This is a genomic window from Vibrio sp. 10N.222.55.A1 (assembly GCF_041473835.1).
Classification (GTDB): Bacteria; Pseudomonadota; Gammaproteobacteria; order Enterobacterales; family Vibrionaceae; genus Vibrio; species Vibrio crassostreae_C.
Genome location: NZ_JBFRSX010000022.1, coordinates 1 through 57,671, shown reverse-complemented (window position 1 = coordinate 57,671; position 57,671 = coordinate 1). Strand labels below are relative to the sequence as shown.

General features: G+C 44.3%; 47 protein-coding genes (1 of these 47 running past the window's edge). 17 read left to right on the top strand and 30 right to left on the bottom strand.

Annotation, left to right across the window (positions count from 1 at the left end):
• A protein-coding gene (locus AB4493_RS06760) for a gamma-glutamylcyclotransferase family protein (protein WP_372154707.1) crosses the window boundary here: on the top strand, nt 1-334 show its 3' portion. Its footprint begins 221 nt before the window's first position; the window shows 334 of its 555 coding nt (coding positions 222-555); the start codon falls outside the window, past its left edge; it ends in the stop codon at nt 332-334.
• Between the two features lie 46 nt (nt 335-380).
• Here the strand turns inward: AB4493_RS06760 and AB4493_RS06755 are convergent, their stop codons facing one another.
• Nucleotides 381-713, bottom strand: coding sequence for a tRNA-binding protein (locus tag AB4493_RS06755; RefSeq protein ID WP_017060796.1), 333 nt, complete (start codon nt 711-713; stop codon nt 381-383).
• Between the two features lie 197 nt (nt 714-910).
• On the opposite strand from AB4493_RS06755, the gene AB4493_RS06750 reads away from it, so the two are divergent.
• Nucleotides 911-1,909, top strand: coding sequence for a substrate-binding domain-containing protein (locus tag AB4493_RS06750; protein ID WP_017066816.1), 999 nt, complete (start codon nt 911-913; stop codon nt 1,907-1,909).
• Nucleotides 1,910-2,128: 219 nt separating this feature from the next.
• Here AB4493_RS06750 and galM read toward each other — a convergent pair whose 3' ends face one another.
• The 4 genes from galM to galE form a co-directional block, all read right to left on the bottom strand.
• On the bottom strand, nt 2,129-3,208 hold the full coding sequence (gene galM / locus AB4493_RS06745; RefSeq protein ID WP_017063325.1) for a galactose-1-epimerase: 1,080 nt from the start codon (nt 3,206-3,208) through the stop codon (nt 2,129-2,131).
• A 111-nt stretch (nt 3,209-3,319) separates the two neighbouring features.
• Nucleotides 3,320-4,480 carry a galactokinase gene (gene galK / locus AB4493_RS06740; protein WP_372154706.1) on the bottom strand — a complete coding sequence of 387 codons (1,161 nt, stop codon included), beginning with the start codon at nt 4,478-4,480 and terminating at the stop codon, nt 3,320-3,322.
• A 238-nt stretch (nt 4,481-4,718) separates the two neighbouring features.
• The gene (locus AB4493_RS06735) at nt 4,719-5,774 is read right to left on the bottom strand and encodes a UDP-glucose--hexose-1-phosphate uridylyltransferase (protein ID WP_065584017.1); all 1,056 of its coding nucleotides are present in this window, start codon (nt 5,772-5,774) and stop codon (nt 4,719-4,721) included.
• Nucleotides 5,775-6,002: 228 nt separating this feature from the next.
• Nucleotides 6,003-7,013 carry a UDP-glucose 4-epimerase GalE gene (galE, locus tag AB4493_RS06730; RefSeq protein ID WP_371720860.1) on the bottom strand — a complete coding sequence of 337 codons (1,011 nt, stop codon included), beginning with the start codon at nt 7,011-7,013 and terminating at the stop codon, nt 6,003-6,005.
• Between the two features lie 393 nt (nt 7,014-7,406).
• On the opposite strand from galE, the gene ebgR reads away from it, so the two are divergent.
• The 7 genes from ebgR to ygjK all read left to right on the top strand — a co-directional run bounded on the left by ebgR (nt 7,407) and on the right by ygjK (nt 19,778).
• Nucleotides 7,407-8,390 (top strand): transcriptional regulator EbgR, encoded by a 984-nt coding sequence (gene ebgR / locus AB4493_RS06725; RefSeq protein ID WP_017069515.1) that lies wholly within the window; start codon nt 7,407-7,409, stop codon nt 8,388-8,390.
• A gap of 324 nt (nt 8,391-8,714) precedes the next feature.
• Nucleotides 8,715-11,846 carry a beta-galactosidase subunit alpha gene (gene ebgA / locus AB4493_RS06720; protein ID WP_372154705.1) on the top strand — a complete coding sequence of 1,044 codons (3,132 nt, stop codon included), beginning with the start codon at nt 8,715-8,717 and terminating at the stop codon, nt 11,844-11,846.
• A 3-nt stretch (nt 11,847-11,849) separates the two neighbouring features.
• On the top strand, nt 11,850-12,302 hold the full coding sequence (locus AB4493_RS06715) for a beta-galactosidase subunit beta (protein WP_017066026.1): 453 nt from the start codon (nt 11,850-11,852) through the stop codon (nt 12,300-12,302).
• 142 nt (nt 12,303-12,444) lie between these two features.
• Nucleotides 12,445-13,869 (top strand): amino acid permease, encoded by a 1,425-nt coding sequence (locus AB4493_RS06710; RefSeq protein ID WP_372154704.1) that lies wholly within the window; start codon nt 12,445-12,447, stop codon nt 13,867-13,869.
• Between the two features lie 574 nt (nt 13,870-14,443).
• Nucleotides 14,444-15,877, top strand: a complete 1,434-nt coding sequence (locus tag AB4493_RS06705; RefSeq protein ID WP_017069519.1) for an amino acid permease — start codon at nt 14,444-14,446, stop codon at nt 15,875-15,877.
• Nucleotides 15,878-16,304: 427 nt separating this feature from the next.
• Nucleotides 16,305-17,369 carry a protein YgjJ gene (gene ygjJ / locus AB4493_RS06700; RefSeq protein ID WP_004734431.1) on the top strand — a complete coding sequence of 355 codons (1,065 nt, stop codon included), beginning with the start codon at nt 16,305-16,307 and terminating at the stop codon, nt 17,367-17,369.
• Between the two features lie 15 nt (nt 17,370-17,384).
• Nucleotides 17,385-19,778, top strand: coding sequence for an alpha-glucosidase (gene ygjK / locus AB4493_RS06695; RefSeq protein WP_372135507.1), 2,394 nt, complete (start codon nt 17,385-17,387; stop codon nt 19,776-19,778).
• 173 nt (nt 19,779-19,951) lie between these two features.
• Here ygjK and AB4493_RS06690 read toward each other — a convergent pair whose 3' ends face one another.
• The 4 genes from AB4493_RS06690 to AB4493_RS06675 form a co-directional block, all read right to left on the bottom strand.
• A complete protein-coding gene (locus AB4493_RS06690; RefSeq protein ID WP_372154703.1) occupies nt 19,952-23,068 on the bottom strand; it encodes a beta-galactosidase in 3,117 nt (1,038 codons plus the stop codon).
• A 161-nt stretch (nt 23,069-23,229) separates the two neighbouring features.
• Nucleotides 23,230-24,456 carry an ABC transporter substrate-binding protein gene (locus AB4493_RS06685; RefSeq protein ID WP_372154702.1) on the bottom strand — a complete coding sequence of 409 codons (1,227 nt, stop codon included), beginning with the start codon at nt 24,454-24,456 and terminating at the stop codon, nt 23,230-23,232.
• Nucleotides 24,457-24,633: 177 nt separating this feature from the next.
• The gene (locus tag AB4493_RS06680) at nt 24,634-25,485 is read right to left on the bottom strand and encodes a carbohydrate ABC transporter permease (protein ID WP_050649668.1); all 852 of its coding nucleotides are present in this window, start codon (nt 25,483-25,485) and stop codon (nt 24,634-24,636) included.
• Nucleotides 25,485-26,405, bottom strand: a complete 921-nt coding sequence (locus AB4493_RS06675; protein WP_050619981.1) for a carbohydrate ABC transporter permease — start codon at nt 26,403-26,405, stop codon at nt 25,485-25,487. The genes AB4493_RS06680 and AB4493_RS06675 overlap by 1 nt, the downstream gene beginning before the upstream one ends.
• 296 nt (nt 26,406-26,701) lie before the next feature.
• Between AB4493_RS06675 and AB4493_RS06670 the strand changes: the two genes are divergently transcribed.
• Nucleotides 26,702-27,784, top strand: coding sequence for an ABC transporter ATP-binding protein (locus AB4493_RS06670; RefSeq protein WP_136973744.1), 1,083 nt, complete (start codon nt 26,702-26,704; stop codon nt 27,782-27,784).
• Nucleotides 27,785-28,062: 278 nt separating this feature from the next.
• On the top strand, nt 28,063-29,403 hold the full coding sequence (locus AB4493_RS06665) for an MATE family efflux transporter (protein WP_017070359.1): 1,341 nt from the start codon (nt 28,063-28,065) through the stop codon (nt 29,401-29,403).
• Nucleotides 29,404-29,496: 93 nt separating this feature from the next.
• On the opposite strand, the gene AB4493_RS06660 is transcribed toward AB4493_RS06665, so the two are convergent.
• Nucleotides 29,497-31,191, bottom strand: a complete 1,695-nt coding sequence (locus tag AB4493_RS06660) for a solute:sodium symporter family transporter (protein ID WP_102319935.1) — start codon at nt 31,189-31,191, stop codon at nt 29,497-29,499.
• A gap of 102 nt (nt 31,192-31,293) precedes the next feature.
• Nucleotides 31,294-33,396 (bottom strand): alpha-galactosidase, encoded by a 2,103-nt coding sequence (locus tag AB4493_RS06655; protein ID WP_372154701.1) that lies wholly within the window; start codon nt 33,394-33,396, stop codon nt 31,294-31,296.
• Nucleotides 33,397-33,644: 248 nt separating this feature from the next.
• Between AB4493_RS06655 and AB4493_RS06650 the strand changes: the two genes are divergently transcribed.
• Complete coding sequence (locus tag AB4493_RS06650) at nt 33,645-34,718, top strand: LacI family DNA-binding transcriptional regulator (protein WP_372154700.1); 1,074 nt, start codon at nt 33,645-33,647, stop codon at nt 34,716-34,718.
• 235 nt (nt 34,719-34,953) lie between these two features.
• On the opposite strand, the gene AB4493_RS06645 is transcribed toward AB4493_RS06650, so the two are convergent.
• Complete coding sequence (locus AB4493_RS06645; protein WP_372154699.1) at nt 34,954-35,880, bottom strand: LysR family transcriptional regulator; 927 nt, start codon at nt 35,878-35,880, stop codon at nt 34,954-34,956.
• 101 nt (nt 35,881-35,981) lie between these two features.
• Between AB4493_RS06645 and chrA the strand changes: the two genes are divergently transcribed.
• Entirely contained in the window at nt 35,982-37,130 is a 1,149-nt protein-coding gene (chrA, locus tag AB4493_RS06640) for a chromate efflux transporter (RefSeq protein WP_372154698.1), read from the top strand.
• Nucleotides 37,131-37,167: 37 nt separating this feature from the next.
• Here chrA and AB4493_RS06635 read toward each other — a convergent pair whose 3' ends face one another.
• From AB4493_RS06635 to AB4493_RS06555, 17 genes are all read right to left on the bottom strand, one after another.
• Nucleotides 37,168-37,896 (bottom strand): class I SAM-dependent methyltransferase, encoded by a 729-nt coding sequence (locus AB4493_RS06635; protein ID WP_102398352.1) that lies wholly within the window; start codon nt 37,894-37,896, stop codon nt 37,168-37,170.
• A 9-nt stretch (nt 37,897-37,905) separates the two neighbouring features.
• Complete coding sequence (locus tag AB4493_RS06630) at nt 37,906-38,835, bottom strand: glycosyltransferase family 2 protein (protein WP_372154697.1); 930 nt, start codon at nt 38,833-38,835, stop codon at nt 37,906-37,908.
• Nucleotides 38,832-40,610 (bottom strand): hypothetical protein, encoded by a 1,779-nt coding sequence (locus AB4493_RS06625; RefSeq protein WP_372154696.1) that lies wholly within the window; start codon nt 40,608-40,610, stop codon nt 38,832-38,834. Before AB4493_RS06625 ends, AB4493_RS06630 begins: the two co-directional genes overlap by 4 nt.
• An 18-nt stretch (nt 40,611-40,628) precedes the next feature.
• Nucleotides 40,629-41,633 (bottom strand): lipopolysaccharide assembly protein LapB, encoded by a 1,005-nt coding sequence (locus AB4493_RS06620; protein WP_108117509.1) that lies wholly within the window; start codon nt 41,631-41,633, stop codon nt 40,629-40,631.
• Nucleotides 41,630-42,601 (bottom strand): type II secretion system F family protein, encoded by a 972-nt coding sequence (locus AB4493_RS06615; protein WP_017080031.1) that lies wholly within the window; start codon nt 42,599-42,601, stop codon nt 41,630-41,632. The genes AB4493_RS06620 and AB4493_RS06615 overlap by 4 nt, the downstream gene beginning before the upstream one ends.
• A 3-nt stretch (nt 42,602-42,604) precedes the next feature.
• Nucleotides 42,605-43,570, bottom strand: coding sequence for a type II secretion system F family protein (locus AB4493_RS06610; protein ID WP_372154695.1), 966 nt, complete (start codon nt 43,568-43,570; stop codon nt 42,605-42,607).
• Between the two features lie 9 nt (nt 43,571-43,579).
• Nucleotides 43,580-45,028: a CpaF family protein gene (locus AB4493_RS06605; RefSeq protein ID WP_029222298.1), complete on the bottom strand. Its 1,449-nt coding sequence runs from the start codon at nt 45,026-45,028 to the stop codon at nt 43,580-43,582.
• A gap of 33 nt (nt 45,029-45,061) precedes the next feature.
• Nucleotides 45,062-46,276: an AAA family ATPase gene (locus AB4493_RS06600; protein WP_136973749.1), complete on the bottom strand. Its 1,215-nt coding sequence runs from the start codon at nt 46,274-46,276 to the stop codon at nt 45,062-45,064.
• A 16-nt stretch (nt 46,277-46,292) separates the two neighbouring features.
• Nucleotides 46,293-46,787, bottom strand: a complete 495-nt coding sequence (locus tag AB4493_RS06595; protein WP_061032541.1) for a TadE/TadG family type IV pilus assembly protein — start codon at nt 46,785-46,787, stop codon at nt 46,293-46,295.
• Nucleotides 46,787-47,215: a TadE/TadG family type IV pilus assembly protein gene (locus AB4493_RS06590; RefSeq protein WP_105057538.1), complete on the bottom strand. Its 429-nt coding sequence runs from the start codon at nt 47,213-47,215 to the stop codon at nt 46,787-46,789. Before AB4493_RS06590 ends, AB4493_RS06595 begins: the two co-directional genes overlap by 1 nt.
• Nucleotides 47,216-47,217: 2 nt before the next feature.
• Nucleotides 47,218-48,486 carry a TadE/TadG family type IV pilus assembly protein gene (locus tag AB4493_RS06585; protein ID WP_136973750.1) on the bottom strand — a complete coding sequence of 423 codons (1,269 nt, stop codon included), beginning with the start codon at nt 48,484-48,486 and terminating at the stop codon, nt 47,218-47,220.
• Between the two features lie 16 nt (nt 48,487-48,502).
• A complete protein-coding gene (locus tag AB4493_RS06580; RefSeq protein WP_029405622.1) occupies nt 48,503-48,772 on the bottom strand; it encodes a hypothetical protein in 270 nt (89 codons plus the stop codon).
• Entirely contained in the window at nt 48,762-50,216 is a 1,455-nt protein-coding gene (locus tag AB4493_RS06575; protein WP_019824853.1) for a type II and III secretion system protein family protein, read from the bottom strand. The genes AB4493_RS06580 and AB4493_RS06575 overlap by 11 nt, the downstream gene beginning before the upstream one ends.
• Before the next feature lie 8 nt (nt 50,217-50,224).
• Nucleotides 50,225-50,974 carry a Flp pilus assembly protein CpaB gene (cpaB, locus tag AB4493_RS06570; protein WP_136973751.1) on the bottom strand — a complete coding sequence of 250 codons (750 nt, stop codon included), beginning with the start codon at nt 50,972-50,974 and terminating at the stop codon, nt 50,225-50,227.
• The gene (locus AB4493_RS06565) at nt 50,967-52,316 is read right to left on the bottom strand and encodes an AAA family ATPase (RefSeq protein ID WP_136973752.1); all 1,350 of its coding nucleotides are present in this window, start codon (nt 52,314-52,316) and stop codon (nt 50,967-50,969) included. Before AB4493_RS06565 ends, cpaB begins: the two co-directional genes overlap by 8 nt.
• Nucleotides 52,317-52,353: 37 nt before the next feature.
• On the bottom strand, nt 52,354-52,884 hold the full coding sequence (locus AB4493_RS06560; protein ID WP_136973753.1) for a prepilin peptidase: 531 nt from the start codon (nt 52,882-52,884) through the stop codon (nt 52,354-52,356).
• 169 nt (nt 52,885-53,053) lie between these two features.
• Nucleotides 53,054-53,242, bottom strand: coding sequence for a Flp family type IVb pilin (locus tag AB4493_RS06555; RefSeq protein ID WP_136973754.1), 189 nt, complete (start codon nt 53,240-53,242; stop codon nt 53,054-53,056).
• Between the two features lie 193 nt (nt 53,243-53,435).
• Between AB4493_RS06555 and AB4493_RS06550 the strand changes: the two genes are divergently transcribed.
• Together AB4493_RS06550 and AB4493_RS06545 are read left to right on the top strand one after the other, a co-directional pair.
• The gene (locus AB4493_RS06550) at nt 53,436-54,179 is read left to right on the top strand and encodes an AraC family transcriptional regulator (protein WP_171732469.1); all 744 of its coding nucleotides are present in this window, start codon (nt 53,436-53,438) and stop codon (nt 54,177-54,179) included.
• Between the two features lie 93 nt (nt 54,180-54,272).
• Complete coding sequence (locus tag AB4493_RS06545) at nt 54,273-55,961, top strand: AMP-binding protein (protein WP_372154694.1); 1,689 nt, start codon at nt 54,273-54,275, stop codon at nt 55,959-55,961.
• 90 nt (nt 55,962-56,051) lie between these two features.
• On the opposite strand, the gene AB4493_RS06540 is transcribed toward AB4493_RS06545, so the two are convergent.
• Nucleotides 56,052-56,258, bottom strand: coding sequence for a DUF1127 domain-containing protein (locus AB4493_RS06540; protein WP_048658140.1), 207 nt, complete (start codon nt 56,256-56,258; stop codon nt 56,052-56,054).
• Nucleotides 56,259-56,361: 103 nt separating this feature from the next.
• Here AB4493_RS06540 and AB4493_RS06535 point away from each other — a divergent pair, with 103 nt between their 5' ends.
• Together AB4493_RS06535 and AB4493_RS06530 are read left to right on the top strand one after the other, a co-directional pair.
• A complete protein-coding gene (locus AB4493_RS06535; protein WP_372132635.1) occupies nt 56,362-57,312 on the top strand; it encodes a LysR substrate-binding domain-containing protein in 951 nt (316 codons plus the stop codon).
• A gap of 45 nt (nt 57,313-57,357) precedes the next feature.
• Nucleotides 57,358-57,570 (top strand): VF530 family DNA-binding protein, encoded by a 213-nt coding sequence (locus AB4493_RS06530; RefSeq protein ID WP_012604684.1) that lies wholly within the window; start codon nt 57,358-57,360, stop codon nt 57,568-57,570.
• Nucleotides 57,571-57,671 lie beyond the last annotated feature (101 nt).

The following is a 57,671-nucleotide window of genomic DNA, read 5'->3' as shown; positions in this document are numbered from 1 at the left end:
CCGTGAGCGTGGTTATCACCGTATCGAATTAAAGGCCTCTCAGATAGAAAGCCAAGATGAATTCAAACAGGATCAACCGATCTGGGTTTACATCAAAGACGAGATTGAAGCACCTTGCGAAAACAGCCCTATCGTTCAAACCTACGTCGATACTGTATTAGCAGGATGTTTAGAGGTGTCTGAAAGCTTTGCGGCGCACTTCGTTAAAAACACACAAGGTTGGCATCACCCATTAGAAAATGATCGCCACCAGCCTAAATACGGCAACCTTGCTGGGGTTTCCGATCACCATCACAGTGTGATTGATGGCTTGATACTAACTGTACGCAGCTAGTTGATTTAGGTTGGTGAACACATTGACTCACCAACCTAAAGTGAGCTTAAACGACACGAATACCTGCTGGCATCGCACGTTCAGGTGTTAGCAATACACTTTCAGATTCATCTTCCGTTTCTGCACAAAGCAACATGCACTCAGAAGTGTGGCCTCTCATCTTCGCCTTCGCTAGATTGCACAAAACAACAACCTGCTTACCCATCAACTCTTCTTCTGTGTAGTAAGGGACTAGGCTGGTCACCGTTTGCAGTGTCTTGTCACCAACATCCACTTGCACTATGTAAAGCTTGTCGGCGTTTTCATGACGCACAACCTCAATGATCTTACCCACACGCATTTCTAACTTAGCAAAGTCACCATAAGAGACAGTATCCATTTCTCACTTCCTATATTGGTTTATTTTCACTCATTAAATCATTTACTAAAATTAAGTAAAATGTAAATGTTTACACTAGCATTAAGCCTAATAATTACAAGCGGTAAAGATCTCATTACTGGAAGTAAAATGAGAGTTTCGTTGCCTTACTATCATTGTCGGTGTTAAATAGATGAAGCAATGTATAGAGGTTAAAAATGGCAACAATTAAAGATGTAGCAAAGGAAGCTGGTGTTTCTGTTGCAACCGTATCTCGAGTGATCAACAAGTCTCCCAAGGCGAGTGCAAGCTCGGTAGAGTCTGTAACTAAAGCGATGTCTAAACTTGGCTATCGACCGAATGCCAATGCTCGAGCGCTGGTAAGCCAAAGCACGAACACTGTTGGTGTATTGGTCGGTGACATCTCCGATCCCTTTTTTGGCACGCTGGTTAAGGCTGTCGACAATGTCGCTCGTGAGAACGGAAAACATATCCTTGTCGGTAATGGCTCGCACGATCGTGAAGAAGAGAGACAAGCGATTGAATTGCTGATTAACAGCCGTTGTGACGCCCTGGTGATCCACTCTAAAGGCCTCACCGACGAAGAACTGATTGCCTATGCAAAAGAGGTCAAAGGCTTAGTACTGATCAACCGTTATATTGCTGAGATTGCCAACCACTGTATTTTCTTAGACAACAAAAAAGGTGCGTATCTTGCGACGGAATATCTGATCCGCCATGGCCATAAGAACATTGCCTGTATCGCCTCATCGCATAGCATTGAAGATGCCGATGAGCGTATCCAAGGTTACTTAGCGGCACTCTCAGATTACAAAATAGCGCTCTCTGACAGCTATATTGAATACTCAGCGCCGACCAGTGACGGTGGCGAATACGCCATGACTAACCTTCTGACTAAGTCACTGCCAATCACTGGCATTGTGGCGTACAACGATTACATGGCAGCTGGTGCTTTGTCTGTCCTTGATGAAAACGGTATTCAAGCGCCAGACAAAATGTCGATCATCGGTTTCGATGATGGTTTGATTGCCCGCTATGTTCATCCAAAGCTCACCACTATTCGCTACCCGATTCAGATGATGGCAGAGAAAGCGACACGACTCGCGTTGCACTTAGCCAAAGGTGAAAACACCTCAACTGAACCAATGATGTTCTCTCCAACTCTGGTACGCCGTAATTCGGTAGAGAAAGTCTAGGTTCTGGTCGACTCATCAAGCAATAAACAAAAAAAAGCCCTAACAGAATCGCTTCTGTTAGGGCTTTCCTACCTTACTCAGATACTCAACAATTGCGCTTAATAAACCGCACTCTTGTTGAGCGCCACTTTTGCTCATCCCCCAAGAACAACGCGATAATTCACATCGTCCTATTCACAAACAAAAGATATTGACGTAACCGCTTTGAGCTAGAGCGTACTAGTTTGAAGAATCCCCCGAAAATTCAAACTGGTAACAGGTACTGTAGTTATATTCTTGTTCAGGCTTGAGAATACAACTGTCCTGCTTCCACTCTGGGTGGTTAGGAGAGTCAGGTAAGAACTGGGTTTCTAGCGCCAAACCAGCGTAGTCTTCATAGCTGCCACCACTTCGGTTTGGTGTGCCACCAAGCCAGTTTCCGGTGTATAGCTGCATCGCAGGTTTGGTTGAAAATACTTTTAGTGTGACGAGCGCATCCGGTGAGGTTACGGTCGCGGCGCATTGAGTGCGTTTGCAGCCATCAGCCAATAAGAAAGAGTGGTCGTAACCCTTTGCTGCTTTCTGCTGTTCATCGCCCAACAAACGCTCTGAGATCATCATAGGCTGATTGAAGTCAAAGCTGGTCGATTTCACTGATTTAAGGTTACCTAACGGAATACCCACCGAGTTGGTCGGTAAGAACTGATTAGCATTGATACTGACAATGTGTGACAAACAATCGTGTCCAGCTTCAGCGCCAAGTAGATTGAAGTACGCATGATTCGTTAGGTTGACTACAGTCGGCTTGTCTGTGGTTGCAGAGTAATTAATGGACACTCGATTGTCTTCGGTGATGTCATAACGTACCGACACATTCAAATTCCCCGGGAATCCTTGGTCGCCATCAGCAGACTCTAGACTGAACACCACTGACGTTTCGGTTTGCTCGGCAATATTCCAACGGCGTTTATCAAATCCGTTCGGGCCACCATGTAAGGTATTGCCCGCTTGGTTGGTTTCCAGCTTGTAATTCTGACCATCAATTTTGAAACGACCATTAGCAATGCGGTTAGCATAACGGCCAACGGTTGTGCCCATATAGCTGGCTTGTTTATCGAAGTTCTCCATTGAGTTAACACCCAACAACACTTCTCTTTTGTTTCCCTTTACTGGCAGGATACAGCTCAACCATGTTGCACCAATATCCATGAATGTCACTTGAATCCCATGCGTATTTGATAGCGTCACTAACTGAGCGGGTTGGCCATCATAGGCTGGAGTCTGCGCCATGGATTGATGCAGGTTTTGCTCTTGTGTCATTCTAAATTCCTTCTAGTGCCAGTAAAAAGCCTCTACCTGAAGTAAAGGCTTTAGCATTTGGCCTACCATGATCTTTTTACTTGGTAAGCTCTATATTAAGTCTCGAAGCCGTTAGATTACTTCAACTAAGCCTGCTCCGTCTTTCGCTTGGCACACATAAATAGATTCTTTTAGCCCCGTCGCCGCTTGATATTTCTGTTCAACGGTTGTTTTGATTTCATCAACCAATGCAGGTGGAACCAATGCCACAATACAACCACCGAAACCACCGCCAGTCATACGCACGCCACCTTGTTCACCGATCACTTCTTTGACCATATCAACCAGCGCATCAATCTCTTTCACCGTGATTTCAAAATCATCACGCATTGATGCATGCGATTCAGCCATCAACTCGCCCATACGCTTCATATCATGAGTGCGTAGAGCTTGAGCCGCTTCAACAGTACGGTCATTTTCAGTAATCACGTGACGAGCACGTTTCGCGACCATTTCATCCAATTCAGACTCTTTCGCTTTGAATTGCTCAATGGTCACATCACGAAGTGCCGGAACACCAAAGATGCGCGCCGCTTCTTCACACTGTTCACGACGTGTGTTGTATTCGCTGTCGACTAAGCCGCGTTTCTTGTTTGAGTTAATGATAACCACAGCCATATCTTCTGGCATTGAAACCGCTTGAGTCTCTAGGCTACGACAATCCAATAGCATCGCATGGTTTGCACGACCTTCTGCAGAGATCATTTGGTCCATGATGCCGCAGTTACAGCCAACGAACTCGTTCTCTGCTTGCTGGCCGTTCAATGCTACTTCTGCTTGAGTGATCTCTAAGTTGTAAAGCACCTTAAATGTCTGACCAATCACCACTTCAAGTGCCGCAGAAGAACTTAAACCTGCACCTTGAGGTACGTTACCCGTTACAGAGATGTCTGCACCTGTAAATTCAAAGCCGCGACCTTTTAAGCACTTCACCACACCACGAATGTAATTAGCCCACATCTTGTCTTGTTGGAATGTGATCTCTTGAGTTAAATCGAACTCATCGACTGCATTACCGTAGTCCACTGATACTACGCGAACAATGTTGTCGTCACGCTTAGCCGCGGCGACTACCGTTTGGTAGTTAATGGCACACGGTAGAACAAAACCATCGTTGTAGTCAGTGTGCTCGCCGATCAGGTTCACACGACCTGGTGCTTGGATAATATGAGTCGCTTGGTAACCAAGGACTTGCTCAAAAGATGCTTTCACGTTTTGGATTAGGTCAGACATAAGTAAACTCTCTGGTTAAACTCTTTGTTCAATTGGTTATGGCCCTTCACGGCACCACTTTAATTCTTTTAGATTCCCTATATCGTTCGTCTCTCACGGTAGGGAATGACAACATCAGCGACTAAACTTCTATACTTCTATACTTCTAAGCTCTTAAACTTATGGGCTTCTCACCTGTCGTCATTCCAGAATCGAGGGACGAGATATCAGGAATCTCACTCGTTATCTACGAAACAGGCTATTCCTGATCTTTATAGTGAACGTCACTCAAATCACGAAGACGCTGCGCCGCTTGTTCTGCGGTTAAATCACGCTGAGACTCAGCCAACATTTCGTAGCCCACCATGAACTTACGAACCGATGCGCTGCGTAGTAGCGGCGGGTAGAACAATGCATGCAGTTGCCAGTGATCGATGTCCGTACCTTCTTCGAAGAACGGCGCATAGTGCCAGCCCATTGAGTAAGGGAATGAGCACTGGAACAAGTTGTCGTAACGACTAGTCAGCTTCTTAATCGCAAGCGCTAGATCATCACGTTGTTCGTCAGTCAGTTCGCTCATACGGCGGATGTGTGTTTTTGGTAGCAACATGGTTTCAAATGGCCACGCAGCCCAATAAGGCACCACAGCGATCCAATGTTCAGTTTCAACCACAGTGCGAGAACCGTCTTTCATTTCAGATTCAACGTAATCCACTAAAAGATTCGAACCTTGTTGTTCAAAGTACTCTTTTAACAGTTTCTCTTTGCGTTCAATCTCGTTGGGCAAAAAGCTGTTTGCCCAGATCTGACCGTGTGGGTGTGGCTGAGAACAGCCCATGGTCTCGCCTTTGTTTTCAAACGCTTGAACCCATAGGTAGTCTTTACCTAGCTCTTCAATCTGTTCATTCCATGTGTCGATAACACCGCGAATCTTGTTTACTGGTAACTCTGGCAGCGTTTTGCTGTGGTCCGGAGAAAAACAGATCACGCGGCTCAACCCGCGAACACCTTGAGTCTTGAATAGAGGGTTTTCAGACTCTGGAGCGTCAGGCGAATCGGGCATCAAGGCCGCGAAATCATTACTGAATACATAAGTGCCGTCGTAATCTGGGTTTTCGTCGCCCGAGATACGCGTATTGGTCGGGCACAAGAAACACTCTTTCTCATACGCAGGAAGCTGCGCGGTCGATGGTTTTTCATCTTGGCCACTCCAAGGACGTTTTGCTCGGTGCGGTGATACCAAGATCCACTGACCCGTTAATGGGTTATAACGACGATGCGGGTGGTCTACTGGGTTAAATTCAACTTTTGACATGTTTAGATTGCTCTCAAATTTTGTGTCTTGGTCAATTCACCAAGATGAATAATTCTTCTACAAGGAGATCCCCTATTACGCTCGTGCCTCGCTGTAGGGAATGACGTGTAATCTCGTTGTGCTATTTGTGCAAAGGCAACCACTTCATAGCCTTATGCTCATCCGTCATTCCAGAATCGAGGTGCGAGATATCTGGAATCTCTATTTTTTCAATAATTTAAAAGTTATTTAGTAACCTTGTGGGTTATTCGACTGCCAATTCCACGTGTCCGCCGTCATCTCCATCACGCTACGCGTCGCCTTCCAGCCAAGCTCGCGCTCTGCTTTTTCAGTACTTGCCCAACATTCGGCAATGTCACCAGCGCGGCGTGGACAAAGTTCATAAGGAACCGGTTTACCCGATGCTTGTGCGAAGGCTTCAACCATCTCGAGTACACTTGAGCCTTTGCCCGTACCTAGGTTGTAAATGTGTAAGCCCGCTTTCTCACCAACCACTTTTAGTGCTGCGACGTGACCGTCCGCTAAATCCATTACATGAATATAGTCACGAACGCCTGTGCCATCGACTGTTGGGTAATCGTTTCCAAAAACAGCCAGTTTTTCACGGCGACCGACGGCTACTTGAGCAATAAACGGCATTAAATTATTTGGGATACCTTGTGGGTCTTCACCCATAGTGCCCGATGGATGTGCGCCGACTGGATTGAAGTAACGCAGTAAAGTCACGCTCCAATCGTTCTCCGCGTTGAACAGATCGCTCAAGCACTCTTCCACCATATATTTGCTGCGACCATAAGGGTTAGTTGTCGCGCCGGTCGGTGAAGTTTCAGTAATCGGCACTACTTCCGGGTCGCCGTAAACGGTAGCCGAAGAACTAAATACGATGCTTTTCACGCCCGCTTTCTTCATGCTTCGAGCTAACACTAGTGAACCATTAACGTTGTTATCGTAGTACTCCAAAGGCTTAGCCACCGACTCCCCTACCGCTTTCAGGCCAGCAAAGTGAATCACCGCTTGGATATCGTTTTCTGAAAACACGCCATCTAGAAAAGATTGGTCACGAATGTCGCCAAGATAAAACGTTGGTCGCTTGCCAGTTAACGATTCGATTCGTTTCAGCACTAGCTCTTTGCTGTTGCAAAGGTTATCAACAATGATCGGCTCCATACCTGCCTGTATCATTTGAATGCATGTATGACTTCCGATGTAACCCATGCCGCCCGTAACCAGTACTTTCACAATCAACCTCTCTTTGTCGTCATTCGTGGGCTAACTCGAACTGACATTCAGCTCAGTAGCACCGTATGTCAGAAATAGTAGCAGCCATTTTGACTATAATTCTGTGATCAAAACCACGAAGTGTAAACGTTTACACTAACTTTCATCATTGGAACTGATCATGACATAGAGAGAACGTATAGCTGTTAACCTCTAATTCATTGAATTTTAATAAGATAATTATAGACAGTTAGATTTGAGACATCACAGATGAGTTGAGCATTTATTTTACTAAAAGTTAATGCAATGACGTCCAGTTTGATTACAATAGGTCTGTAGAATAAAGAGGTGCATTGCTTTTTTACTAAATACCAATTTCAAAGCAGCGCAATGTTCCAATAACAGGAAGTGAGTATGGCAACGTTAAAAGATATCGCGACTGAAGCGAATGTATCATTGGCTACAGTTTCAAGGGTTCTCAATGAAGATCCAACATTAAGCGTCAAGGAAGAGACCAAAAGGCGTATCTTTGAAATTGCAGAGAAGTTGGAATACAAAACCAGCAGCTCACGAAAAACCGTTAGCAGTAAAAAACAAAACCATCACTTTCTAGCACTGTATAACTACAAGCAAGAAGCAGAGGTTAACGACCCTTACTACCTATCGATTCGCCACGGGATTGAAACCCAATGTGAAAAGATGGAAGTTAAGCTAACCAACTGTTATGAAAGTAAAATACAGATCAATTCAGCACCAATCACAGGTGTTTTGTTGGTGGGTAGAATGACACCAGAGGTTATCGAGCAAGCTAAAAAGCTGAGCGATAATATCTGTTATGTCGATTTTACCGATCACTCAGAACCTTATGACTCTGTCGATATCGACCTGGCTTTGATCAGCAAAGAGATCACCAACTTCTTTATCAACCAAGGCTATGAGCGCATCGGCTTTATTGGTGGCCAAGACGACGTCAATACCCCTGATATTCGTGAAGTCGCTTTTGCTGAATATGGTGGCCTCAAGAACGTTGTCAGTGAGCAAGACATCTACCGTGGTGACTTCTCTAGCTCATCAGGTTACAAGCTTGCAAAACAGATGCTCGCGACGGGCGACTACCCTAAAGCCATGTTTATTGCGTCAGATTCCATCGCAATTGGCGTTTTACGAGCAGTTCATGAGCACGGATTAAACATCCCTGAAGATATTGCGCTGATCAGTGTAAACGACATCCCAACAGCTAAATTTACCTTCCCATCTTTATCAACGGTTCGTATTCACTCTGAACTGATGGGAATTCAAGGCGTTAACCTGCTGATTGAAAAAGTACGCGACGGCCGAACCATCCCGTTACGCGTCTATGTACCAAGCAAACTTAAGCTGCGCGATACAACAAAATAATTAAACATATCAAGTACATAAATAAAGGCTACCTTTGTTGAAGGTGGCCTTTTTTGTGCCCGTCACATACATCAATCGACACATATCTCCCTCTTTAACCTACTGCGTAAATCAGCCAATAGCATTCTTTTAAGTGGATCACACAGCACCGTAAAAAGACCAAAAAAAACGTGATGAAGTTAAAGTAAAACGTTTTCACCAATTTCATTTAGTAAAACTTTTACTAATAATTACCTCAGTCCAAAAATACTCGTATTCACTACGACCCAATTACGCATAAGAACGTCGGTCAGCAAACTGCATTCAGACCGAGAGAGAGGCAACGTGAACAACTGGGAAAACTTCCTGAACTTACATGAGAACCGTATGGCACCGCGTGCATACTTCTTCTCGTACGCATCAGAAAAAAATGCAAAAACGTTTCAGCGTGAACTGAGCAGCCACTTCCAACTATTGAGTGGCCAATGGAATTTCAGCTATTTCACCAATCCGCTATTGGTTCCTGAAGAGTTCTATTCTCAGGAAATGAGCGACTGGGGAAACATCACGGTTCCAAACATGTGGCAAATGGAAGGCCACGGCGATCTTCAATACACAGATGAAGGTTTCCCATTCCCAATTGATGTGCCTTTCGTACCATCAGACAACCCAACCGGCGCATACCAACGCTCTTTCTTCCTTGGCGAAAGCTGGGACGAGAAACAAACCATCATCAAATTTGATGGCGTTGAAACTTACTTCGAAGTTTACGTAAACGGCGAGTACGTGGGCTTCAGCAAAGGCAGCCGCCTAACCGCTGAGTTCGATATCTCTAGCCAGGTAAAAGCAGGCAACAACCTACTTTCTATTCGAGTGATGCAGTGGGCCGACTCTACCTACATTGAAGACCAAGACATGTGGTGGACGGGCGGTATCTTCCGTGACGTTTACCTAGTGGGCAAAGAACAGCTGCACGTTCAAGACGTTACCGTTCGCACTGACTTCGACGACGCTTACCAAAGCGCTACTCTGTCGTGCAAAGTGGAACTAGAAAACCTAGCAGCAGCGGTAAACGCAACCCTTGAGTACGCATTGCTTGATGGCAGCCAAGTTATCTCGCAAGGCTCAGTAGATAACTTAACTGTTCCTAACCAACAGACTGGTGGCAATGTAGATACTCAATTCTCTATTGATGTGGTTAACCCTGTTCAATGGAACGCTGAAAACCCTTACCTATACCAACTGTTGCTTACGCTGAAAGACGCTGACGGCAAGGTGTTGGAAGTGATTCCACAACGCGTTGGTTTCCGCGACATTAAAGTTCGCGATGGTCTGTTCTACATCAACAACAAATACGTGATGCTGCACGGTGTAAACCGTCACGACAACGACCACCTAAAAGGTCGTGCGGTTGGCATGGATCGCGTAGAGAAAGACTTGGTGTTGATGAAGCAACACAACATCAACTCAGTACGTACTGCGCACTACCCGAATGACCCACGTTTCTACGAACTGTGTGACATCTACGGCCTGTTCGTGATGGGTGAAACCGATGTCGAAACTCACGGCTTTGCTAACGTTGGCGACCTAAGCCGCATCACTAACGATGCAGCATGGGAAGCGGTGTTTGTTGAACGTATCGAACGTCATATCCACGCTCAAAAGAACCACCCTTCTATCATCATGTGGTCTTTAGGTAACGAATCAGGCTACGGCTGCAATATCCGCTCTATGTACGATGCGGCAAAAGCGATTGATGACACCCGCTTGGTTCACTATGAAGAAGACCGCGATGCTGAAGTGGTCGACATCATTTCAACCATGTACTCACGTGCCCAACTGATGAATGCCTTCGGTGAATTCCCACACGAAAAACCACGCATTATCTGTGAATACGCACACGCAATGGGTAATGGCCCAGGTGGCTTAACCGAATACCAAAACGTGTTCTACAAGCACGATGCAATTCAAGGTCACTATGTTTGGGAATGGTGTGACCACGGCATTCTAGCGCGTGATGAAGCAGGCACAGAATTCTACAAATACGGCGGTGACTACGGTGACTATCCGAACAACTACAACTTCTGCATGGATGGCCTGATCTACCCAGACCAAACGCCAGGCCCTGGCTTGAAAGAGTACAAGCAAGTGATTGCCCCAGTGAAGCTTCGCGATTTCGATGCACAAACCGGCACCTTCACGGTAGACAACAAGCTTTGGTTCTCAAACATCAATGACTACACCATCACTGCGGAAGTCCGCGCTGAGGGTGAAACCATTGCCGTGCAACACATCAAGGTTGAAGAGCTGGCTGAAAACTCTAGCCGTGAACTGACACTTAACTTGCCACAACTTGATGAGCGCGAAGTGTTTGTGAACTTTACCGTGCGCAAGGATTCTCGTACGCCTTACAGCGAAGCGAACCACGACATCGCGGTGTATCAATTCCAAGTGAAAGAGAACACAGCACAGCTAGAAGCCTTCACTAACAACAATGCGACAGCACTGAATGTGGAAGAGTCTCGTTTAGCTTACCTAATCAAAGGCCACAACTTCGCACTGAACTTCTCGAAAGTGAACGGCAAGCTGACGTCATGGTTGGTCAATGGCGAAGAGATGATTAAGTCAGAACCACGAATCAACTTCTTCAAGCCAATGATCGATAACCATAAACAAGAGCACGATGGTTACTGGGAGCCTGCACACTTGCAAATTATGCAGGAGCACTTCCGTAGCATTGACCTTGAATGCGTTAACGTTGAACAGGTAAATGGCAAGGTAGAGATCACCACCACCAGCATCATTGCTCCACCAGTATTCGATTTCGGCATGCGTTGTGAATATCGCTACCAAGTTAATGCTGAAGGCCAATTGAACGTTGAGCTAAGCGGCGAACGTTACGGTGAGTACCCTCATGTAATTCCTGTGATTGGTTTTGATATGGGCATCAACGGCGACTTCGACCAAGTCCAATATTACGGACGCGGCCCTGAAGAGAACTACCAAGACAGCAAGCAAGCCAACATGATTGATGTGTACCAATCAACCGTTGCAGACATGTTCGAGAACTACCCGTTCCCACAGAACAACGGCAACCGCCAACACGTTCGTTGGGCTGCGCTTTCAAGCCGCGCGGGTAATGGTATTGCAGTAAAACCACAGCAAGAAATCAACTTCAGCGCATGGTTCTACACCAACCAAAACCTGCACCAAGCACAACACACCATTGAGCTAGAGAAAAGCGGTTACATCACGTTAAACCTAGATCACCAAGTGATGGGCTTAGGCTCTAACTCTTGGGGCAGCGAAGTGCTCGATTCTTACCGCGTTTACATGGACGAGTTCCGCTACGGTTTAACTCTGATTCCATTCCAAGCAGGCGATTGCGATGCGCAGCACCTAATCAATCACAACTTTGGCGATGAGTTTTTTACGGTGAATGCACCAAAAGCTCAACCACAACTGAACGAGGCATAAGCGATGATCGTTTTAGAGAACTTAGAACAATTTAAAGTCGTCTACCGCGATGGTCGTAAATGGCAACGCTGTGTAGAAGCGATTGAAAACATCGGAAACATCAAAGATGGCGTGATGTATTCAATTGGTGATTCACTGGCTTACATGATTGAAGACGGTGTGGCTCGTAACACAGAAAACTTCACCGGTAATCGTCGTTACTTCGACGTGCACTACTACCTAGAAGGCCGTGAAACGGTTGAATTCGCAGCGAAATCAGAGCTAGAGCAGATCCAAGCTTATAGCGATGAAACCGACCGCGAACACCTAATGGGGAACGGTGAAACTCGTGAGCTAGCTGAAGGCCAAGTGGCGATCTTTGACAACAATCAGGCTTACCGTTTCCACGGTGATAACCGAGTTCGAAAAGTGGTACTGAAAGTGACCATTGAAGACGGTTACTTCCTCAATAAATAAACAATAACGCTATCTATTCACAGTATGTATCGAGCCTTGCCGTTCAAGGCTCCAACATGCTGAACAAAGCCTCAATGCTTCCTCCCTACAAGGAAGCATTGAGAAATAACGACTATAATTACGTGATTCCTCGGAGGACACTATGTCTGAATCTGTACGCGGTAAGTTAGGCAAATTTGCCCTACTCTCCATGACATTTGCAGCGGTATTTAACGTTCGCAACATTGTAAACAACAACATCGAATTGGGATTGAGTTCAGCCCCTATCTTTTTGCTCGCGACCCTTATTTACTTCATTCCGTTCGTGTTCATCATTGCTGAATTCGTATCAGCAAATAAAAATTCTGAGTCAGGCATGTATGACTGGCTAAAAAAACCACTAGGCTCAAAAGCAGCCTACCTAGGTTCCTTCCTATACTGGTTCGTAAACCTTTTCTGGTTTGTATCCCTGCTACCAAACGTAATCGCCTATGCGTCTTACGCGATGTTGGGCTATGAATACGCCTTCTCGCCAGTCGTCACATCGGCTATCTCGATTGCTCTGTTTGCTGCAGCAACTCACATCTCAACCAAAGGCGCGAGCTGGCTAGGTAAGATTGCCGAGATCGTGGCCTACGGTGTATTCGCTCTGTTTGCAATCTACGTTATCGGTGCACTAATGGCACTGGGCGGCAACCATGAGCCAGTAGAACCAATCACGCTTGAAGCAATGACACCGACCATCAACTGGGCAACGCTAGGTATCATGTGTTGGATCTTCCAAGCAGCCGGTGGTGCAGAAACCGCAGCCGCTTACCTAAACGATGTTAAGGGCGGTCACAAGTCTTTCATCAAGGTTATCATTGGTGCAGGTATCGCAATCGGCGCAATGTACGCAGTGGGCTCTCTTCTAGTAAACGTATTCGTTGCTCGTGATGAACTGACCTACGCTGGCGGCATGGTTGAAATCTTCACAGGTATGGCGAACTACTTCGACATTTCACAATCTCTAACGGGTCGCTTCGTCGGTATTATCCTATTCGTTGCTATGTTCGGTTCGATGATGATGTGGACAGCAGCTCCAGTAAAAATTCACTTCTCTGAAATCCCTAAAGGTGTTTACGGCGAGAAGACAACAGAGCTTAACGAACACGGCGTGCCAGTACGTGCAGCTTGGTGGCAGTTCGCGTTTGTATTCGTGATGCTTGTGGTGAACGGCTTCGGCTCTGAATCTGTACAAGACATGATGAATACAGCAATCAATCTAACAGCAGGTACCGCAATGCTACCGCCAATCTTCATCATGGTGGCCTACTTTGTATTCCGCTTGAAACACGACGACACACCGCGTGATTTCCGCATGGGTACTCGAGTTCAAGGTATTGCAGTAGTATCGGTACTGATTGGTATCTTCATTGTGAGCATGACAGCATCGGCATTCCCGACAGGTGTTGACCTTGTTCAAGCCTTCTTCATCAACGTCTTCATGACAGCGGTATTCTCTGGTATCGCATGGTGGTGGATCTCTCGCTTTGAAAAGAAGCAAGCAGGTAAAGAAGCAAAGCTAGAAACGGCTAAGCAGTCGTAATCCAGAATCTATACATCTAGTTAAAAGCGCCTTAATTGGCGCTTTTTTTGTTTTAAATCAGATAATTAAAATAAAAACCCCAAAAATAAAAACGGCGTTCCGTCAAGGTTTCAGTTCACGAAAAACACCAATTAATAGGTAATAAAACTCAAATAAAAACCAAGGTAAAACATTAACTAAATTTATTTACTCAAGGTCACATATTTGATCAATTTCGATTAACTTCCCGCCGCTTAATCTTTAATCTTCTTGCTGAAGAGACAAACTGATTCATATAAAGAAAGCGACAAAAAAGCCCCTACACGCCTTATAAATCGTCGCTCATGAAACAAGCAATCTCTTCAATGAACTTCTTAATCTTTAACTCTTTGTTTTGGTAATAAGTTTACTGAAATACCAAAGAAAAAAATCCCAAAGAAGTCCGATCGTAAATCTATAAAAACAACAATGAGCCAACCCTGACAAAACAAAGCGGGTGTTTGCCAAACCAACATAACAATAAAAGTGCGGCCTAGAGCTTCCCTCTCTAGGACCAAGTTATAACGATCATCAACGTGATTCACCGGAGAACATCATGTCCGAAAATAAACGCAGTACGATAGGCAAATTTGCCCTACTGTCTATGACCTTCGCGGCGGTATACAGCTTCAATAACATCATTAATAACAACATCGAGATCGGCCTTTCCTCGGCTCCGATGTTCTTTCTAGCAACCATCTTTTACTTTGTGCCATTTTGTTTGATCGTTGCAGAGTTTGTGTCACTGAATAAAGACTCTGAAGCGGGTGTTTACTCTTGGGTTAAAAGCTCTCTAGGCGGCCGCTGGGCGTTTATTTCAGCTTACACCTACTGGTTTGTTAACCTGTTCTTCTTCACCTCTCTGCTCCCTAGAATCATCGCTTACGCGTCGTATGCGTTCTTAGGTTTTGAGTACATATTCACGCCAATGACCACCGCAATTCTAAGTACTATTTTGTTTGCGGTCGCGACTCATATCTCGAATAACGGTGCGAAATTACTGGGCCCTATCACCTCACTAACATCATCACTGATGCTGCTGCTAACGATGTCTTACATCTTGCTATCTGGCGGTGCTTTGGTAGGCGGTATCGAGCCAGCTGACCCAATCACCATTGAAGCCATGACACCAAGCTTCAACTGGGCATTCCTTGGCGTAATCACTTGGATCTTCATGGCGGCAGGCGGTGCAGAATCGGTCGCAGTTTACGTTAACGACATCAAAGGCGGTCACAAGTCTTTCGTTAAAGTCATCATCATTGCCGGTATCTTCATCGGTGCGCTTTACTCGGTAGGATCTGTGTTAGCAAACGTGTTTGTTTCGCGTGAAGAGCTTAAATTCACAGGCGGCTCAGTTCAGGTATTTGAAGGGCTAGCAAGACACTTTGGCCTGTCTGAAATCTTGATGAACCGTTTCGTTGGTGTGGTTTCATTCACGGCGATGCTGGGCTCTCTGCTGATGTGGACGGCAACACCCGTTAAGATTTTCTTCTCTGAAATCCCTAAAGGTATCTTCGGTGAGAAAACGGTCGCTCTAAACAAACAAGGCGTTCCAGAGCGTGCGGCTTGGATTCAGTTCTTGATTGTGATTCCACTGATGTTCATTCCGACACTGGCGTCCGATACGGTTCAAGATCTGATGAGTACCATTATCAACATGACAGCTGCAGCATCGATGTTGCCACCGCTATTCATCATGATCGCGTACCTTAATTTACGTTTGAAGTTGGATCACTTACCTCGTGATTTCAGAATGGGCTCACGTATGACAGGCATTACCGTGGTCTCGATTCTGATCGGCATTTTCACTGTTGGCTTCTTTGCGTCAACCTTCCCAACAGGTGCTGACATCATGACCATCATCTTCTACAACGTAGGCGGGATTGTTATCTTCCTTGGCTACGCGTGGTGGAAGTACGGAAAATATGAAAAAAGCTTATCTCCAGAAGAGAAAAAACTAGAAGCAAAACCTGAACCGGCGAACGCTTAGTTTACCCTGCACTCTGATTTAAACTTCGGGCACTCTGACTTAAACTTCAGGCACTCACATTTGGTGAGTGCCTTTTTATTTGTCGGTACATTTCCACTAACCATCTCGATTAAATCAAAGCCATTCAAGAATCAAAACATTCGAACCAACAATCTAACCACCCATCAAACAATTCACCTCCCGAATACTTACAACCCTAGCCATACCTCTGCAAATTCAACTGAAAGTCAAAATAAAAACAAAGTAAATATTTACTAAAAATAGATCACACTTTTAAACTTAATTAATTTTAAACATCAAAATTATCATTAATATTGGTTTTGCGATCGTAAGTAACCTGACCAATACGCCTTGAAGAGCACCCCATATTAGAAGTCAGAACTGCTTGCGAACCTTCATTTATAACCCCGACACAGAAGTGATTAAAATGAAAAGTAGTTTTACTAAAAACACTCTTATTACAAGCTGTATTCTTGCTGCCTTAAGTACCACTGCCCACGCGGAAGAGTCCGCAGCAAACCACAGTGATACTCAGCCTCCTCAGACAGAAACTGAAACCCTATTTAACTTTTATGGTGAGCTTGGCCTTGGTGGTCACGTGGCACTCGAAGGTGATGATAAAGGCCGCTACGCAGACGGTACTTACATTGAAGCTGGCTTGGCTATCGAGCACGGTAATTGGTTTGGTCTTGCTTATATGGAGGGCTGGACAGTACAAGCCGATGACGAAGGCAATGCTTGGGCAACGGGCCACGGCTGGGGCGGTTTTGAAGGTGGTTTCAACCGCTTTTACGCTGGCTACCGCACAGATAACAAAACAGAATTCATGATTGGTCGTATGGACTCTTCATTAGATGACGTTCAATGGTGGGGTGACCCTACGGTTGAATACGGCTACGCGATCTCAAACACGCGAGACGTGCACCTTGGTGTGAAGATTCAAAACCTAGAAGGCAAGCTTCGCTACAGCGTTTCTTTCGCGCCAGAGTCTGACTTCTCGGAAGACGATGCTCTTGTTCACTTCGGTAAATACGACAGCTTCGCAGACCAATGGAAAGATAAGAACGCCATGGTCAATGGTTACCTTCAATACGATCTGACCGACGACTTAACCCTAATGGGTGGTGGTGAAGTTCGTAACAACGATGGTGGTGAACTATTGCTATTGGGTGCTGAGTACAAAAACTTCGCCACTCGTGTTTGGCACGATACAGATAAAGGCAACCAAGAGTCTTTCGGTAGCGAGTCTGGTATTCAAACCAGTGCATGGTACGAAGCGGCACAAGGCGTTTACCTATCTGCAGCCTACAACTACGCAAACTTTGACGGTGACAATGGCGACAAAGAAATCACCTCTTACATCAATGCTGGCGTTTGGTATGAATACGGCAACGGCGCGTTTGCGACTGCTTTCGATAGCCGCTTTGGCGTAGGCAGCGACACTGAAATCGGCGACGCTCAGGTGTTCGCAATGCAATACTTCTACTGGTAATAACAGGAATTGATCATGAAACTGAATAAATCATTCGCAGCTCTCGCTATCGGTGCAGCCCTTGTCGTTACTGGTTGTGCATCAAATTCCATCTCTGGCTCAAGTTCTGATGCTGAGCAACTGCAAGCCAACGAGTTTAAGAACGTTATCGACCGTACTGGCTCGCCAGAATACATGCGAGATTACGACTTCGATGACCACCAACGCTTTAACCCATTCTTCGACCTAGGCGCATGGCACGGTCACCTACTGCCAGACAGTGCAGAAGGCATGGGCGGATTCCCAGGTACAGCACTGCTTACCGAAGAATACATCAACTTCATGGCTGATAACTTCGACCGCCTAAGCGTGTTCAAAGATGGCAAAAAAGTGGCTTTCACTATGGAAGCTTACAGCCTACCGGGCGCATTGGTTCAGACACTAAAATCTGACGATGTGACTGTAGAAATGACGATGCGTTTTGCTTCAAACCGTACCTCTCTACTAGAAACAAAAATCACTACCGACTCACCGGTTGAATTAGTGTGGGATGGTGAACTGCTAGAAAAGACGCACGCCAAAGAAGGCGTGGCACAAACCGACAAAACAATCGCTGAAACTTACCCTGAGTATGACCGTCAAATCGTCGCAACCGACGATGGCCTAAAGGTGACCTTCGGTAAGGTTCGTTCGACATGGGATCTACTGACTTCTGGTGAGTCTGAATACCAAGTTCACAAGTCGATTCCAACGAAAACCACGGTTGATGGTTTAGCGTTTACTTCAACGGCAAACATTGAAGCATCGACGACTATCTACACCACATACTCGCATGTTCTAACGGCAGAAGAAGCGCAAGCGGAACAGCCTGAAATCAAAAAGATCATGGCAAACCCTACCGACTTCTTAGCCGCATCAGCAGAACGTTGGGAAGGCTATCTTGAGATGGGTTTAACCAACCCGAACGCGACACCAGAGCAAGAGCGTGTTGCGGTTAAAGCGATGGAAACCCTAAACGGTAACTGGCGTGGCGCTGCAGGTGCGATGGAGTTTGACTCTGTGACACCATCCGTGACGGCGCGTTGGTTCTCGGGCAACCAAACTTGGCCTTGGGACACATGGAAGCAAGCCTACGCAATGGCTCACTTCAACCCAGATGTAGCGAAAGATAACATCCGCGCGATGTTTGCCTACCAAATTCAAGCTGACGATCCTGTTCGCCCTTGGGATGAAGGTTACGTGCCAGATCTATTGGCTTACAACCTAAGCCCAGAACGTGGCGGCGACGGCGGTAACTGGAACGAACGTAATACCAAACCAAGCCTAGCTGCATGGGCCGTGATGGAAGTCTACAAGACCACCAGCGATGAAGCTTGGCTAGAAGAGATGTATCCAAAGCTAGTGGCTTACCACGACTGGTGGCTACGCAACCGTGATAACAACGGCAACGGTGTTCCAGAATACGGCGCAGCACGCGACAAAGCACACAACACACCTGAAGGTGAAATGTACTTCACCGTGGTTCGTGGCGATAAACACGAAACAGTCGTAGGCCAAGCTGAACTGGATAAAGTGGTAGCAGAAGGCAACTACGATTACATCGAGAGCCCAGCTCAAACCGCTGCGTCTTGGGAATCAGGTCGTGATGATGCAGCAGCCTTCGGTTTCATCGATAAAGACCAGCTAGACGCGTACGTTGCTAACGGTGGCAAGCGCAGTGATTGGGATGTTGAATTCGCTCAAAACCGCGCTGAAGACGGCACTTTGCTTGGCTATTCATTGCTGCAAGAGTCCGTTGACCAAGCAAGCTACATGTACAGCGATAACAAGTACCTAGCAGAAATGGCTGACATTCTAGGTAAAGACGCAGAAGCGAAAGAGTTCCGTGAAAAAGCAGAGCACCTATCGAACTACATCAACACCTGTATGTTCGACGAAGGCACTAACTTCTTCTATGACATTCGTATTGAAGACAAGCCTTTAGCCAATGGCTGCGCAGGCAAACCGATTGTCGAGCGTGGTAAAGGCCCTGAGGGTTGGTCACCACTGTTCAACGGTGCAGCAACACAAGCTCACGCTGATGCCGTGGTCTCTGTGATGAAAGATACCTCAGAGTTCAACACCTACGTTCCACTGGGCACAGCAGCGCTTTCTAGCCCAGCATTTGGCCCAGATATTTACTGGCGTGGACGTGTATGGGTAGACCAGTTCTACTTCGGCCTAAAAGGTATGGACAGCTACGGCTACCGTGACGATGCGATTGAAATGGCAGGCGCATTCTTCGACCACGCCGATGGCTTGGTACAAGACGGCCCTATCCGTGAGAACTACAACCCGCTAAACGGTGAACAACAAGGTGCTCCAAACTTCTCTTGGAGTGCTGCCCACCTATACATGTTATACAACGATTTCTTTACTGACGCAGAGTAAGTAAAAACCTATACCTGTCTTCTGAAATTCAATGAAAATCTAACCTCATAAATTTCAGACTTTGGCACTCAGTTTCTCGCTGAGTGCTTTTTTATATCTGAAGTAACGTAAGCGAAAAACAAGCACTTAGACCATTTGGCCTACTATGATCCTTTTACTCTATTCGCTGCACATTAGCCTATATCACCACAATGGAAGCGCACCTGATAATGGTAATGCTCTTTCAATAATTTAAATTCATCATGGACACTTGGCGTCCACGAGTCATCACCGCCAACCCCCATATGGAAGCCATCCACATAAACAAACAGCTGTTCTTGTTCGGTTAAGTCACAAGTATGTTTTGCCTTCTGTAGCTGCTGTAACCCCAAACGACTGACTGAGAAATGGAAGTCTCCTTGCAATTCGAATGCGCCCACTTTTGCCTCACGAACATCACAACGCAAGCCGCAATCAGATGGGAAAATATAAGGGGTATGCATTTGTTCAATACTTTGCTGATATAGCCCCATATGTGCGGACATCTTTCGATCTGGGTAGTTTTCGTGTGGCCCACGACCAAACCATTCCACCCCATCAGGCACATGCTTCAAAGCAAACTCAAATCCGACTCGTGGCAGAGACGGCAAGCCTTTCGCCGCTTGAACATCCACATCTAATTTGACCTCACCATCGGCAAATAATTGGTATTGCCAAGTCGACAACAAACGAACCTGATCTTCCACCGTGTGGGCAATTCTTGCAGTCACCGACACCCTATTTTTCTGAGTGATGGATGAAAATTCGATGCACTCTGGAGTGAGCCTATCTAACCTCATAGCCTGCCAGCGTGCGATCCATGAATTGGGGTCTACACGGTTTGCTTCACTGACACCGATATCGTTGTCTAATGGTGCGCGATAAAAGTTATCTCGAAGGCCACTAGCAAGCTGTTCCACCCCTTTGATTTTCCAGCTTTCTAATGTCCCAGACAATCTGTCGAACTCTACTTGATAAGCATCACCAATCACCGTCAGCAGCGTGTCGGTTTCAGTCACTTTCGGTGGAAATTGAGAGAGGTTAGCATCCAACATCAATTGTGGTTGAGTAGGTAAGCTAAGCTGTTCAATCGCCGTCACATGACCTTTATCCGCCCATGCAGTATTGGTGTTTAATACCACTTCGAGATTAAGGTAATTAAGCGCGTTGGCCGTATGAGGAATCGTCACACCATTGAGCTCTATCTGAACACTCTCGCCCGCACCAACCATCAATTCGATACAACCATCGCTCATTACTACACCATTCTGAGTAACCGTCCAATTCAACGTTTCAATGCTGCTGGTCACAAATAAATATTCGCTGTGCACCTCTATCACCAGAGGCGAAGTCGAAACCAGTCTAAACTGATAAAACTGCTGTGCTTTTTTCACTTCATGTAGCGTTGGGTGCACCGTCCTGTCTGGGAATACCAAACCATTAATGCAGAACTGGCGATCATTAATCTCGTCGCCGAAATCACCACCATAGCCCCAATATTGTTTGCCGCTCGAATCGGTTTTGGTGATCCCTTGATCGACCCAATCCCAGATAAATCCGCCCTGTAATCTTGGGTTGTCTCTAAACGCCTGCCAGTATTTATCAAAACTGCCCAGACTGTTCCCCATTGCATGGGCGTACTCACAGAGAATAAGAGGACGATGCTCGTTTGGTAGAGCGATAGCTTTACGAATACCCACGCGAGGTGTCACCTCAGGTTGACTCTCAACCACAGGTAAATCCCAATCAACCCGCGCATACATAGGACATAAAATGTCTGTCGCTGCTGTATCTGCCCCGCCACCTTCATACTGAACGGGACGTGTTGGATCAGTTTGTTTCACCCATTGATACATCGCATGGTGATTGCGACCAATACCCGATTCATTACCCAGCGACCAAATGATCACGCTGGCGTGGTTTTTATCGCGCTCCACCAGCCTTGTCATTCGTCTCATGTACGCATTCAACCATGACGCATCATCGGATAAACGGCACATCGGAAATTGACCATGAGTTTCCACATTCGCTTCATCAACCAGATACAGACCATACTCATCACATAGTTCATACCACAATGGATGATTCGGATAATGAGCGGTTCTAACGGCATTGAAGTTATTTTGTTTGAGCAGTTTGATGTCTTGAATCATCCCCTCTCGAGTCATGGTGTGCCCCAATTCAGGGTGATGTTCATGACGATTGACGCCACGAATCAGCAACGGTTTTCCGTTAACTTTTAGCAAACTATCGGTAATTTCAACACTTCGAAAGCCGACATCGTAAGCCTCACAATCGATTAGCTCGTCATGTTCATCGAGCAATGACACCACACAGCGATATAAGTAGGGTGACTCGGCACTCCACTTGTTCGGGTTCACCACTGAAATGCGGTGTTCTGCGACTTCAGACCACGGCCCTTTTTCATCGACATAACGCTCACCAAAACCCACGATTTGAGGTTCGAAAACCAACTGTCCTTGAGCATCATAAAGTTCAGCTTTCAGCTTATAGCAGCTTTCTACATCATTGCTGTGCTTGGTTATTTGCGTAGAAATATTTAAAACCGCATCGCGATAGCAAGCATCTAGCTGAGTATCAATACCAACATCCTCGATTGCGACCTTGGGCTTTCTCAATAAAGTCACATCACGGAATATGCCGCTGAGCCACCACATGTCTTGGTCTTCAAGATAAGAACCATCAGACCAACGCAGCACCATCACTACCAGCGTGTTCTCGCCCGCTTGCAAGTATTCAGACACGTCAAATTCAGCCGGTAATCGACTGTCTTGCGAATAGCCAACCCACTTGCCGTTGCACCACAAATGAAAAGCAGAATTCACGCCGTCGAAGGTCAGCCTATGGGTATCTAATAACTCCGGTTCCGTGCAGTTAAAACGCGTTCGGTAGAGCCCTGTTGGATTATCGCTAGGGACGAAGGGAGGGTTATCAGCGAAAGGATATTTCACATTGGTATAGATCGGTTTATCAAAGCCTTGCATCTGCCAGTTGCTTGGCACTGAAATCGACTTCCATGAAGAATCATCAAAATGTTCCGATACTACCTCTTCGCAAACCAACTCTGGTGAATCGAACAGCTGAAACTTCCAAGTCCCATTGAGAGACATAACACTCGACGAGCTCTTCGTCATAGCCTCAACCAACGAGGTGTAACTATTTAAAGGAGCATGAGCCTCAACAACATTATGATGGGTGATGTGTTGATTTTCCCACTCACGGGCAGAGATGATTTGAGAGAAAGTTCTCATGACGTGTTCCTTACCAAAAGCCGTTTAACGTGAACCATTGCAAGTGATGCTCAGCGCCTCATTGCGTTCAAACATTACGAACGCCAACTAAACAGCTCTTGCAATAATCCCTTAAGAGAAGAAAAAAAGCCGCAGCCAGAACAGCTGCGGCTATTGAAATATTACTTAAAGGTACGCTTGCTCACTTTATCGAGTTTTTTCAAGATTTTATCGATTCGTTCAGGGTGAACCATAAACTCTTGGAAGCCTTTCATGCCTTCTTTGGCCATCGCAGGATCAGTGTCTCGGTCATAGAATTGAGCCGTACCATCACTGGATGCCAACATCGCGACGCCTTTGTCTAAGAACGGGTCAGACTTCGCTTTAGCTTTGTTGTTGGTTGGAATCTGTAACAGCATCTCATTGATCAGCTGCTGGTTTTCAGCGCGAGCAACAAACTCTAAGAACTTACGAGCATCTTCTTTGTTTTTCGCTTTTGAAGGTATGTGCAGCGTATCCATTGGTGCATCTTCAGACATAGGAACACTTGGGTCGATCACCGGGAACTGGAAGAAATCCATCTTGCCATCCAACTCAGCTGGGAAGTTAGGCGTGATGAAGTTACCCATCAGGTACATCGCCGCTTTACCGTTGTACAAGAAAGGTTGAGCTTCTTGCCATGAATAAGACGCGTGGTTTTCTAGGAAATAACCAGGTTCAACTAACTCCGCCCAATTAGCGAAGGTTTTCTTCACTCGCTCATCAGAGTAAGGCACCTGGCCTTCCATTAACTGAATATGAAAATCCAAGCCGTTAGTACGCATGTTGATGTAATCAAACCAACCTGCGGCGGTCCAAAGATACTTGGTACCAATAGCAAACGGCGCTACACCATTTTCTTTAAGTGTTGCAGACGCAGATTTCAAATCATCCCACGTTTTCGGCTCCGCAATTCCATATTGCTCAAAGATGTCTTTGCGGTAGTAGATACCCCATTGATAATACGTGTACGGCACACCAAACTGCTTACCTTGTACTGTCATCGCAGGCGCGGCAGCCGCAAAGTCTTGCTTCATGTTGTTGTCAGCCCAAATATCACTGACATCCTCAAACAGGCCACGGTCAACAAAGGCTTTCATTCGGTTACCCGCATACCAAAAAACCACATCCGGCGGCGAAGTGACCAGCCAATTACGAATCGTTGTTTTATACGACTCGTGATCGTACAAGTTGTACTTCACCGTAATATCTGGGTTTTCTTTTTCAAAGCGGTTAATGATCTCGCCCCACGCCTCTTTTGGCGCAGGATCAGAAGCATCAGAGTTGATAACGAGTGTTCCTGCAAACGATGTTGCAGACATGGAGGCAGCGAGCACTGCACTGGCAGCGATATGTTTCACGTATTTCATATTGAGGTCCTTGTTATGGAGCTAAGCTCTCTAAGTCCAATTCTTATTGTTTTATCTCGTAGGGTTGTTCGTGTTTTAGTTTCTCTTCAATGATTCATCCATTCGGGATGTCGGTAGCAATAACGACTTAAAGCCTTCGCTATTGCTAGATTCGTGTATCGATTCTTATCTCGTGATTTACCCTTTGGTCGCACCTAATGTTAGGCCTGCGATAAAGTGCTTTTGCATGGTAAAGAACAGCACTACCGGTGGGATAGCCGCGACCACGGCACCCGCTGACATAAACTGCCAAGACGCCAGCCATTGGCCTTGAAGTGAGCTCAGACCCGCAGTCACAGGACGAACATCATCACTCTGAACCAGTACTAGAGCCCAGAAGAAATCGTTCCAAATAAAGGTAAACACCAATACGGCTAACGCCGCTAAAGCAGGGCGAACCAGAGGGAGTACGACATGCCAGAATATTTTCCATTCACTCACCCCTTCAACACGCGCCGCTTCGATCAGGGCATCAGGGATCCCGACAATAAAGTTACGCATGAACAAGGTACAAAAACCGGCTTGGAAAGCGATATGGAAAAAAATCAATGCCCAGTGAGTGTCGTATAGACCGAGTCCAATCGTTAAATCACGAACTGGAATCATCAGAATTTGGAACGGAACAAAGTTACCCGCGATGAACATCGCAAAAATCCACACATTGGCTTTGAAGTTGTATTTAGCCAAGGCATAACCAGCCAGTGTCGACAACGCCACGGCACCAGCAACCGCTGGCAATGTGATGATTAAGCTATTGATGAGGTACTGCCCCATCGACGTCGAGGTAAATACTTGGGTGTAGTTTTCAATGAACTGAATCTCACTAGGCCAGCCCCAGTAGTTACCTTTGTTGATGTCTTCCATCGAACGAATTGAAGTCATCATTACGGCGATAAGTGGTAATAACCACATCACAATGGAAATAGGCAGTGCGACTCGGTAGCTAATGTTGGTAAAGCGACCTGCTTTTTGAATTGGTTGTGGATACATTATTTTTCACTCCTTAACATACGCCACAAGAAGTAAGCGATATAGATATCCATAATCAGGAACAACACAACGGAAACCGCCGCGCCATAACCCATTCGATAGTTAAAGATAGACTCTTCATACATCTGGTACGCAAGTACTGTCGAGCTGCCCCAAGGGCCGCCTGCCGTCATGGTCGCCACTAGATCAAATGAACGCAGGGCACCAATTACGGTGACAACCACGGCGATAAAGGTTGCGGGTCTTAACTGTGGAAGCACCACATACCACAACATGCGCCACTTCTTTGCACCATCAAGTCGAGCCGCTTCTAACTGCTCAGGATCGAGGTTATTCAGCCCAGTTAAATATAAGATCATGCAATAAGAGATCTGAGGCCATAAGCCAGCAGCGATGATTCCGTAGGTCACATAGTCTTCATCAGCAAGTATCGAAATTGGCTCGAAGCCAAGCGACCCGAGTGCAATATTGAAAAGGCCAAAAGAGGGGTCATAGAACCAAGCAAATACGAGGCCTACCACCACTTGAGAAATAACGAATGGGAAGAAAAACAGAGATTTTACGACACGAATGCCTTTCACTTGTTGGTTGAGGAAAAGGGCAATCGCCAAGCCACAGGGTGGCGCAAGCATAAAGAAGATCAACCAAAGAAAGTTATTCGTTAACGAAGTATAAAAAGCATCTGAGTCAAAAAGCTCACGATAGTTCTCAAGCCCCACCCACTCCTTTTCACCTAATCCATCCCACTCAAAGAAGCTCAGCCAAATACTGTCCAAGATGGGATAGATAACATAGAGAGAGAAGATAGCGATGGCTGGTGCCAAGAACAGCCAAGGCGAGACCTTGGAACTGATGCGCCTTTTCTTCTTCGCTGATGGGGTGCGATTTTCTGGGTATATCGTTTTCACAGATTGCTCCATTTCCCAAAATTCCTTGTATTAAAAGCTTGGTTTACTACTTGGTTAACTTCCATCTGAATTTATAAATCCCAATCAGTAGCTCAGCATTTATAATGATTACGTTCAAATATTAGGCTTATTGATAACATTACGCACAGTTATGTTTTATTTATGTAAACGTTTTCACAAAAATCAGTATAGATCGCGGGATTTATATGACGATGATCAATAAATCATGCGAGGCACCTAACAAATTTCTGATGAAAGCGTATGTTTTAAAGGCAAAGAGATGTAGTCCAACGAAGCAAGGAGAGAGCATGGCTGATATCAGCTTAAAAAAGGTCATCAAACGATATGGTGATATACAGACCATCCATGGTGTTGATCTAGAAATAAATAATGGCGAATTCGTCGTATTCGTTGGACCATCAGGTTGCGGAAAATCAACCCTCTTACGCTTAGTTGCTGGCTTAGAAGAAATCACTGAAGGCGAGATTCATATTGGAGACGATCTTGTTAACGATGTCGATCCTGCTGAGCGTGGTGTCGCTATGGTATTTCAATCCTACGCACTCTACCCACACATGACCGTGGAAGAAAACATGGGCTTTGGCCTCAAAATGAATGGCGTAGCGAAGGAAGTCGTTGAAAAGCAAGTCACCAGTGCGGCAAAAACACTCCAATTAGAGCCTTTATTGAAGCGTAAACCGAAAGAACTGTCAGGTGGGCAGCGTCAACGTGTCGCTATCGGTCGAGCAATAGTTCGTAACCCTCGCGTATTCTTATTCGATGAACCGCTCTCGAACCTCGATGCTGAACTTCGTGTCGATATGCGCTTACAAATCGCCAAATTGCACCAAGATCTGCAAAATACCATGATTTACGTCACGCACGATCAAGTCGAAGCCATGACGCTTGCAGACAAGATCGTGGTATTGAGAGATGGTCGTGTTGAACAAGTCGGTTCTCCACTCGATCTATACCACTCTCCACAAAATGAATTTGTGGCTGGCTTTATTGGCTCACCGAAAATGAATTTCTTACCGTGTGTTGTTAACAGCACCTCAGAAACGCACGCCCAACTCGCCGTTAACGGTGTCAGCCAAATCACCCTTCCCTTACCAAGCGATGGATTAAAAGAGGGACAAAGTATCACGCTGGGCATTCGACCTGAACATTTAGAGATTAACAGTGGCTCTGATATCACCATTGAATTTCAAAGTGAAGTGGTCGAGCGACTAGGGAACAGCACTTATATGTTTGGCCAGTCTTGTGGCGTGGATAGCTTTAAGGTGCACCTACCAGGAGACCAAGAGGTCACTCGATACCAATCACTTGAGCTGAGTTTCTCCTCAAAAGATTGCCACCTATTCGATGATCGAGGGCAACGAATTAACTAGACTTTAAAACGGTAGAGCTAGCTCGATGTCGCTAGCTTTGCCACTTTTCAAACTCACTTTCCGGTCGTTTCAAGCAATCACTTGCTTCCATTCTGATCCTCTTAATAGCTTATGAAATCTTACTCAAAAATTTCATCACTCTCACTGAAATATTGGGTTCTGAAGACTTATTCGAATTTTATTTATCCTTATTAGCCTTCCGGACATTAATTTGATAGTCGTTTACTAAATAATCGCTAAACTATAGTGTCGCCTACCCCTTTTTTGAGAAAACCTAAATGCCTAATGCTGATTCCACCCTAAACAAACGTATGGGAATCGTTGCGCTCACCTGGCCAATTTTTATCGAAGTTCTTTTAAGAACCGCACTCAACACCAGTGATGTATTCATGTTATCGGGATACTCGGACAAAGCCGTGTCTGCCGTTGGTGTTATTTCTCAGATATCCTTTTTCCTGATCATTGTCTCGACCATGGTCAGCAGTGGTACGGGTATTCTAATCGCGCAGTACAACGGTGCCTCCCGCACTCAAGAGAGCGCTCACGTGGGTGTAGCAAGTATCATTCTGGCCATTATTGCCGGTGTGCTACTGAGTGTGATTGCCGTTCTTGTTGCTGAATATTTTATCCCGCTTTATCAACTCGAGCCTCAAGTTGAACAGTACGCGCAAGAATACCTGTTCATCAGTGGTGCTCTCACCTTCAATGTAACCATAGGTGTGGTTCTCACCACTATTTTGCGCAGTCATGGCTATTCAAAGTCACCGATGGTGATCAACATGATTGCAGGCGTTATCAACGTATTCGGTAACTACTGCGCCTTATATCAACCTTTTGGTTTGCCAGTATACGGCGTGCAAGGGGTTGCGACCGCGACCGTCATTAGCCAAGTGATCGGGATGTTGATCTTGATTGGTGTGGTCAGAAGCAAAGGGATTGATCTACCAGTGAAGCAGTTTAAATCTGTGCCTAAAGCCATCTATCAAAAAATCATTAAGATCGGCTCGATGAACGCAGGAGAAGTGCTCTCTTATAACATGGCTCAGATCAGCATTACCTTCTTCGTGGTACAGATGGGCACATCTTCACTGGCTGCGTTTACTTACGCACAAAACATCGCTCGTCTCTCTTTTGCATTTGCACTGGCAATTGGTCAAGGCAGCCAAATCCAAACAGGCTATTACATTGGTAAGGGTTGGATCGACGAGATCACCAAGCGCGTGCAACGTTACTTTGTGGTTGGCTTTATCGCCTCAACTGCGATTACCTGCATGGTTTATGTGTTCCGTTTCGAAATTCTCGATCTGTTCACTCAAGATCCAGAGATCATTGCGCTAACGGCTGCGCTGATTGCAGGTTCCATCATTCTTGAAGCTGGACGAGTATTTAACCTTATCTTTATCTCTTGTCTAAAGGCTGCTGGCGACATTAAATTCCCGATCAAAATGGGCATTCTCAGCATGTGGGGCATTGGGGTTGCCATGAGCTATTTGCTTGGCGTGCATTGGGGTTATGGCGTATTGGGGGCTTGGATGGCAATCGCGATGGACGAGTGGTTCCGTGGAATCATCATGGCCTATCGCTGGCGAGCTAAGAAATGGACTCGATTCTCTTTTTAGACTTTTTAGCCTTCCATTTATCTTCACAAGATCGAAAAACGCCGCTCCTATTTCCAAAGAGCGGCGTTTTCGTTTTTAATTACCCGAACTCATCTACGCGGTCGCAAGTGCTTTCTTTCGCTTTGCTAGTCGTCCAAAAATACCGAGCAACATAACAATGCCACACACGCCATAAACTTGCATGATGGTTGGATCGTCCGATACAAAACCCACATCCGAGAACATAACGTAAGCACCAAGCACCATGTAAAGAATAATAGCCGAAGCCTCGAAACGGAACTCCCAAGGTGTCACATCAATATTCTCATTGACTGGCATCACGTACTCAGACTCACGCGGCATAAAGTAACCAATGATGAACATCAACGCGGTACATACCACGAACAGAATCGCTAATTGATGTAGGAAGTGAATCGGAGTTTTGAACACCAACTGCATTGCAGCGTAAGAACTTACAAACACCACCAACGCCACTTTCGCCGCTACAGCTGGTACACGTTTAGAGATATAGCCGACAAACACGATAGTGAAGATTGGCACACTGAAGAAACCTGCCACCATTTGTAGATATTGGAACAAACCTTCTGGTGCGTACATGATGAATGGTGCGATACATACCGAGATAATCGCAATCACGACACCAAAAATACGCCCTTTACCCACTAGCTCTTCATCGGTTTTACCTTGTCCGAATAGCGGCTTATACACGTTCAATGCAAACAGAGTCGTTGAGCTGTTCAACACACCATTAAAGGTACTCAAAATCGCACCAAACATCACCGCAACGAAGAAGCCCACTAGCGGCTTAGGCAAAACTTCATTAACTAAACGGGTGTACATGGTGTCTGGATTACCCGCATCAGCGCCAAACATATGGAAAGCAATGATACCCGGAATGATCAAAAACAGCGGAGAGATGACCTTAATCGCACCGGCAAGGATTACACCTTTCTGACCTTCTTTCAGGTTCTTAGCACCCAATGCGCGTTGAATGATAGATTGGTCAGTACCCCAGTAATACAAGTTCACCAAAAGCAGACCTGTGAACAATGTTGAGAACGGCAGTGGATCGGTTTCTGTACCCACCGATTGGAGCTTCTCTGGCGCGGCATAAAGCAGAATATCTAAGCCAGCACCGAAACTCCCCTCGCCCAACACCATTAAACCAAATACAGGGATCATCATGCCGCCGACAATCAAGCCTACACCATTAATGGTATCTGCAATTACAACCGCCTTTAGGCCACCATAAATCGCGTAAAAGAAGCCAAGTAGACCAATCGTCGCCGAAATCAGTGCAATTGAACTAAACTCTGAAATATTTAGCAGGGCCTGAACATCGAAGATTTCACCCAAAACAACAGCGCCCGCGTAAAGTGTGGTAGGCAAAATGTTGATCACGTATTGGCACAAGAAAAGTAACGTCACAAACTTCTTCACCGACATGTCGTAGCGGCTCTCTAAGAAATCAGGAATGGTGGTGATACCTTGTTTCAAATAACGAGGAACTAACATTAAAGCAATAATCACCAAGGTGACACCAGAAGCCACTTCCCAACCCATGACACTCATGTTGTGGGTGTAAGATTGTGCGCTCATGCCCACGAAACTGGTGGCACTCAAGTTCGTTAAGATAAGTGAGCTGGCAATTAAGCCACCGGTTAAGCTTCTTCCGCCAAGAAAGAAACCATCTTGTGAGGTGTTTTTGTCATTTTTCACTTTGTTGTAGGTAAACGCGACTACAAACCCAGTAAATAACAAAAATGACAACAGAACGGTAATAGACATTTTGTTTTCCTTAAGTTGAGTTATTGCGGCAGCAATACCTCGCTGCCGATTATAATTTTTATATTTAGATTTTTATTTGTAGGGGTACTCAGAGTCAGAGATTCACATCTTTTTTAGATGCACAATCAAGGCAGACTCTGGGTCGAGAATAGGTAAGGTCAATCCAATCTCTTTGAGGTTATCGCCGCTTAAAGTCAGAGTTTTATCTAACCATTGAGGGCGTTGCTTCATGAGTTGGAAACTGGTTTGTGGCATCTCCACTAACTTCACTTGATACAGCGCACTGTCTTCCACGCAGCTAATACGAAGTGGTGATGGCAGAGCGTATTCAGGCATGGCCAACTGACACACGGTGATCAGCATTTCATCATCATTCTGCACCCCATAGATGTTCTGGTTTTTGTCCGCGGGATCCATGCGGAAACTACGACCTGAGTGCAAAATATGGCGGAACTGCTTATGCAGAGAGATGTAGTGAGAGAAAGCTTGCTTCTCTTGTTGCGACTCTTTAACCGGGTCAAGTTCAACGCCCATGTGCCCCATCAAAGCGGTGACACCACGCATATTGATACTGTGACGACGATTGGTTGAATGGCACTCAGCAGGGCCAATGTGCGCACCCATAACTTCTGGTGGGAAGAAGTAGCTCATGCCTTTTTGAATGGCTTGTCGTTCCAATGCATCGTTACAATCGGATGCCCAGAATCGATGTGTTCTTTTAAGGATTTCAAAATCAATGCGACCACCGCCTGATGAGCAAGATTCAATCTCGACCTTAGGGTGTGCTTGATTCAGTTGATCAACGAGACGATACAAGGCTTGAGTTTGACCATGCACCGCCGCCTTACCTTGGTGGCCCGGCTGAACTAATTCACGATTCATGTCCCACTTTAAGTAGCCGATATTGTACGTAGTCAGAAGCGTATCAAGGCGAGAGAACAAGTAGTCAAAGCACGCTTCATTCTGCAAGTCTAAAACATACTGCCAACGACCAGACGGTTGATGATAACCTTGCAAACCTAGGACCCAATCAGGATGGTTACGGTATAGGTTTGAGTCTTGGCTGACCATCTCAGGTTCAACCCACAACCCGAACTCCATCCCCTGTTGGTTAACGTGTTCAATCACAGGTTCTAAGCCATTTGGGTATTTCACTTCATCGAGATACCAATCGCCTAAGGCCGTTCGTTCGCCATCACGACCAATAAACCAACCATCATCAATAATGAATCGTTCAACACCCATTGCGCCGGCTTCGGTTGCCATCTGCATGATGTATTCCGGTTTATGGTCGAAGTAGATGCCCTCCCAAGTATTTAAGTGCACAGGGCGAGGTTTATCGGTAGGGAATTGAATAATGTTGTCACGAACAAACTGCTGAAAACGTTGAGCAATACCGTTCAAACCAGAGTTGCTGTAACAGCCATAGAGCCAAGGTGTCTGGTAAGTAGCCTCTGGTTCTAGAATCGATTCACCCGCTAACAATAACTCTCCCGCTTGTACAAAGCGGCGGCCATCACTGCGAACATCAGCACGCATTTGGTGGTTACCACTCCAACCTAAATGGAAGCCCCACACCAAACCATTCTGTTCTGAGAAACCTTGCGTTCCTGCAAACATGCCAGGGAAGTTTTCATGTGAAGTACGGCCGCGACGGTTCTCTTGCATGAAGCCACCATGCTCAAAACGCTGACGTTGCGTTTGGAACTCATGACACCAACGACCATGGAACGTCATCAATTCATTGGCGTGGTTTGGCAGCGGCAACGTTGATGACAGCTTATTTAAATAGTATTTACTGCCCCCTTTGTTGGTTACTGTGATGCGCTTTTGAACCACATCCGATTCGTAATCCAGTTTAATTTCAACCGTCAATTCAAGCTTAGACACGGTGTCTTCTAGAACAAAAGTGGCTTGCTGAACCTGAGCTTCCACGCGGACGGTATTAAAAACGGGTGCCCAATCAAAACCATCACGATGCCCTTCTATTCCCGGCGCATTAAAATGACCGCTACCCAATTCAGGACAAAGAGAAAGCGGTACATCGACATCAAGGCGTGCTTGAGAGATCGGTCTCTCGGTTGATAACAGCAGATCTTCATCAATGCTGGCGATCTTCGCCCCCCAATGCAGGATCTCTGGAACACGCCCTGATTTGATGATCAAACTGTGGTTTTTACTTGTTAGATGAATAAACTCGCTCATAGCCAATCTCATATTGTTTTCGTAAACATAATTTGAGATTAATAGTGAGCCTAGAGATTATAATTAGTACTAATTCGAACAAATAACGTGATCTAAAATCAGTTATTCCTTATCAAAATTTGCACAAGATCGACTGTTTTCGGAAACATAAATAGTGTTTCAAATGACATTTATTTGAAGGTGTACAAGGTTTATTTCATCAAGATTGGTTAGGCTTATTTCATTGTCAAAGTCTGATGGGCAGAATAATGAGTGTCACCTTTAAAGATGTCGCAAAGCTAGCGGGTGTCTCTACCCAAACCGTTTCTCGAGTGACAAATGGTTCAGAGAGCGTCGCCGAATTAACGCGTAACAAGGTTAATGCGGCCATTAAGCAGTTGGGGTATGTGCCAAACAAGGGCGCGCAAATGCTCAGCCGAGCTAAGTCCACCAGCGTTGGGTTGGTGACTCTCGATATGGCATTGCATGGTGCAGCGATGATCGCCAATGGTGTGCGAATGCAGGCTCATGACATGAATTATGGTGTCGCTTTCTCTGTTGTGTCAGAGCCCAACCTCACTAACACACGTGGAGCTATCCGTGAATTGATGGCTCAACAGGTCGACAGCATCATTCTGAATGTACCGTTAAAAAGTGCCGATGCAGAGTTATTAGTCGAACAGTACCAACACTTAAATCTTATCTTCATTGATGTCCCTTCTAACAGCCAAGTGAACTATGTTTGCGGTGATCACGCAGAAGGAGCAAAACTGGCTGCTCAACATCTGATAGAGAGTGGGCGAACTAACTACCTGTTGATCACAGGTCCGAATGAATCCAGTGCATCACGGATTCGTCACCAGAGTTGGTTAGCAGCGTTATCAGATGCCGATTGCAAAGTGCAATATCAATACCAAGGAAATTGGCAAGCTGAAAGTGGTTACCTTGGTGTTCGCGAAGCTGTCGCCAAGCAAGCCGTATTTGATGCTGTGTTGGTGGCAAGCGATCAGATGGCATTAGGCGTATTACGCGCACTGCAAGAACTGCAGATCCCTGTGCCTGACAAGGTCGCAGTCGTCGGTTTTGATGGCATCGAAGACAGCGCTTTCTTTAACCCACCATTGACCACCATCAAGCAAGACTTCACGACCATCGGTCGACAAGCTGTGGTACTTGCGGAGAAGCTCAACGCTAATTCACAAGATGCTTTGCTACAACACTATATCGAAACTACATTACTCCCAAGAGAAAGCAGCCAACCTAAGGTGACTGCTCATTATGAGAAACAAGAGATAGAACAACTGCTGCAACGGATTCAAACCCTTCTGCCTGAATCGAGATAAAAAGAAAAAGCGCTAGGGGGAGCTAGCGCTTTTTAGACCAACTAAATCCGTTTAGCCTGGTAGGTTTTTGAGCTATATCATGAGGATATAACCAATTTTTTTACTTAGGTAAATCAAAAAGCCTATTCTTTCCGACTGCTTTGAGTCGTAAATTAAGTATAGTCGGATTCTTATTATTAACCTGATTTTTCCTTAAATAATTAGAAAAAGTGTGGTTATCCCCCAATACAAAAAATTACTCAGCAATCACAGACGACACAGCTTCAGTAATCAACCTTCTAAGTAACTTATTTTTATCATCTAAATGCTTCGCTTTCCGATAGACAAGCTGTATATCGAAATCCGGTACATCTATCGGTGGCTTGACAGCCAACAGTGCTTCTTCACCCTCAATGTCATTACGAGCCACAAGCTTAGGCACTATACAGAGCAGTTCTCTGCCACGAATTAAGCGCTTTACCGTTAAAAAGTTACTCGAAGCAATAACCACTTTTCGACTTAAGCCAAGTTCAGCTAGGCGACTGTCGACTCCCGTTTTTATCACTCCTGCAGGAGAAACCAAAGCATGCCCAACAGATGCAAATTGTGCTAAAGACATGGGCTCTTCGATCGACAACACTGAATTGTCGAGCAAGCAGACGTGCTGTTCTGTGTACAAGTGCTTGGTTCTGTATAGCTTAGACACTTCACCGAAGCTACCGATCGCCATATCAAGCTTAGAATCTTCAAATACTCGCTGATAGTTAGCTCGATTTACGTTGAACAACGCAATTTGAGAATCAGGAGAGGACTGTTTAATGAGATCAAACAACACTGGAGCAAACATCTGCTCGGCATAATCAGTAAGACCAATCTTCCAACTGCCTTGGTAAGTTGTTGCATCAAATGATTTAGAGAGTAGAACTTCAGATTGAATGGTATTGAGCAAGGCATCGACAGTACTGGATAATTCAATCGCTCTATCCGTTGCTTCCATCTTGCTCCCTACCCGCTCAAACAGAGGGTCATCAAACAACTTTCGAAGTCGTTGAAGGCTATGACTCATTGCAGACTGACTGACATAACAGCGCTCAGCCGCTTTACTTACACTGTTCGTTTTGTATAACGCTTGCAGAGCTATCAATAAGTTAAGATCGATACCTTTCCAGTTAAAATCAGCCATCCAGCAGAACCCATTTCATTAATAGTTATAATTAAAACAATTAATTTGAATCATAGTGCAAGTCACCATAAATTACGCTAAACATTTATCTGGAATCGATCATGCTTTCAATTTTTAAAACCTTTTTCTGGCTTGGCTGGATTAGCTTTGGTGGACCAGCTGCGCACATTGGCTACTTCCGTAAAACCTTTGTTGAGAAACTTAACTGGCTATCTGATGAAGAGTACGGGCAAATTGTCGCGCTTAGTCAATTTCTACCCGGCCCAGGTTCAAGCCAAGTTGGCTTTGCGGTTGGCTACAAAAGAGGTGGCTTAACGGGTGCGATTTCTGCGTTTATCGGCTTTACTTCCCCATCTGTCATCTTAATGTTGATATTAGCTTTGGTGAGCAATCAGCTATTGGAAGCACCTCTGTTTAATTCAATTATTCACGGTTTGAAGCTACTCGCAGTGGTGGTGGTTGCTGATGCCACATTTGGCATGTACAAAAACTTTTGCCAATCGAAAGTCGCGACTGCTTTGTGTGTCGTTACCGCTGTAGTCCTCCTGTTACTTCCGGGGATCTGGCCGCAAATCTTGGTACTTCTATTTGCTGCAATCATTGGCAGTAAGTTTTTGACCTCACAAGACATCAAAACGGTTCCATCAACACACAAGATCTCCATAACACCGCTCGTTATTTTTGTTGCGCTGTTGGTTGGCCTTCCTCTGTTCAGTGCATACTCTCAAGGTATTGAGGTATTTGGTCTGTTCTATCAAGCTGGCAGCTTAGTATTCGGTGGCGGTCACGTGGTACTTCCATTGTTGCAGAATGGTATTGGTGACCAACTATCCCAAGATGCGTTCCTAACGGGCTATGCTGCAGCACAGGCTGTACCTGGTCCTATGTTTACCTTAGCGACATACCTAGGCTATGTATTAATGCCATCGGCACCAATTACTGGCGCTTTGTTAGCGACAATCGCCGTGTTCTTACCGGGCTTCTTATTACTACTGGGGGTATTGAAAAACTGGCAGGCAATCGCAAGTAAACCATTAGTTGCTGGTGCACTTACCGGTGTGAATGCAGCGGTAGTCGGGTTACTACTTGCGGCTCTGTATCAGCCAATCTTCACAAGTGCGGTGAGTGGCGGTTTAGACTTCGCTCTAATCATTGTTGGTGTGTGGTTATTGAAAACCGTGAAGTTACCTATTGTAGGGCTTGTCGGATTATTCATGGCCTTTGGCGCAATGACAGGTTTAGCAGTCTAAGAGATTTATAGTAAGAAGTGAGCGAGTCGCTTGCTTCTTACTTCTTTTCAGAACTAGAATCAGGCTTAATCCCGTGAAAATTGAAGAATAAATTGCAGTCAATAAGAGGCACAAAACTCATCGGCCAAAATGATTTTTGATGTTCAGGAAGATAGTACCTTAAGAACGCAATTAGATTATTACATGGATTTACATGCTCTCTTGCCATTATATAATCGTAATTCCACCCCTTTTTCACTCCAAGTTTTCTTGTCGTCATATAACGACCAACCTTCCATGCAATACCTGGGTCTGTAGGAATCAAAATGGACAAAGTGCCGCCCGGCTTTAATACCCTAAGCCATTCTTTAATCACAAGGTGAGGCTCATAAAGGTGTTCCAATATATGTGTCGCAATAACACGATCAAAGCAGTTGCTTTCAAAGTCTAACGCTCGTGCATTCGTTACATTAAAAACGAGCTTGTCATAAGTACTGGTGTTACTGAGTTGCCTTTTTGCCACTTCAAGTGCGGCAGAATCGCCATCACTGACCGTATACTCGTCAAAACTATGCTGAACATGTCTCAAGTGTTCACCCGTTCCTGAACCCACTTCTAGCACCTTCGAGAAATGCTCTCTGTTACTGAAAGGCTTCTCACACGCTATATGACCCGCCCTCATCACATAGCCTGTTGTACTGCTTTCGTAGACTCGCTCGTCATATTCATCACTGAAACGGGACAAATAATCGAGCCACTCCTTGTCTTCATCCTTGTTTATTCTCATTCCTGAATCCTATTGAGATGGCTTGTGATCGTGACTTCTTAATATTGAAAGGATCCTCATCTCTCGTCTGCCGCGCGACACGTTGTCGAGTATCAAGCCACAAAAGAAAGACATCACCGCAATAAGTGCAATTGAGCTAGACAGAATAGCAGTAGGTACTCTTTCAACTAACCCTGTATCGATAAAATCTAGGATAACGGGAATCCCTAATCCTAATGAAATAAAACAAAGCAACACTGACAACACACCGAAAAAAAACATCGGCTTTACGTCTCGTAGCAGGAACAAAATAAAATTGAGGATTTTGATCCCATCACTCAATGTATTCAGCTTACTCGCCGTGCCTTCAGGCCTTGAGTGATAATGAGTGGGTACTTCTTTGATCGACATATTGTGGTGCAATGCATGCACGGTTAGTTCCGTCTCAATTTGAAAGCCATCACTGAAAATAGGGACCGTTTTTACAAACCGGCGACTCATCACTCGATAGCCAGAGAAAACGTCATTCAATTGAGCATTGAACCCTTTATTTATCAGAGTCGAAAACATCTTATTACCCAAAATATGTCCTGCAGGATAAGCCTCGGAAGAGCGCTCTCGACTGCCAATGATCATATCGAGCTGTTCAGTAACCAGTTGTTCAATCAGTGTAGGGCTAATGGAGGCGTCGTAGGTATCATCACCATCAGCCATAATATAAATGTCAGCATCAATATCTGAGAACATCCGTCGCACGACTTCACCTTTGCCCTGGCGATACTCATGGCGAACAACAGCACCAGCTTGCAGCGCCTCTTCGACCGTGCCATCAGTAGAGTTATTGTCGTACACATAAACCGTCGCACTTGGTAGTGCACGTTGAAAGTCAGCCACCGTTTTTCCAACCGCTCCGGCTTCGTTATAGCACGGGAGTAACACCGCTATGGTTTGATTCTTCATGAGCTCTCCCTGACTCGAAACACTCGGTACCCATTTTCAATATTGTCGTACACAACATCTAACCAAGTTGGCGTATCTGAGCTGTACAGCTTATTGATCAATGCCTCCTCGCTAGCCGAGTCCTTTAAAATCAACAAATGCGGATCATTGCCAATAACAATGATATCGATGCTTTTCTCTATGATTTTCCGTTCGGCTAAGCTCAGATCTTCCTCTAGCATTACTTCAATAAGAAATTGGTTCCCAACAATATTTCGATGGTAAGGAGCAGCAATAATTCGATTATCCGTTTTTGCCAACACTGGAGCCCCCGTTTCAATCCCTGAAAGTATGGTGTGCGAATTTATATCGTTATCTTTTAACACCTTATGAATCTTCAGAGATTGCTCCTTTTGATCAAAAGTAGTTGTAATTTCTTCGGTTGGCGACAACGCGAGAATGACAAAGGCGACCGCTAGTGGTGCTCCAGAAGTAATAACCGCTGCTTTTATGATGGAGGAACGGATGTAATCTGCTAACTGAAGAATCACGTATGCTTGGAGGGGAGCCGCTAGCACAAAACACAACCTCATGACTCTAATCTGCCAAAAGATCGCAAGGGCTAAATTGAACATAAAGATGAGATACAAAATTGCGCAGTGGTGATTTTTACGCTTAAAAAGTGGATACAAAGTGGCAGGAATCACGAGCAAAGCGTAATTCTCTATCGAGAAAAAACCATGACTTGCGACATATCTAACGACCGATTTCGCTTCCGTCACTTGGTCTAACCAATAGACTTTAAGTATTGGAGGGTAATCAATTAACAACGCACTGCTGAGTGATGGATAAAGCACTGCCACTGGGATTAAAAATAGAACAGCTAGAAATACGAACAGAAAAACCTTTTGCAGTAGACTGTTATCTTCATTCATAAACCGATGATAAACATTAACGAAAAGCCAGCCACAGAAGAAAAGGATGATGAGAACAAATGATATTTCGTCGTACTTAAAAACGAAAAACTCATCGTAAGGCCGATTTAATAAAACCGCACAAATCCCAAACAGAGCGGAACTCGCATACAACTTAGAGATATAGCCAAACCACTCATGGCGAACAAGACCGTAATACACGGTGTAAATCGCGAAAAAAAACATGAATAGCAAAACATTATCAAGCCCCGTCCATAAAGATAGAGACAGCAAGATAGATTGCGCATACACACGCCACGCATGGCGCAACTGCTCATGATTCAATGGCGTTAAAGCTAGAAATAGGACCGCGAAGACCAGCTGAATATTATGATGATCAATAGAACCGGGTAAAAAATGGATAATTGAAGGCGAAGAAATCGCAAACATCATACTAATAAAGCGATACTTGGCACCGAAGAGGTGGTCAGCTAAGTAAAAGCATGACAGTGAAAAAAGCAGCAAGTAAAGCAGGGGGACAAGAGAGATGGATATTGTATAAGCAAGGTTATCATCAACGATAAACAATAGTGGAAAGGCAACAAGCGACAGAACGAGATCAGGAAAACGAGACCAATGAATAACAATGCCATCAGCGGCATTAAAATTATTCATTGGTTCTAGGTACCAATGACCAGTTGCCATCCAATCCTGAAATTGAACGAAACGCATATAGTCGTCATTGTCATTCAGGTTAAGAGCTGAAACACTCTCCCACTTGTAAATAAAGATCACTGTGGCACAAACTAGCCAAAGGGCAGAAATTACAATGATATCTTTATTAAAGCTTTCGCTTTTAGGCAATATGAATATCCTTTTCATTGAGCCAAAATCAAATTCCTATTGTTCCATCTCTCTCACTTCCGCTAGTGCTCTGTTCAAGTTTTCATTAGCCACTTTATAGTAAGATGATTTTTTATCGATAGCTTGCTGTAAATATGGAACCGCCTGATCGGGCTTTCCTTGTAATATCAAGAAGTAGCCGACATTATTCAATGCCTCCGGAGCTTCCATATGCCTCATGAATACGTTGGTTGCTTTTTTAATATCCCCAGACGCTAAATAAATAAGTGCCAGATTATTCTGAGCTTTTTCATTATTCGGCTCTAACTCTAAAGCTGAACGCGTGTACTGATACGCTTCCTTGTAGTTACCGTACATGTAGTGAGAATAGCCCATATTCAGCAAAGCTTTGACTGAACTTTTATCTATCGTCAGTGACTTTTTAAAGTACTCTTGTGCGATCTGATGCTTTCCGTCAACATCTTCCAATACACCAATTCCCATATAAGCTAGCGCTGGAGACATACTATCGACCTTTAAACTAGCCACTTCACTTTGGCTCAAAGCTTGGTAATTTTGGATAGTTTCACTGCTTTTTAAACGAACTTGATCTGAATTAATCGCTTTAAAGAAATAACTACGTCCTTCATCAGTACGACGTTGTTTGGTGTATAGAACGCCTAACTGTTCCAACACTTCAGTGTGGGCAGGGTTAAAATCTAGCGCAGCAAGGTAAGCTCTCTCGGCCAACGCATAATTACCGCGAGACGAATGTATTTGCCCAATAGTGAACAGGGTTTTATCGTGAAATTCTTTTTCAGGAAAAGACAAAGAGCGTATGTATTCATACAACGCCAAGTCTATATTGTTGTCTCGCAGAGCAATGTCACCGCGCATAATTGCTTCTTTTTCATTTAGCGGCGGATCATCACTAGTCAAACTATCGATTGGTTTACCCGAATACAATTCGGCATCAAATTGGTTGGTTGGTTCATCAGAAGATGCACAACCAAGTAGCAAAATTGGCAATAGTAGTAGAAGAAACTTATTGTATAGCATCATAAACTTGCTCCCGGCGCACTTAATGCGTCCATTACGATCAAGAGTCCAGGGCCAAGTGCAACAATGAAAAAGCAAGGCCAAATAAATATCAACATGGGGAATAACATTTTAGTCGGTATTTTCGCCGCGATTTCTTCAGCGGCTTGCTGACGCTTATCTCTAAAATCTTCAGTATAGTCACGGAGCGTTTGCGCTAAACTTCCGCCCATTCTCGATGCATGAGAAAGCAAAGAAACCAAGCCTTCCAATTCGACTAAACCGGTTCGTTCGATAAGCTGCCTAAGCGCATCAGGCATAGTGACGCCCGCTTGAATTTTAGCAAACACAGTCTCTAGTTCATCCGCAAGTTCAGGCTGAGAGATATAAAGCTCTGATGCAACACGTCCAAGAGCTGCATTAAAGCCAAGCCCTGATTCAGTACATACAACAAGAAGATCAAGCGCATCAGGGACGCCGTTTCTGATTTTTTTCTGACGCTCTTTTTGTAGCTTACTTAGAATAATATTAGGTGTGAATGTGCCAAGAAAAACACAGGTCATGATGAGTAAATTATTATAATCTCCGCCCAACGCTATGTAATAAACCATAAAGCCCGCGACGATACCGATTAAGCTAGATAAAACCTTCAACGCATAGAAAACCGATAACGAACTCTTCTCATGGAACCCGGCATGCATCAACTTTTCCGAGTAAGTTTCATTATCTTTTTTATTACCTTTACTTATAAAAGGGCTTAATGATTCTAACGTATTCGAGAAGTCGTATGGTTTTCTGCCAGTCGGTGCTCCGTCTTCTGATATCTGTCTCAGTTTCTTGTCCAAAGGAGAACGAGCTCCTAAAAATAGAAATCCAAGCGTTAGCGTTAACAAGACTGTTGTAAGCAAAATCATCGAATAGATAACCATCTGAGAGCTAACTCCAAAGTCAGCTAACATCTGCTTCCAAACTTCAATATTTAATAATTCCATAGGTTATATCTCTATGCTGATGATCTTTTTAATCCACAAAGCTCCGATAGCCAAAAGAACAATACCGACACTCACCATCGAGAGACCGCGAGGATCTTTATAGAGTGGCTCTATATACTCGGGGCTAGCGACCCTTAAAGCGAAGAACAAACCAAATGGGGATAACGTTAAGATCCATGCGGATAAACGACTTTCAGCAGAGAGCGTTTTGATTTTCCTTTCCAGTTTAAAACGCGCTCTAAGTACTTCAGATACCTTTTGCAGGTTTTCAGATAGGTTACCCCCAGTCTCTTTTTGCAACATTACAGCACTAGAAAATGCCAACATTGAGACGGTTGGTACTCGTTCTGTCATCTGTAGAATCGCTAAGCGTAAGTCATAACCATAGTTAAGTAGGTTATAGGTATTTTTAAATTCAATACCGATTGGATCTGGAAGTTCTTCGCCAACTTCATTGAATGATTGGACGAGCGGTTGTCCTGCTTGCAATGCGCGTCGAATAATATCTAAAGCCTCAGGAAGTTGTTCCTCAAATCGAGCCATTCGGTAAGTCACTCGATTTTGCACAAATAGATAAGCGATAACCCAAACAAAAATGAACGCTCCAACACTGATGAACCATACTTGGTTCGTCATTATCGATATCAACGTGAGTGACACACCACAAAGAGAAACAATAAGTAAGAACCTGCTTAACGTCACTTTCATACCGGCTAGTTCCAACATTTTTTTCAAGCCAGCGAAGAAAGAAATAACGATGAGCTTACGATCTAGCGGGGACAGTTCTTTGTTATAGTGTTCTTTGAGTAATGACAAACTCTCTGCATCGATATTACGTTGCGTCTCTTTTAAGCGGCGAGACAACTCTTTATGTTTCGCTTTCTTGCCCGCAGCAGGTAACAACAACGCCTGAGAAATAAAAAGTACTGCGATAAACAATAGGGCTAATGAAACGCTTACATTATCCATATTCCCTCCTTAACCTTTGGTCTCACTAAAGAGCTCGAAAGGCAGGTCGAGTCCACGTTTGACTAACTGGTCATGGTATTGGGGCACAACCCCTGTTGCAGTGAAATAACCGATAATATTGCCATCTTCATCAATACCTTTACGTTGAAAACGGAATATTTCCGACATCGTAATCACCTCACCTTCCATGCCGTTAATCTCTTGGATACTCACCATACGACGCTTACCATCTTCTTGGCGTTCCATTTGAACAACAAGGTGGATAGCCGAAGCAATTTGAGCTCGTAAGTTTTTGGTTGATATGTTCCACCCTGCCATCGAGAACATGTTTTCGACACGACTTAAGGCATCACGAGGGGTATTCGCGTGAATGGTAGCAAGAGATCCATCATGACCGGTATTCATCGCCGCTAGCATGTCAACGGCTTCGCTACCACGTACCTCCCCAACCACGATTCGATCAGGTCGCATACGCAAGGTATTTTTAACCAATTCGCGCTGGCTGATTTCTCCCTTCCCTTCTAGGTTCGCAGGACGGGTTTCTAGGCGAATGACATGTGGTTGTTGCAGTTGTAATTCTGCCGAGTCTTCTATGGTAATAATTCTTTGGTCTCGCGGAATGAAACCAGAAAAGATATTCAGTGTGGTTGTTTTCCCTGACCCCGTCCCTCCTGAAATCAAGATATTCAGCTCACCTTTCACCGCAGCCTCCACAAATTTAGCCATCTGAGGGGAGACTGAGTCGTAACCAATTAAGTTATCCATTGTCAAACGATCGACGGCAAAACGACGAATCGAAACTGAAGGGCCATCGAGTGCGAGAGGCGGGATAATCGCATTAACACGGGAACCATCAACTAAGCGAGCATCTACCATAGGTGATGCTTCATCTATACGACGACCAACCTGGCTGACGATACGATCAATAATGTTTCTCAAATGGCGGTCATCAAGAAAAGTATAGGGCGTTTTTTCGAGTTTACCCCTTCGCTCAACGTAAACACTTTTTGGGCCGTTGACCAATATATCCGACACAGTTTGATCAGCTAACAAGGGCTCCAACGGACCAAGACCAAAAACTTCATCTTCTATCTGTTTGATGACCCGTTTACGACCTTCTGCGCTGAGTGCATGACTACCATCATCAGCCATCAACTGAACGATAGCTTCATGCAAATCTAGCTTGGCGCGCTCTTTCTCCAAGCTAGAAAGTAATCCTAAGTCTAACGTCTCAAGCAACTGCTTGTGAAAGAAGTGTTTGATTGATAATTCTTGCTCCAGTACTTTTCGAGCTTCATCGATCGCTTTCTCCTTTTCAACGCTCGCTTCTGTCCGAGAGTTACTGGACGTCTCAACACTTGATAAACGTTCAACAGGATTGGCATCTTCTGAATCATGCGAAATCTGTTCTACTTTTTTTTCAAACTCTGGATTTACATTTTTTCGTTTAAAGAACATCACAATCCCTCGTGTTTACTTTTCATCAACCCATTATGAAAACAACTTTTTCAGCCACCCTTTCTCTTCCTGCTCTGGTGGTGAAAGAACATGAGATAAGTCGATGATAGAGCGAGTAATAGAGCTTTTTTTTCTCGACTGAACTAACGGCTGCCCCAAGTTGGCACTCTCTAGCGCAACTTTAAAATCATTTGGCATAAGGTGTATGTCGTGGTTGCCCACTGCTTGCTCAATGTCTTTCAACTTAATTGAATGTCGCTTTTCATAACGGTTGAGAATGACCTCTATTGAGTCACTTTGTAAGCCGTACTCAAACTTCAGAGACTTAATTAGTCGGCTCGTGTTTTTTACTGACACTAAGCTCTGTTGCAAAACCAAAAGTACTTTAGTCGCAGGTGATATTGCTGATGCAAACACGTGATCTAAGCCTCTAGATAGGTCAATGATCACATAAGGGTAGAAACGACGCAGAATTGGAAGTAATCTGCCAATTTTCTGAGCCTGCTCGAAGTCATCAGCGTTATTTTCATGTTTAAAGCTTAGAACATGGAGGCCTGATTCGTGTTTATTTACCAAAGAGCCCAAAGACATTTCATCCAAGTCATTAGAACTGTTGATCGCATCCGAAACACTATAAGTCGGTGCTATGTTCAAATAGTCTGGAATCACGCCAAATTGAAGGTCGATATCGAGTAAAAGCACTTCATTCGGATGTTGAGTAGCCATCTCAATGGCAGTATTTAACGCCAAGGTGGTTGCCCCCATCCCTCCTTTGGTATTCAAAAACAAGATAAACTCTCCGTAACTGGAGTTCTCAAGCTTTTCGGAAGCGGTTTTCTTCAATAATGGAAGTAAGTCCGATAGAGTCACATGGTGAGACAAAAAATCTGATGCCCCTAAACGAAGTGCTATTTTTAGTGATCCATTATCACTTTCATCACCAAGCACAACTAAAGACAAATCCTTGTCTTCTAAAGACAAATCATACCCTTGCAACTCAACCATTTTTTGCGCCCAATTCCCATTAGCTTCAACGAAAATAAGCTCTGGAACATCCGCACTTTTTAAGTACTCCTCACTCATTGCCGCAAGAGAAAAAGCCGTCACATGTACGTTTCGGCATTTCTTCAATTCGTGGCTCATATGCGAATGAAAAGCCTCAGTATTGTATATTAACCAGACCTTTAAATTAGTTCTCAAACGCGTAATGTCACCCTCATTAGGCGTCATTTGAATTGCTTCCCCCATACATCAAACTCCTGTACTAGATGACTTCGGGACATCGATTCTTAATGTCAGAATCTGCCCTAACAACCCCTAAACTTTCAGCCGGTAAAATTGTTTCGAATGCAGGGGCAGCAAGAAACCCATTGTTACCTAAGAAACTTAGGTTACTAATCAACTGAATGCCGTAGCCAGTCGCTCTGGCACGTACAAACTTAATATCATCGAAGTTATCTTCGAAATCTGATGCTATCTCCCCTCCACTCGCATCAAGGTAAGCCACCTCTAAATTAGCACCAGAAAACCCAACCAGCGGGATCTCATCCACCACCATTGCACCAATATTATCTCTATCTAAGACATAGCATACTGTCGCCAGTCTAGCCGCCTTCCTTGTCGCTTCACTGACCATTTGTAGTGAAAATATATAAGCACCAAATGCCAAGATTAAAAAAATCAAAAGAAAAATCAGCCATGACACTAATGTAAATTCAACGATGGCAAGTCCTTTAATACGCCCTTTTAGCCTTTTCATCACAGCACCCTCATAACCGAAGTCACACTTAATGGAATGGCAAAGCTCTCCGACGAAAAGGGAATAGACAAGAAATGTGGAACATAATCATAGGTAACACTTACTCGCACATAGCTATCACCAGATGGCTGAGTGACAGTGACATCTGCTGTCGTCAATGAAGAGAGTACCGCCGTGCCCACACTATTTTGACCATAGACCACTACATTCTGAATTTCTGACGTAGGGGCTATTGTGCCGCCAACAGTCCCATAAACTTCACTAACCGCATAACGCGCTCCATTTTGCACTGACTTTGAAATGACATTGTAATGAATCAATATATTTCCGAATTCAAGCACCAATACCATAAAGAACAATAATACGGGTGTGGCCAGTACCACCTCGATAGCTGCAAAACCGCTTTGTCGTTTTCTCAACCGTTTCATAATCAAGACTCCCCACTATCAGGGTCCTTATACAAAACAATCCTATAAGTCCCTTCTGTTGTAGAGGTCGTACTACCCGCCCCACCTGTCACACTGCAGGAGTGAATAAATTCACCAAATACGGCTGGAGTACCTGAATTATTTGTCGGAGCTTTTTGTAGCAAGAAGAAACAACCAATTTTGTTCACCGTAAATTCAGTCGCACCGCCACTTTTACCTGAACAATCCACCATAGGTATAGGTAATATACGACGCCAAGCAACACCATTAGCCGCACACCCAGAACCATTATTAGCTATGCATGTGTTAGTCGCTGATTCATATTGAGCATAGGTATAACTGCCGTCAAAATCGATATCTCCCGTACTAGCATCGATCGTAATCTCATTAGTAGGCTCAGTCGTTACATAATCAGTGGGGTAATCTGATGCCGATAATCCTCCACCATAATCACCAAATCGAGTATTTAAGCCATCACCGGTAGGACCAACCGTTCCTCCTGGTTTGGTGGTTATATCGTCACCTATTGCAACAGGATAACTATAGTCCCCCCCTAAACCTTCTTTCACCGTTTTACCACCAGATCCAAAATCAAGAAGGTGGTAATTACCGTTCCCCATTTCAGATAAGCTACTGTCGCCGACCTTTAACGCATGAACGGTGCCAACTTCATAACCAAAAACACTGGTTATTTCCTCACCAGTAACATCATGGTATCCATCTTCTGGTGAGACATCATTATCCGACGTGCCATCACCAATACACACACCAATTGGCACAACATTATTAACAACGACCTGACCAGAACTAGGGCCAGCAACCGCACTCGCCGAAACGGTTTTTTCTAGTCCAAACATTTGAATGAAAAACTCATCCATATCCAAGGAATCGACACGAACACGCACATAGACATCATCATCTGCACCGAACGTTGCTGTTCCTGTAAAATCCTTAGGATCATTTGAATAATCAATGTTTACAGAAGCCGTACTAAAATCAAATTCATGATTACCTGTGGCGGCTGCCATAGCATTTAATGCGGTGCCAACCTCTGCATCTACGGCATCTTTATCCTTACTATTGTCTAAAATAGTTGCGGCAGCTAGCGCAGCAGAATCGACTGCATTTTGTAAGCGCGTTTTATTCACGACCATATGGTTTATGTCTACAGCTAGCGCTGAGACTGCTAGAAAAACCAACAAGGCAGCAGTAATCATCACCGCAACTAAGCCTTGTTGTTTTTTCGGGCTTTGTGATACTCGATACAACATGTGAGTACCTCCAGATTTAGTTAAAATCTTCTAAGATCTGGCTACTACTTCCGGACAGATCATTTTCACCTCTGCCTACATATCTGTCGTAACCAGTCTGCATCCGCTCCCCTGTACCATCAGGTACTTCGAGTAAATTCTCTTGGGTCGCATTAGGGTTATACGTTTGCTCTGTTTTCACCAGTGCGACTGAGTGCCCTAAACGAGCATCATTTGCACAGCCAACTAACACCATCACGAGAAAGACCATCATTATTCTAATCATATCTATCTCCTTATAAATCATGCCCAAATGAGCCTTCGCTACCACCATCGGTCGGTGATATATCCTGTGAAGCTTGAGACTGTTCTGAATCAGACTCAGACGGTTCAGCTATATAAGCGCTTCGACCCAATAAGTAATATTCCAAGTCATTAGGGTCAACAAAGGCATCAGTTGGTAACGTCACTTTCGTTCGATCAATAGGCTTTGCGAGTCGAGGAGTAACAAGAATAACGAGCTCTGTTTCACCAGATACATACTCTTGGCTATTGAAAAGCTGACCTAAAATCGGCACATCGCCAAAGCCTGGCATCTTGTTACTGATGTCCCTAACATTCTCACTCAACAACCCCGCAATACCGATGGTCTGACCGTCGGCTAACTCAAGCGTCGATGACGCACTTCTTCGTGTAATTGGAGGGATAAAGTAAGTCGCATTGGTAGTACCAGGATCAATCGTTAACGAGCTACTATTGGCAATTTCACTCACATCAACCGCTAAGTTTAGGTTGATTTTTTTGTCACTGAGTACCGTTGGGATGAACTTTAAACCCACACCATACTCTTTGTACTCAATCGTAATACCATCCTCATCAGGCACTGGAATTGGAAACTCCCCACCAGCTAAAAACTCAGCCTTAGAACCACTTAATGCGGTTAAGTTCGGTTCAGCCAATACCTTAGCGACCCCGTTTTGTTTTGCTACGTCCAGTGCGAAAGTAAACAATGTATTACTATCAATGAAAGAACCTAAAATGCCGTAATCGGTAGAGGTAGGAATATTGAAAATTGGGGTTGCACCTAACACACCAGCAGGGACTGAAGACGCCCCCCAAGAAAAGTCAGACCCACTGGTTTGGAAGAAGTGGAAGTTTGCATCAAACTTTCTCACCAAGCTTCTTTGCACCTCGGCAACCGTCACCTCTAACATGACTTGTTGAGCCCCGCCAATGGACATCAAATTGATAACACCGGTAGCAGCGGCTTGCTCGCTACCACTTTCATTTGATTTGTCAGCGGTTTGCCCAGATGAATACGTTTCTGCAATTCGCATCGCGACATTCATTTGTTGTTGATTACTCACCTGACCACTCAACAACAAACGATTCTGTGCGCTGTGGACTTCGATAGTTTCATCTGGAAGGAACTCATATAATTTAGCTTTGAGGCTATTAAGATCATGAGTAACCTCAATGTTAATAGACTCAATTAACCGACCTCGAGAGTCCCAAGCCATTAGGTTTGTCGCACCTAATTTTTTACCAATTAAAAACACTTCATTTGATTTTAAAATTACAATATCTAAAACTTCAGGATCACCAAGAGAAACCTTCGCCGCTTTTCCCGACAGCACGACATGCGTAGATTTATGATGTGGAACCGTGACTGTTTTTCCCGTTTGTAACGCCGCAACACTGGCCGTCGAAATACAAATCAGGCTCAAAACACACGCAATTAATATTCTCATATTTCACCTCAATCCTTGACGCGCACATTAGATGTTTCTGTACCTTTGATAATGGTGACACTTGGTCTAGGCACATATCGACGAACCACTTTTTTCTCAACTTCATGTGGGTTTCTCAAAGTCAGCTGAATATCGCCCTTGCTTTTAGCCGTGAGAAGTTTCTCTGCCTCTTTCGGCGTCATCTCAAGTGTTACCGCTCGTACAATAATTGGACTGTTTTCATTCGTCTTAGCCGTTTGGTCGACAGCCAAAACCTTGATGTCTTTTAATACTGTTTGAGTCGTGGCAGAATTTTTTCCGTAAGAAACGGTATTGAGAATATCAACCTTGTTACCCGGTAATAAGAAACCCGCCACACCAATAACATCATCAACACGTATCGTTACCGCACGTTTATTTTCAGGGATAAGAGCTGCAAGCGTTGACCCTTCTCCTGGTACAGTAAATCGTAACTTGTGAAGCACCTCTCCCGCATAGACAGTATTCGCAACAACCTTGCCAATCAGCTCTGCTTTATCCGAATAGTTATTTTCATTAATCCAATCAACTTCCATCAATCTGGTGGTTAAAAACTGATCCTCGATAATAGTTCCGGCTTCAATTTCTTGTGATGCCACCACGACTGGATGACGCTCCACAGTCTCAACTTCAACGGTTGGCTGAACTTGATCATCCATCCACTGCTTAGCAAAAAATACAGCCGCTAAGCCGAATACTACGGACAGTAAAAACAGTAGGAAAACTTGACTCTTATTCATTATTCTCTTCCTCGTGTCCATCAGAGGTAAAATAAACTTCCCATGCCATGGAAAGAATATCGAATGTGATAACAGGTGGTAGCTGCTCAAACGAAAGAATATCTTTGCTTATACCAACGAGATCTTTCGGTAAACATGGGAAAAGTGGCACCTTAAGCAGCGTGTGCATTTGAGACAAACGCTCAAAAAAACCGTCTTGAAGCTCGACCTCTTTATCAGCAACGACGCTCATCCATAAAGCTTCATAATCTCGCTGATTAAGTGGCTTGAATTCAATCTTGTAACCTAAACGACGTAAAAAGGCCGGATCGCTTATTTTCTTGGGGTTTAGATTGGTAGAAAAGGCAAGAGTTAATACAAAGGGCATCGTTATCTGCTGACCATTAGGCAGCGACAAATAGTCGAATGAGTACTCCATCGGTACAATCCAACGATTAAGAAGCGCATCCACCGGCATAGGCTGACGACCAAGGTCATCAATGACAAAAATCCCATTATTTGCCATCATTTGTACTGGGGCTAACCAGACTCGACTATTTTCTGAATGATTAACTTCAAGCATATCCATAGTCAGTTCACCCCCAACTTGGATATTTGGCCTTTCACAGTTAAGCCAACGCTTGTCGTACTGATCTTTGAGGGAAATACTTTGATCACTGCCGTTACTATCCAACGGTTTATGATGTTGTGCAGAAAACACCTTGATAATATTACCTAAGGCATAGACTGCATAAGGGATAAACACAGAGGTGTACAGCGCATTGACAATTCGACTCGCTACGAATGTTTTACCAGTACCAGCGTGTCCATATAACAACAAGGCACGTCCAGAATTGATTGCTGGCCCTAGTACTGAAATCATTTTGTCGACACCATATACATCATTCAGTGCTGCTTCGACATGTGGCCGAGTCACTAGCTCTGCTCTCAGGTCTTGCTGCTTTACCACATCACTATATTGGGTAAGTGAAACTGGTGCGGGACCTAAATAAGCATCACGTTTAAAGGCAAGATCAGCTTCTTCCAGCCCTTTCTCAGAAAGGGAGTAACGGACATGACTATGGGATACTGATGATAGAGAAATATCAGAGGTAGGCTGAAATACCTCAATTAACGACTTTTTCCTTAAAACGGCCAGAGCACTTTCCACAATATGGGTGACAACACACATATAATTAGAGAGTTCTAACACATCCGACTTAGGGTAAGCAGACAAATGCTTGAGTACGAGGTTTTCAATAACGACTTCAGGAACACCCAACATATCAATAGATGTAGGAACGGCCGGGGCTGAAATTTGAGGCTTCAAAGTTGTTGGAGCAGTATGCCCTATAATATCCATATATTATTCCTCTCCACAAAGCTAACCAACAACAGGTTTAAGTAAAGTAGCTATACATCGCTAATCCCATAACAACAGAGGGTGCAAAAGGCATTGTCACCTTATTTGAATACCTAGCGTGCAAACTAGTACTTTCATTTGATACTGGTGCTACTCCACCAAGCACAATTAGCTTATTTTCAAAATAGCCTTTGATACTAAGACTGTTCGTGTTGGAAAAGTTATATAGCAAGTAGAAAGTCCCGATCACTCCAGCAGAAAGTAAGATAAAGTACGATGCATCAAGTAATTGTCCCCACCCAAGATACATCCCTACAATACCTAATAGCTTCACATCTCCTGCAGACATAGCTCTTAAAAAATACAAGAGTAATCCAAAACAAAAAAAAACCACGAATCCAACGAAGGACATTAAAAAAACATCAAAGGTGTAATTGCGGTTAAACATTGATAAAAAGTACACAAACAAAAACAATATCAATATTTTGTTTGGTATACGATGTTTCTCAACATCGTATACCGAAACTGCAATTAGCAATGCCCAAAAAGCAGAAGGCTCATTAATCATATTTTCTATTTATACACTCGATATAATACTCTGGAACTTACTAAGTAAGGCTGTTGCCATTCCAGAAAAAATGAATCCAACAGCAAGAACAAGTGAAGCAGCACCAATCACGTATTCGACCGTAGTAAGCCCTTTTTGCTGTCTTGCTCTTTTCTTATCCATGATAGTATTAACCACCCGAAGTGTTACCAACATTGGCAACAATAGTGTTTAGTTTAGTTGCCAGTGTATTTCCTAGGCCTGAAAATACAGTTGTTAAGCCTAAAACCAATAATGCTGCACCGATTACATACTCGATTACAGTCAACCCTTCTTCATCTTTCATGAATTCTTTGCAATTATTCAAAAACTTACCCATGACAACCTCTCCTTGATTTTCATAACAGGCTTCGTTTACCTGTAAAGTAAATCTAGAGGTGAGTCACACATTCGGTTAGGATTTTTTTGCCATTTACTTGCACTTTTTTGTTGTACTTCTAATCTCTGTAATAACTCCCTTATTTCTAAATTTTCACATCTGGCCCTTTATATATGATACAGGTTTAGTAGAAATGAAATTAATAACACCACTGCTATCAGATATAGATAGCGAGTTTAATTCAATTATTATAAATAAAATTAGTCGCTACTTCCCTGTGGAAAATTTTCAACAAGATATATCAGTTATCAGTAACTTAGATGTAAGAATTGTATTTTTCATTTTAAATAGAGAAAGTGAAATTCAATTACTTACCATGGCATTATCTATTTGTAAAAACCTAAACAAGCGGATAGTTTTAATTTCTCCATTTGAGATACCTAATATCATTCGAAATCATAAGAATATATTTTTCATTATAGAAACGAGTAACAATCATCTGACCAGTGCCTTCGAAGAATTAAAGAGTAAAACACAGCATATCTTTGAAGCACACTTCGACCTCGATAGAGACATGAATAGCAACAACCAGGAGCCGACCAAGCAGTTTACTTCTGAAGTTGTTAATTTTGTTATGGATAACATTAACAAGGAAATAAGAGAAACGGACATAGCTGAAAAATGTCACTGTTCAGCAACCTATTTTTCTAAAAAGTTTCATCTACACTTTGGAGTAAGCTTTAGAGACTTTGTGTGCGATAAACGAATACTGTTAGCCAAAAAGTTGATTGAGGCGGATACCGAATCAAAAATAGCTGTAATTTCTTATCAATGTGGCTACAAGGATGTGTCGTATTTTTCAAGAATTTTTAAGAAAAGGACGGGGGTAACCCCTGCAAGCTACAGACGTGCCTGCACAGATAACAGAAAACGCTAATTTTACTCCCTAAAAGAAAAAATCATGGTACATTTAACATGATTTTAACAAAAACAACCAAAAATAACTTAGCGAAAAACATGGAGTTAGACAATGATTCAGCCTAACGAGTTTAGCCAAGAACAAGCAACAGCTCTCCCTACACCCAATGACATGATTTTAAAATGGGCAGAAGAACGCCCAGATGAAGTCTATTTGAAACAGATTATTAACCGCCAATTTGTCGAATTTACTTATAAAGAAGTAGCCGACAAAGCACTGAAATTAGCGTCAGCATTAGAAGGACTCGGAGCCCAACCTGGCGATCGAGTCGCTCTCGTATCGAAAAACTGTGCAGAATGGTTCATCTGCGATCTTGCCATGATGTTAGGAGATTTTGTCAGCGTCCCAATCTTTCCTACAGCGGGTGCAGATACCATTCAATACTGTATTGAACACAGTGAATGTAAAATTGTGATTGCAGGTAAGCTTGACGATCCTAAAGCCACTCAAAAAGTACTTGATGACAATCCGAGCTTGGTGAGTATTTCACTGCCATACGACAGCGCAGCGAAGTGCCAACACACTTTCGAACAGCTCATTGATACACATGAACCATCAACCAAACGCCCTCAGCATCACGACGATAAGCTGATGTCACTTGTTTATACATCGGGTACATCAGGGCTACCAAAAGGCGCAATGCTCACCTACGGCGCGTTTACTTGGTCTGTTCAAAGGTTGATTGATCATATTGGAATCCAACCTGGCGATCGCCTGTTTTCTTACTTACCACTTGCTCATATTACAGAACGCGTTTACACCTTTGGTTCTTCCGTGATGGGGGGCGTGGTTACGGCTTTCCCTGAATCTTTAGACACCTTTATTGATGATGTGAAAATGCATCGCCCTACACTGTTTATCTCAGTTCCTCGCTTATGGACTCTGTTCCAGCAGCGAATCCAAGACAAATTGCCACAGAAGAAACTGAACTTCTTACTGAAGATTCCGTTTATCAACAACATCATTAAGAAGAAACTTGCTGATGGCTTAGGGTTAGACCAAGCTCGCGTTCTTGGATGTGGTTCTGCACCTGTATCACCCGCTCTACTCGCATGGTATGAGAGTGTTGGCCTGCACATTACCGAGGCATGGGGCATGACAGAGTCTTTCGCCTACAGCACGCTCAACTACCCATTCAGAGCCGATAAAATTGGTACGGTTGGTAATGCAGGTCCAGGGATCGAACTCAAAATAGCTGAAGATGAAGAGATTCTAGTTCGAGGCAAAGGCTTATTCTCTGGTTACTACAAGAATGATATTGCAACCCAAGAGTCTTTTAACTCGGATGGTTGGCTTCATACCGGTGATATCGGTGATATCGATAGTGAAGGTTACCTAACGATTCGTGGGCGTAAGAAAGATACCTTTAAAACCGCTAAAGGTAAGTTTGTTGCCCCTGTACCAATCGAAAACAAACTGTTTGAGTACAGCCGCGTAGAAATGATGTGTTTGATAGGTCTTGGCCTACCTGGTCCAATCCTACTTGTGGTACCGCATGACTTCCCTAATTTCGATCGAGCTCGCTATGAGAAAACGACAAAGCGCGTTATCGAGAAAATGAACGAGCAGCTTGGTTCACACGAGAAGATCAAAGGTGTATTGATGATTAAGGAACCATGGAGCATTGAGAATGGCGTGTTAACCCCGACTCTCAAAATCAAGCGACATATCCTTGAGCAGAAATACCATGAAGTTGGTCATAACTGGCCGAAAGATAAATTGGTGGTTTGGGAAGAATAATTAAAATCGAGAGGGAGCCATATGGCTCCTTTTTTGGCAGCAAAGTACGCTCAACCTTAGATTAGCCAGTCCCTCCCCTAACACTCCCACTCACTCCCAAAACGATTTTTTCAGTTCCTTATCAACTTGTTCCTGTGTAATCCCTACATCTCTCAACAAATACTCTGGTAGCTCAGACAGCTGCTTTCTGGTTCTACGATTTTGAAAGTACATGCCTAATTTAGAATAGAATTTCTTAATTGATAATGATGATAAAAATGAATGGTTGGTATTTGCTGTTGCTGTGATCGTATTCATAGCCTTTCTCCTGTTGATCTTTTGCTTTGTCATGGTCAATAATCGACCAACAGAGCAACATCGACAAACGATAGATACTGGCATTCAGTTAAGGAAAACTAATGTGAGAGAACGAACCCCACCATTCCAAGGGATCTATTACTTTTACACGGCGGCTGAAACTGGCAGTTTTAAGCTCGCCGCACAAAAGCTATTTGTCACGGCAGCTGCCGTCAGCCAACAAATTCGCCAACTTGAAGAGTGGTTAGGTGCAGACTTGTTTATTCGTCAGCACCGAAAAATAGTACTCACTCATGAAGGTGAAGTACTGTACCAGCAAGTGAAGAAAGGCTTTGCTCATATTCAAGATGGGGTGAGACGCATCAACCAAGATCCAAACCCCACTCAGCTGTCGATCTCTACCGTGCCTTCCTTTGCTCAGCATTGGCTCGTACCGAGAATAGGCGACTTTCGCGATCGCCACCCTGATCTATCCATGTTAATTGAGCCGACTAATAAGCTAGTCACATTTGAAGATTCTAATGTCGATATCTGTGTTCGATATGGTCATGGAGACTACCCAAACATCGAATCACGCTGGTTGATGGACGAGGTCATTTACCCGGTTTGCCACCCTATCTATCAAGAGAAACACGGTATCTATGACATCGACGATCTGCATAAAGCGGAACTTATTGAAGACCGTTGGCCTGATATGGATTGGAATCTCTGGTTACAAGTCGCAGGGGTAAAAGCTGGCCGCACATCATTGCAATTTGATGGCTCTCATTTTGTGCTAGAAGGTGCGCTATCCGTTCAAGGTGTCGCGCTTGTTAAACACAGCTTGGTATACCGCTACTTACAAGAAAAGAAATTGGTGCGGATCGGAAACATCGCGCTGAAGCCTAAATACAATTATTTTTTGTGCGCGCCTCCGGGTTACTTTCATCGAGAGAAGATAAAACGTTTCGAAGAATGGATGCAGGCTCAGGTTAAATTATTTGGTGATACAGGTAGAGAAGAGCTTTCGATTATCCACACCGATTACGAACTCAAATGGTCGGATAATTCATAAAGCGAAACTGGTATACTTAGCTCAAATAAATGGCGAGAACATCTCATGACACAAGACAATAATCCACTTCACGGTATCACGCTACAGAAGCTACTGACTGAATTGGTTGAACATTACGGTTGGGAAGAGTTGAGTTACATGGTGAACATCAACTGCTTTAAAAAAGACCCAAGCATTAAATCGAGCTTAAAATTTTTGCGTAAAACAGATTGGGCACGTACCAAGGTAGAGCAGATTTACATCGACTTAAAGCGTTAATCTCTCCCTACTTTATCTGTCCCGTGTTGATTAAATACGGGACAACCCCTGTGTCTACTTTTTAGGGGCCATATCAATATCACATCTCGCATCTCGCATCT

What these genes read in the sequence shown, in the direction of transcription:
- AB4493_RS06755 (WP_017060796.1), bottom strand. Translation starts at nt 713, where the DNA reads ATGGATACTGTCTCTTATGGTGACTTTGCTAAGTTAGAAATGCGTGTG.
- AB4493_RS06750 (WP_017066816.1), top strand. Translation starts at nt 911, where the DNA reads ATGGCAACAATTAAAGATGTAGCAAAGGAAGCTGGTGTTTCTGTTGCA.
- galM (WP_017063325.1), bottom strand. Translation starts at nt 3,208, where the DNA reads ATGACACAAGAGCAAAACCTGCATCAATCCATGGCGCAGACTCCAGCC.
- galK (WP_372154706.1), bottom strand. Translation starts at nt 4,480, where the DNA reads ATGTCTGACCTAATCCAAAACGTGAAAGCATCTTTTGAGCAAGTCCTT.
- AB4493_RS06735 (WP_065584017.1), bottom strand. Translation starts at nt 5,774, where the DNA reads ATGTCAAAAGTTGAATTTAACCCAGTAGACCACCCGCATCGTCGTTAT.
- ebgR (WP_017069515.1), top strand. Translation starts at nt 7,407, where the DNA reads ATGGCAACGTTAAAAGATATCGCGACTGAAGCGAATGTATCATTGGCT.
- AB4493_RS06715 (WP_017066026.1), top strand. Translation starts at nt 11,850, where the DNA reads ATGATCGTTTTAGAGAACTTAGAACAATTTAAAGTCGTCTACCGCGAT.
- AB4493_RS06710 (WP_372154704.1), top strand. Translation starts at nt 12,445, where the DNA reads ATGTCTGAATCTGTACGCGGTAAGTTAGGCAAATTTGCCCTACTCTCC.
- AB4493_RS06705 (WP_017069519.1), top strand. Translation starts at nt 14,444, where the DNA reads ATGTCCGAAAATAAACGCAGTACGATAGGCAAATTTGCCCTACTGTCT.
- ygjJ (WP_004734431.1), top strand. Translation starts at nt 16,305, where the DNA reads ATGAAAAGTAGTTTTACTAAAAACACTCTTATTACAAGCTGTATTCTT.
- ygjK (WP_372135507.1), top strand. Translation starts at nt 17,385, where the DNA reads ATGAAACTGAATAAATCATTCGCAGCTCTCGCTATCGGTGCAGCCCTT.
- AB4493_RS06690 (WP_372154703.1), bottom strand. Translation starts at nt 23,068, where the DNA reads ATGAGAACTTTCTCTCAAATCATCTCTGCCCGTGAGTGGGAAAATCAA.
- AB4493_RS06685 (WP_372154702.1), bottom strand. Translation starts at nt 24,456, where the DNA reads ATGAAATACGTGAAACATATCGCTGCCAGTGCAGTGCTCGCTGCCTCC.
- AB4493_RS06680 (WP_050649668.1), bottom strand. Translation starts at nt 25,485, where the DNA reads ATGTATCCACAACCAATTCAAAAAGCAGGTCGCTTTACCAACATTAGC.
- AB4493_RS06675 (WP_050619981.1), bottom strand. Translation starts at nt 26,405, where the DNA reads ATGGAGCAATCTGTGAAAACGATATACCCAGAAAATCGCACCCCATCA.
- AB4493_RS06670 (WP_136973744.1), top strand. Translation starts at nt 26,702, where the DNA reads ATGGCTGATATCAGCTTAAAAAAGGTCATCAAACGATATGGTGATATA.
- AB4493_RS06665 (WP_017070359.1), top strand. Translation starts at nt 28,063, where the DNA reads ATGCCTAATGCTGATTCCACCCTAAACAAACGTATGGGAATCGTTGCG.
- AB4493_RS06660 (WP_102319935.1), bottom strand. Translation starts at nt 31,191, where the DNA reads ATGTCTATTACCGTTCTGTTGTCATTTTTGTTATTTACTGGGTTTGTA.
- AB4493_RS06655 (WP_372154701.1), bottom strand. Translation starts at nt 33,396, where the DNA reads ATGAGCGAGTTTATTCATCTAACAAGTAAAAACCACAGTTTGATCATC.
- AB4493_RS06650 (WP_372154700.1), top strand. Translation starts at nt 33,645, where the DNA reads ATGAGTGTCACCTTTAAAGATGTCGCAAAGCTAGCGGGTGTCTCTACC.
- AB4493_RS06645 (WP_372154699.1), bottom strand. Translation starts at nt 35,880, where the DNA reads ATGGCTGATTTTAACTGGAAAGGTATCGATCTTAACTTATTGATAGCT.
- chrA (WP_372154698.1), top strand. Translation starts at nt 35,982, where the DNA reads ATGCTTTCAATTTTTAAAACCTTTTTCTGGCTTGGCTGGATTAGCTTT.
- AB4493_RS06635 (WP_102398352.1), bottom strand. Translation starts at nt 37,896, where the DNA reads ATGAGAATAAACAAGGATGAAGACAAGGAGTGGCTCGATTATTTGTCC.
- AB4493_RS06630 (WP_372154697.1), bottom strand. Translation starts at nt 38,835, where the DNA reads ATGAAGAATCAAACCATAGCGGTGTTACTCCCGTGCTATAACGAAGCC.
- AB4493_RS06625 (WP_372154696.1), bottom strand. Translation starts at nt 40,610, where the DNA reads ATGAAAAGGATATTCATATTGCCTAAAAGCGAAAGCTTTAATAAAGAT.
- AB4493_RS06620 (WP_108117509.1), bottom strand. Translation starts at nt 41,633, where the DNA reads ATGATGCTATACAATAAGTTTCTTCTACTACTATTGCCAATTTTGCTA.
- AB4493_RS06615 (WP_017080031.1), bottom strand. Translation starts at nt 42,601, where the DNA reads ATGGAATTATTAAATATTGAAGTTTGGAAGCAGATGTTAGCTGACTTT.
- AB4493_RS06610 (WP_372154695.1), bottom strand. Translation starts at nt 43,570, where the DNA reads ATGGATAATGTAAGCGTTTCATTAGCCCTATTGTTTATCGCAGTACTT.
- AB4493_RS06605 (WP_029222298.1), bottom strand. Translation starts at nt 45,028, where the DNA reads ATGTTCTTTAAACGAAAAAATGTAAATCCAGAGTTTGAAAAAAAAGTA.
- AB4493_RS06600 (WP_136973749.1), bottom strand. Translation starts at nt 46,276, where the DNA reads ATGGGGGAAGCAATTCAAATGACGCCTAATGAGGGTGACATTACGCGT.
- AB4493_RS06595 (WP_061032541.1), bottom strand. Translation starts at nt 46,787, where the DNA reads ATGAAAAGGCTAAAAGGGCGTATTAAAGGACTTGCCATCGTTGAATTT.
- AB4493_RS06590 (WP_105057538.1), bottom strand. Translation starts at nt 47,215, where the DNA reads ATGAAACGGTTGAGAAAACGACAAAGCGGTTTTGCAGCTATCGAGGTG.
- AB4493_RS06585 (WP_136973750.1), bottom strand. Translation starts at nt 48,486, where the DNA reads ATGTTGTATCGAGTATCACAAAGCCCGAAAAAACAACAAGGCTTAGTT.
- AB4493_RS06580 (WP_029405622.1), bottom strand. Translation starts at nt 48,772, where the DNA reads ATGATTTATAAGGAGATAGATATGATTAGAATAATGATGGTCTTTCTC.
- AB4493_RS06575 (WP_019824853.1), bottom strand. Translation starts at nt 50,216, where the DNA reads ATGAGAATATTAATTGCGTGTGTTTTGAGCCTGATTTGTATTTCGACG.
- cpaB (WP_136973751.1), bottom strand. Translation starts at nt 50,974, where the DNA reads ATGAATAAGAGTCAAGTTTTCCTACTGTTTTTACTGTCCGTAGTATTC.
- AB4493_RS06565 (WP_136973752.1), bottom strand. Translation starts at nt 52,316, where the DNA reads ATGGATATTATAGGGCATACTGCTCCAACAACTTTGAAGCCTCAAATT.
- AB4493_RS06560 (WP_136973753.1), bottom strand. Translation starts at nt 52,884, where the DNA reads ATGATTAATGAGCCTTCTGCTTTTTGGGCATTGCTAATTGCAGTTTCG.
- AB4493_RS06555 (WP_136973754.1), bottom strand. Translation starts at nt 53,242, where the DNA reads ATGGGTAAGTTTTTGAATAATTGCAAAGAATTCATGAAAGATGAAGAA.
- AB4493_RS06550 (WP_171732469.1), top strand. Translation starts at nt 53,436, where the DNA reads ATGAAATTAATAACACCACTGCTATCAGATATAGATAGCGAGTTTAAT.
- AB4493_RS06545 (WP_372154694.1), top strand. Translation starts at nt 54,273, where the DNA reads ATGATTCAGCCTAACGAGTTTAGCCAAGAACAAGCAACAGCTCTCCCT.
- AB4493_RS06540 (WP_048658140.1), bottom strand. Translation starts at nt 56,258, where the DNA reads ATGAATACGATCACAGCAACAGCAAATACCAACCATTCATTTTTATCA.
- AB4493_RS06530 (WP_012604684.1), top strand. Translation starts at nt 57,358, where the DNA reads ATGACACAAGACAATAATCCACTTCACGGTATCACGCTACAGAAGCTA.